64 protein-coding genes (1 of these 64 running past the window's edge) are annotated in these 56,160 nt (G+C 45.2%); 34 read left to right on the forward strand and 30 right to left on the reverse strand.

What is annotated here, in order from left to right; genetic code table 11:
* Nucleotides 1-635 precede the first annotated feature (635 nt).
* Complete coding sequence (locus QT990_RS06360) at nt 636-1,226, forward strand: YdcF family protein (RefSeq protein WP_333411455.1); 591 nt, start codon at nt 636-638, stop codon at nt 1,224-1,226.
* Between the two features lie 104 nt (nt 1,227-1,330).
* Nucleotides 1,331-1,948: a GAF domain-containing protein gene (locus QT990_RS06365; protein WP_333465045.1), complete on the forward strand. Its 618-nt coding sequence runs from the start codon at nt 1,331-1,333 to the stop codon at nt 1,946-1,948.
* Nucleotides 1,949-2,214: 266 nt separating this feature from the next.
* Here QT990_RS06365 and QT990_RS06370 read toward each other — a convergent pair whose 3' ends face one another.
* The 4 genes from QT990_RS06370 to QT990_RS06385 all read right to left on the reverse strand — a co-directional run bounded on the left by QT990_RS06370 (nt 2,215) and on the right by QT990_RS06385 (nt 5,450).
* Nucleotides 2,215-2,748 carry a hypothetical protein gene (locus tag QT990_RS06370; protein WP_333411458.1) on the reverse strand — a complete coding sequence of 178 codons (534 nt, stop codon included), beginning with the start codon at nt 2,746-2,748 and terminating at the stop codon, nt 2,215-2,217.
* Nucleotides 2,749-2,903: 155 nt separating this feature from the next.
* Nucleotides 2,904-3,542 (reverse strand): lysophospholipid acyltransferase family protein, encoded by a 639-nt coding sequence (locus QT990_RS06375; RefSeq protein ID WP_333245199.1) that lies wholly within the window; start codon nt 3,540-3,542, stop codon nt 2,904-2,906.
* A gap of 242 nt (nt 3,543-3,784) precedes the next feature.
* A complete protein-coding gene (locus QT990_RS06380; RefSeq protein ID WP_333465046.1) occupies nt 3,785-4,726 on the reverse strand; it encodes a phosphate ABC transporter substrate-binding protein in 942 nt (313 codons plus the stop codon).
* Between the two features lie 10 nt (nt 4,727-4,736).
* Nucleotides 4,737-5,450: a PspA/IM30 family protein gene (locus QT990_RS06385; RefSeq protein WP_333465047.1), complete on the reverse strand. Its 714-nt coding sequence runs from the start codon at nt 5,448-5,450 to the stop codon at nt 4,737-4,739.
* Nucleotides 5,451-5,765: 315 nt separating this feature from the next.
* Here QT990_RS06385 and QT990_RS06390 point away from each other — a divergent pair, with 315 nt between their 5' ends.
* The gene (locus QT990_RS06390) at nt 5,766-7,199 is read left to right on the forward strand and encodes a transposase (protein WP_333465048.1); all 1,434 of its coding nucleotides are present in this window, start codon (nt 5,766-5,768) and stop codon (nt 7,197-7,199) included.
* A gap of 13 nt (nt 7,200-7,212) precedes the next feature.
* Here the strand turns inward: QT990_RS06390 and fabD are convergent, their stop codons facing one another.
* The 3 genes from fabD to plsX form a co-directional block, all read right to left on the reverse strand.
* Entirely contained in the window at nt 7,213-8,094 is an 882-nt protein-coding gene (fabD, locus tag QT990_RS06395; RefSeq protein ID WP_333139258.1) for an ACP S-malonyltransferase, read from the reverse strand.
* Nucleotides 8,095-8,597: 503 nt separating this feature from the next.
* Nucleotides 8,598-9,599 carry a beta-ketoacyl-ACP synthase III gene (locus QT990_RS06400; protein WP_333139260.1) on the reverse strand — a complete coding sequence of 334 codons (1,002 nt, stop codon included), beginning with the start codon at nt 9,597-9,599 and terminating at the stop codon, nt 8,598-8,600.
* A gap of 163 nt (nt 9,600-9,762) precedes the next feature.
* The gene (gene plsX / locus QT990_RS06405) at nt 9,763-10,812 is read right to left on the reverse strand and encodes a phosphate acyltransferase PlsX (RefSeq protein ID WP_333139262.1); all 1,050 of its coding nucleotides are present in this window, start codon (nt 10,810-10,812) and stop codon (nt 9,763-9,765) included.
* Between the two features lie 356 nt (nt 10,813-11,168).
* Between plsX and QT990_RS06410 the strand changes: the two genes are divergently transcribed.
* The 7 genes from QT990_RS06410 to QT990_RS06440 all read left to right on the forward strand — a co-directional run bounded on the left by QT990_RS06410 (nt 11,169) and on the right by QT990_RS06440 (nt 16,947).
* Complete coding sequence (locus QT990_RS06410; RefSeq protein WP_333139264.1) at nt 11,169-12,503, forward strand: D-alanyl-D-alanine carboxypeptidase; 1,335 nt, start codon at nt 11,169-11,171, stop codon at nt 12,501-12,503.
* An 81-nt stretch (nt 12,504-12,584) separates the two neighbouring features.
* Nucleotides 12,585-12,869, forward strand: a complete 285-nt coding sequence (rpsP, locus tag QT990_RS06415; protein ID WP_333085027.1) for a 30S ribosomal protein S16 — start codon at nt 12,585-12,587, stop codon at nt 12,867-12,869.
* Nucleotides 12,841-13,329, forward strand: coding sequence for a KH domain-containing protein (locus tag QT990_RS06420; protein WP_333085049.1), 489 nt, complete (start codon nt 12,841-12,843; stop codon nt 13,327-13,329). Before rpsP ends, QT990_RS06420 begins: the two co-directional genes overlap by 29 nt.
* Nucleotides 13,330-13,871: 542 nt before the next feature.
* Complete coding sequence (locus QT990_RS06425; protein WP_333057402.1) at nt 13,872-14,825, forward strand: PhoH family protein; 954 nt, start codon at nt 13,872-13,874, stop codon at nt 14,823-14,825.
* A gap of 290 nt (nt 14,826-15,115) precedes the next feature.
* A complete protein-coding gene (locus QT990_RS06430) occupies nt 15,116-15,520 on the forward strand; it encodes a ChuX/HutX family heme-like substrate-binding protein (protein ID WP_333057403.1) in 405 nt (134 codons plus the stop codon).
* A 243-nt stretch (nt 15,521-15,763) separates the two neighbouring features.
* Nucleotides 15,764-16,540, forward strand: coding sequence for a DUF6816 family protein (locus tag QT990_RS06435; protein ID WP_333139267.1), 777 nt, complete (start codon nt 15,764-15,766; stop codon nt 16,538-16,540).
* Nucleotides 16,541-16,713: 173 nt separating this feature from the next.
* Nucleotides 16,714-16,947, forward strand: coding sequence for a hypothetical protein (locus QT990_RS06440; protein WP_333300402.1), 234 nt, complete (start codon nt 16,714-16,716; stop codon nt 16,945-16,947).
* A gap of 60 nt (nt 16,948-17,007) precedes the next feature.
* Here the strand turns inward: QT990_RS06440 and QT990_RS06445 are convergent, their stop codons facing one another.
* Nucleotides 17,008-18,405, reverse strand: coding sequence for an ATP-binding protein (locus QT990_RS06445; RefSeq protein ID WP_333139271.1), 1,398 nt, complete (start codon nt 18,403-18,405; stop codon nt 17,008-17,010).
* A gap of 238 nt (nt 18,406-18,643) precedes the next feature.
* Here QT990_RS06445 and QT990_RS06450 point away from each other — a divergent pair, with 238 nt between their 5' ends.
* Nucleotides 18,644-20,053 carry a hypothetical protein gene (locus QT990_RS06450; RefSeq protein WP_333139273.1) on the forward strand — a complete coding sequence of 470 codons (1,410 nt, stop codon included), beginning with the start codon at nt 18,644-18,646 and terminating at the stop codon, nt 20,051-20,053.
* 114 nt (nt 20,054-20,167) lie between these two features.
* Here QT990_RS06450 and QT990_RS06455 read toward each other — a convergent pair whose 3' ends face one another.
* The 12 genes from QT990_RS06455 to QT990_RS06510 form a co-directional block, all read right to left on the reverse strand.
* Nucleotides 20,168-21,151: a hypothetical protein gene (locus tag QT990_RS06455; protein ID WP_333139275.1), complete on the reverse strand. Its 984-nt coding sequence runs from the start codon at nt 21,149-21,151 to the stop codon at nt 20,168-20,170.
* A gap of 274 nt (nt 21,152-21,425) precedes the next feature.
* Entirely contained in the window at nt 21,426-21,644 is a 219-nt protein-coding gene (locus QT990_RS06460; protein ID WP_333139277.1) for a type II toxin-antitoxin system HicA family toxin, read from the reverse strand.
* Entirely contained in the window at nt 21,644-21,889 is a 246-nt protein-coding gene (locus tag QT990_RS06465) for a type II toxin-antitoxin system HicB family antitoxin (protein ID WP_333139279.1), read from the reverse strand. The genes QT990_RS06460 and QT990_RS06465 overlap by 1 nt, the downstream gene beginning before the upstream one ends.
* Before the next feature lie 84 nt (nt 21,890-21,973).
* Nucleotides 21,974-22,369 (reverse strand): ACP S-malonyltransferase, encoded by a 396-nt coding sequence (locus tag QT990_RS06470; RefSeq protein ID WP_333139281.1) that lies wholly within the window; start codon nt 22,367-22,369, stop codon nt 21,974-21,976.
* The gene (locus tag QT990_RS06475) at nt 22,366-22,740 is read right to left on the reverse strand and encodes a DUF433 domain-containing protein (protein ID WP_333139284.1); all 375 of its coding nucleotides are present in this window, start codon (nt 22,738-22,740) and stop codon (nt 22,366-22,368) included. Before QT990_RS06475 ends, QT990_RS06470 begins: the two co-directional genes overlap by 4 nt.
* A 132-nt stretch (nt 22,741-22,872) precedes the next feature.
* Complete coding sequence (locus QT990_RS06480; protein WP_333139286.1) at nt 22,873-23,478, reverse strand: Uma2 family endonuclease; 606 nt, start codon at nt 23,476-23,478, stop codon at nt 22,873-22,875.
* Between the two features lie 63 nt (nt 23,479-23,541).
* The gene (locus tag QT990_RS06485) at nt 23,542-24,150 is read right to left on the reverse strand and encodes a Uma2 family endonuclease (protein ID WP_333139287.1); all 609 of its coding nucleotides are present in this window, start codon (nt 24,148-24,150) and stop codon (nt 23,542-23,544) included.
* Between the two features lie 137 nt (nt 24,151-24,287).
* Complete coding sequence (locus tag QT990_RS06490; protein WP_333139289.1) at nt 24,288-24,548, reverse strand: hypothetical protein; 261 nt, start codon at nt 24,546-24,548, stop codon at nt 24,288-24,290.
* On the reverse strand, nt 24,532-24,627 hold the full coding sequence (locus QT990_RS06495; RefSeq protein ID WP_333139379.1) for a BrnT family toxin: 96 nt from the start codon (nt 24,625-24,627) through the stop codon (nt 24,532-24,534). Before QT990_RS06495 ends, QT990_RS06490 begins: the two co-directional genes overlap by 17 nt.
* A gap of 122 nt (nt 24,628-24,749) precedes the next feature.
* Nucleotides 24,750-24,941: a hypothetical protein gene (locus QT990_RS06500; RefSeq protein WP_333139291.1), complete on the reverse strand. Its 192-nt coding sequence runs from the start codon at nt 24,939-24,941 to the stop codon at nt 24,750-24,752.
* Between the two features lie 669 nt (nt 24,942-25,610).
* A complete protein-coding gene (locus tag QT990_RS06505) occupies nt 25,611-25,772 on the reverse strand; it encodes a hypothetical protein (RefSeq protein WP_333308155.1) in 162 nt (53 codons plus the stop codon).
* Nucleotides 25,773-25,919: 147 nt separating this feature from the next.
* Nucleotides 25,920-26,177, reverse strand: a complete 258-nt coding sequence (locus tag QT990_RS06510) for a ShlB/FhaC/HecB family hemolysin secretion/activation protein (RefSeq protein WP_333408920.1) — start codon at nt 26,175-26,177, stop codon at nt 25,920-25,922.
* Between the two features lie 55 nt (nt 26,178-26,232).
* On the opposite strand from QT990_RS06510, the gene QT990_RS06515 reads away from it, so the two are divergent.
* Nucleotides 26,233-26,592, forward strand: a complete 360-nt coding sequence (locus QT990_RS06515; RefSeq protein WP_333465049.1) for a hypothetical protein — start codon at nt 26,233-26,235, stop codon at nt 26,590-26,592.
* Nucleotides 26,593-27,457: 865 nt separating this feature from the next.
* Here the strand turns inward: QT990_RS06515 and QT990_RS06520 are convergent.
* Nucleotides 27,458-28,243: a PspA/IM30 family protein gene (locus tag QT990_RS06520; protein WP_006635936.1), complete on the reverse strand. Its 786-nt coding sequence runs from the start codon at nt 28,241-28,243 to the stop codon at nt 27,458-27,460.
* Nucleotides 28,244-28,313: 70 nt separating this feature from the next.
* Here QT990_RS06520 and QT990_RS06525 point away from each other — a divergent pair, with 70 nt between their 5' ends.
* Nucleotides 28,314-28,490: a hypothetical protein gene (locus tag QT990_RS06525; protein WP_333139302.1), complete on the forward strand. Its 177-nt coding sequence runs from the start codon at nt 28,314-28,316 to the stop codon at nt 28,488-28,490.
* Nucleotides 28,491-28,543: 53 nt separating this feature from the next.
* Here QT990_RS06525 and QT990_RS06530 read toward each other — a convergent pair whose 3' ends face one another.
* On the reverse strand, nt 28,544-29,248 hold the full coding sequence (locus QT990_RS06530; RefSeq protein WP_333139304.1) for a PspA/IM30 family protein: 705 nt from the start codon (nt 29,246-29,248) through the stop codon (nt 28,544-28,546).
* 268 nt (nt 29,249-29,516) lie between these two features.
* Nucleotides 29,517-30,773, reverse strand: a complete 1,257-nt coding sequence (locus QT990_RS06535; RefSeq protein ID WP_333139307.1) for a hypothetical protein — start codon at nt 30,771-30,773, stop codon at nt 29,517-29,519.
* A 498-nt stretch (nt 30,774-31,271) separates the two neighbouring features.
* Here QT990_RS06535 and QT990_RS06540 point away from each other — a divergent pair, with 498 nt between their 5' ends.
* Nucleotides 31,272-31,574, forward strand: coding sequence for a hypothetical protein (locus QT990_RS06540; RefSeq protein WP_333246404.1), 303 nt, complete (start codon nt 31,272-31,274; stop codon nt 31,572-31,574).
* Nucleotides 31,575-31,804: 230 nt separating this feature from the next.
* On the opposite strand, the gene menB is transcribed toward QT990_RS06540, so the two are convergent.
* Together menB and QT990_RS06550 are read right to left on the reverse strand one after the other, a co-directional pair.
* A complete protein-coding gene (gene menB / locus QT990_RS06545; protein ID WP_333139313.1) occupies nt 31,805-32,638 on the reverse strand; it encodes a 1,4-dihydroxy-2-naphthoyl-CoA synthase in 834 nt (277 codons plus the stop codon).
* A 309-nt stretch (nt 32,639-32,947) separates the two neighbouring features.
* On the reverse strand, nt 32,948-33,544 hold the full coding sequence (locus QT990_RS06550) for a TerB family tellurite resistance protein (protein WP_333139315.1): 597 nt from the start codon (nt 33,542-33,544) through the stop codon (nt 32,948-32,950).
* A 75-nt stretch (nt 33,545-33,619) separates the two neighbouring features.
* Here QT990_RS06550 and tadA point away from each other — a divergent pair, with 75 nt between their 5' ends.
* The 3 genes from tadA to QT990_RS06565 all read left to right on the forward strand — a co-directional run bounded on the left by tadA (nt 33,620) and on the right by QT990_RS06565 (nt 35,664).
* The gene (tadA, locus tag QT990_RS06555) at nt 33,620-34,120 is read left to right on the forward strand and encodes a tRNA adenosine(34) deaminase TadA (RefSeq protein ID WP_333139317.1); all 501 of its coding nucleotides are present in this window, start codon (nt 33,620-33,622) and stop codon (nt 34,118-34,120) included.
* 283 nt (nt 34,121-34,403) lie between these two features.
* Nucleotides 34,404-35,135 (forward strand): lysophospholipid acyltransferase family protein, encoded by a 732-nt coding sequence (locus QT990_RS06560; protein ID WP_333300399.1) that lies wholly within the window; start codon nt 34,404-34,406, stop codon nt 35,133-35,135.
* Between the two features lie 148 nt (nt 35,136-35,283).
* The gene (locus QT990_RS06565; RefSeq protein WP_333139321.1) at nt 35,284-35,664 is read left to right on the forward strand and encodes a hypothetical protein; all 381 of its coding nucleotides are present in this window, start codon (nt 35,284-35,286) and stop codon (nt 35,662-35,664) included.
* Between the two features lie 181 nt (nt 35,665-35,845).
* On the opposite strand, the gene QT990_RS06570 is transcribed toward QT990_RS06565, so the two are convergent.
* Together QT990_RS06570 and QT990_RS06575 are read right to left on the reverse strand one after the other, a co-directional pair.
* Nucleotides 35,846-36,610, reverse strand: coding sequence for an ABC transporter ATP-binding protein (locus QT990_RS06570; RefSeq protein WP_333139323.1), 765 nt, complete (start codon nt 36,608-36,610; stop codon nt 35,846-35,848).
* A gap of 36 nt (nt 36,611-36,646) precedes the next feature.
* Nucleotides 36,647-36,886, reverse strand: coding sequence for a hypothetical protein (locus QT990_RS06575; RefSeq protein WP_333315438.1), 240 nt, complete (start codon nt 36,884-36,886; stop codon nt 36,647-36,649).
* A gap of 655 nt (nt 36,887-37,541) precedes the next feature.
* Between QT990_RS06575 and QT990_RS06580 the strand changes: the two genes are divergently transcribed.
* The 11 genes from QT990_RS06580 (at nt 37,542) to QT990_RS06630 (ending at nt 48,666) form a co-directional block, all read left to right on the forward strand.
* Nucleotides 37,542-38,153, forward strand: a complete 612-nt coding sequence (locus QT990_RS06580) for a DUF4231 domain-containing protein (protein ID WP_333465050.1) — start codon at nt 37,542-37,544, stop codon at nt 38,151-38,153.
* Between the two features lie 401 nt (nt 38,154-38,554).
* On the forward strand, nt 38,555-39,898 hold the full coding sequence (gene gor, locus QT990_RS06585; protein WP_333139329.1) for a glutathione-disulfide reductase: 1,344 nt from the start codon (nt 38,555-38,557) through the stop codon (nt 39,896-39,898).
* A 160-nt stretch (nt 39,899-40,058) separates the two neighbouring features.
* Nucleotides 40,059-40,595, forward strand: coding sequence for an opioid growth factor receptor-related protein (locus tag QT990_RS06590; RefSeq protein WP_333139331.1), 537 nt, complete (start codon nt 40,059-40,061; stop codon nt 40,593-40,595).
* A gap of 55 nt (nt 40,596-40,650) precedes the next feature.
* On the forward strand, nt 40,651-41,613 hold the full coding sequence (locus QT990_RS06595; protein ID WP_333139333.1) for a MoxR family ATPase: 963 nt from the start codon (nt 40,651-40,653) through the stop codon (nt 41,611-41,613).
* A gap of 3 nt (nt 41,614-41,616) precedes the next feature.
* Nucleotides 41,617-42,969, forward strand: coding sequence for a DUF58 domain-containing protein (locus QT990_RS06600; RefSeq protein WP_333139334.1), 1,353 nt, complete (start codon nt 41,617-41,619; stop codon nt 42,967-42,969).
* 2 nt (nt 42,970-42,971) lie between these two features.
* On the forward strand, nt 42,972-45,017 hold the full coding sequence (locus QT990_RS06605) for a transglutaminase domain-containing protein (RefSeq protein WP_333300397.1): 2,046 nt from the start codon (nt 42,972-42,974) through the stop codon (nt 45,015-45,017).
* Nucleotides 45,018-45,401: 384 nt separating this feature from the next.
* Entirely contained in the window at nt 45,402-45,992 is a 591-nt protein-coding gene (locus QT990_RS06610) for a sigma-70 family RNA polymerase sigma factor (RefSeq protein WP_333139338.1), read from the forward strand.
* Nucleotides 45,989-46,435: a hypothetical protein gene (locus tag QT990_RS06615; RefSeq protein WP_333139340.1), complete on the forward strand. Its 447-nt coding sequence runs from the start codon at nt 45,989-45,991 to the stop codon at nt 46,433-46,435. The genes QT990_RS06610 and QT990_RS06615 overlap by 4 nt, the downstream gene beginning before the upstream one ends.
* A 19-nt stretch (nt 46,436-46,454) precedes the next feature.
* Nucleotides 46,455-46,940: a Spy/CpxP family protein refolding chaperone gene (locus QT990_RS06620; protein ID WP_333139342.1), complete on the forward strand. Its 486-nt coding sequence runs from the start codon at nt 46,455-46,457 to the stop codon at nt 46,938-46,940.
* A gap of 297 nt (nt 46,941-47,237) precedes the next feature.
* Complete coding sequence (locus tag QT990_RS06625) at nt 47,238-47,933, forward strand: YqiA/YcfP family alpha/beta fold hydrolase (protein ID WP_333139344.1); 696 nt, start codon at nt 47,238-47,240, stop codon at nt 47,931-47,933.
* 25 nt (nt 47,934-47,958) lie between these two features.
* Nucleotides 47,959-48,666 (forward strand): ROK family protein, encoded by a 708-nt coding sequence (locus QT990_RS06630; protein ID WP_333107905.1) that lies wholly within the window; start codon nt 47,959-47,961, stop codon nt 48,664-48,666.
* Nucleotides 48,667-48,823: 157 nt separating this feature from the next.
* Here QT990_RS06630 and QT990_RS06635 read toward each other — a convergent pair whose 3' ends face one another.
* Nucleotides 48,824-49,108, reverse strand: coding sequence for a WGxxGxxG family protein (locus QT990_RS06635; protein ID WP_333139346.1), 285 nt, complete (start codon nt 49,106-49,108; stop codon nt 48,824-48,826).
* Nucleotides 49,109-49,290: 182 nt separating this feature from the next.
* Here QT990_RS06635 and QT990_RS06640 point away from each other — a divergent pair, with 182 nt between their 5' ends.
* The 3 genes from QT990_RS06640 to QT990_RS06650 all read left to right on the forward strand — a co-directional run bounded on the left by QT990_RS06640 (nt 49,291) and on the right by QT990_RS06650 (nt 51,638).
* Entirely contained in the window at nt 49,291-50,478 is a 1,188-nt protein-coding gene (locus tag QT990_RS06640; protein ID WP_333139348.1) for a histidinol-phosphate transaminase, read from the forward strand.
* 53 nt (nt 50,479-50,531) lie between these two features.
* Nucleotides 50,532-50,927, forward strand: a complete 396-nt coding sequence (locus QT990_RS06645) for a VOC family protein (protein ID WP_333139350.1) — start codon at nt 50,532-50,534, stop codon at nt 50,925-50,927.
* Nucleotides 50,928-51,095: 168 nt separating this feature from the next.
* Nucleotides 51,096-51,638 (forward strand): REP-associated tyrosine transposase, encoded by a 543-nt coding sequence (locus tag QT990_RS06650; protein WP_333139352.1) that lies wholly within the window; start codon nt 51,096-51,098, stop codon nt 51,636-51,638.
* Between the two features lie 130 nt (nt 51,639-51,768).
* Here QT990_RS06650 and QT990_RS06655 read toward each other — a convergent pair whose 3' ends face one another.
* Nucleotides 51,769-52,341 carry a hypothetical protein gene (locus tag QT990_RS06655; RefSeq protein WP_333139354.1) on the reverse strand — a complete coding sequence of 191 codons (573 nt, stop codon included), beginning with the start codon at nt 52,339-52,341 and terminating at the stop codon, nt 51,769-51,771.
* A gap of 58 nt (nt 52,342-52,399) precedes the next feature.
* Between QT990_RS06655 and QT990_RS06660 the strand changes: the two genes are divergently transcribed.
* The 3 genes from QT990_RS06660 to QT990_RS06670 all read left to right on the forward strand — a co-directional run bounded on the left by QT990_RS06660 (nt 52,400) and on the right by QT990_RS06670 (nt 55,007).
* Entirely contained in the window at nt 52,400-52,825 is a 426-nt protein-coding gene (locus QT990_RS06660; RefSeq protein ID WP_333139382.1) for a DUF2358 domain-containing protein, read from the forward strand.
* Nucleotides 52,826-53,120: 295 nt separating this feature from the next.
* Nucleotides 53,121-54,392, forward strand: coding sequence for an RNA-guided endonuclease IscB (iscB, locus tag QT990_RS06665; protein WP_333139356.1), 1,272 nt, complete (start codon nt 53,121-53,123; stop codon nt 54,390-54,392).
* Between the two features lie 198 nt (nt 54,393-54,590).
* Nucleotides 54,591-55,007 (forward strand): fasciclin domain-containing protein, encoded by a 417-nt coding sequence (locus tag QT990_RS06670; protein WP_333139357.1) that lies wholly within the window; start codon nt 54,591-54,593, stop codon nt 55,005-55,007.
* A 341-nt stretch (nt 55,008-55,348) separates the two neighbouring features.
* Here the strand turns inward: QT990_RS06670 and QT990_RS06675 are convergent, their stop codons facing one another.
* Nucleotides 55,349-56,160, reverse strand: partial view of a glycoside hydrolase family 13 protein gene (locus QT990_RS06675; protein WP_333465051.1) — the 3' portion only. 655 nt of this gene lie beyond the right edge of the window; 812 of the gene's 1,467 nt are visible here — the last part of the coding sequence; its start codon lies beyond the right edge, outside the window; the stop codon is at nt 55,349-55,351.

Raw genomic sequence — 56,160 nt, forward strand, 5'->3', positions numbered from 1 at the left:
TGAAGAATCGGGCACCCTGCGAGGAAACTCTAGGAGTGAATGTGGTCAAATTTGGTGAAACCTAAAGAGTTCGTGGGTTCCTATGACTCTAAGGCAATACCAAGCCAAGCCTGAGTTCAGGGCGATTAAACAATCGCCTATATTGAAATCAGGAAGGTTTAGAGACTAGACGGTCACCACCTAAAAGCTGCAAGCATATGGTGAAGGTATAGTCCAGAGAGTGGGGAAACTCACACAAATCTGAAGCGCTAGGCCGCCGGTTCGAACCCGGCCAGTCCCGTTAAAAACCAAGAAAAATTAACAGCAGGAGGGGTAAGCCTAAGTTTTGCCCCTCTTTTTTGCATATCCGCTAACGAATTCGCCCACAGACGAATACTTGGTTGAACACGAGGACTTACGCAGAACCTCTATAGAATCCATCGGAAATCTAAAATCTGAAATCTCAAATCTAAAATCACCTGTTTCAGCCCACCACAAGCGTAGAGTCAATCTAAAATCTAAAATCTAAAATCTAAAATCTATGATCCCCCGACCCTTTTTTAATTTTTAATTTTTAATTCCTGTTAGTGGGCTATACGTGCGGTATTTTTTGCTATGGTTCCTTTGTGAGTTACATAAAATTTTTATAGGTTTAGATGTGGTTAAGAATCAATTCAAACACGCGGCGTTACCAGCCTTTGAATACTTCACGCAGTTTTTGGTTCCTAGTAGGGCTTTTGATGGCGTTTTGGTTTGGCTACCAGCAGCTTAAGAGCGAATTTCAGAGACCCCAAGCTGTGTTAGTTCTAGGTGGGGCTATTGAGCGAGAGGTGTTTGCCGCCAAATTTGCTCTGGATCACCCTGAATTGCCGATTTGGGTGTCGTCTGGCAGCAATCCTGAGTTCGCGGAATGGGTGTTTTCAGAAGCCGGAATTGAGTCCGATCGCGTGCACTTAGACTACAGAGCAGTGGATACGGTAACAAATTTTACTACGCTGGTAGATGAATTGAAAGCTAGAGGGATTGAGAGCGTGTATCTGATCACTTCAGACGATCATATGCGGCGAGCTCAGATTATCGGCGAAATCGTGCTCGGCAGTCGAGGCATTAGTTTTAAGCCTGTGGCAGTTCCGTCTGGGCGAACCCCCGAACCGGTGGAAAAAGCTGTTCGCGACGGCGCTAGGGCTATTCTTTGGCTGACAACCGGTTATACAGGTGCTAACTTCAGCCAAGCCAGAATGGAATAAACAAAGGAAAGCATTGAGCAAGTTTTAAATTTTTTCCCATTCCCTCTGCTTTTAAAACTTCTCTCCTCTAGCGATTTAACGAACCGCGAAGACGCTGATGACAAATGCGTAAAAGAAGAGAAGAGAAAAGAAGGAGTAGTTTAAAATTAGTAGATGAAATTCAAAAGCTAAAGTTAATGACCGACCAAATTCTGCCACAATTTATAGAGGAAATTTTGAGTGACAGCAAAACGCCGGATGCTGTTTTTTCGGCTTTGGTGCCGGCTTTAGGCGAGGTGTTAAATTGCGATCGGGTTTTTCTCTACCTCCGCAATCCTAAAACGCAAATGGGCAGAGTACCTTACTGCTGGCGTCGCAACTCCAACATTCCAGAGGTTTGGGACGCAGAATGGAAAAAAGAACCAGAATCTTTAGGGGAAGAAGACCCTTTGTTTGCAGCCGCTTTGCGAACTGAACCTTCGATTTTTGTTGAGGATGTTGAAACAGCAAATCCTGAAGTTGTTAACAAAGATTTTGAGGCAAAAGAGTTCGGACATCGAGCTTTGATTCACGCTCACCTTTGTGCTGACGGCTTATTGTGGGGGGTTTTGCAGCCTTGTATGTTCGATCGCCCCAGAGTTTGGACTGACTTCGATCGCCAAGTTATCGCAGCAGTTACAGAAAAAATTTCGCCTTTAGCTGTCGCTTATGTCACCGCCTCAGCATCAAAAGATGAGCGATAAAAATCAATAATTTACCTGTAGGGATCGCGTGGGCAATGAATGAATGTCAACTTAAGACTAAAACCCGGTCTCGATCGGGGTTTTAGCCGAATCTCAATGCCCTTCCAGGCAGACGAAAGACCGTTTCCGGTTCCCCCCTGTTTAAGTTAGGGGGGATCGATGCGCTAATTTTCACACAAAAGTCTGGTACTAAATTTGAGCTGATTGTTCTCACCAATGGTGAGGTGTGCATCGCCCTAGGGATAGACTTGGTGCACAATTCTTGTTTAAAAAACGCCCCAATTTTGAATGCCCCGACCACTGAAAATCCCTTGAGCCCGACTAATATCATCCTCAGCGCCATCTACTACCACCAAATAATCGCCGGCCCGCAGGCGATCCGTGTAAATTCTCGCTGTTTCTTCGGGAATTCCCAAGTCAGTCAAGGCTTTCACCACTCCACCGAAATTCGCAGCCGCGACGCCAGTGCTTGCTACGGTAGCCACCAGTGAGGCGCCGAAAGTCCCCGCTGCAATCATCGGCCCGATTCCGGGAATAGCTAAACTTCCGAGACCAACTAGGAAGCTGGCTAAAGCACTATTTGTCAGAGTTTCTCCAACCACTGCTGATCCTGTGTCTAGATTTTTCTCGCCCACCTGAGTGCTAGTTTGAGTATCGCCTACAGACTCACCTGCATCCCTAGCAACAACCGAAACTTTATCCATTGGAAACCCGGAAGATTTCAATTCTGCCAGAGCTTGCTCGGCATCTTCGCGGTTAGAAAACAATCCCAACGCGCGGGTTTGATTGCTTGTTACCATATCTTTCTTCTTATCCCCTGTCAAATTAAACTCAAATTCAAGCCTAATTATTGCGCTTGTTTTTCAATCACGTATATTGATATTTTTCGATGTTTATCTTCAGCATTCATCTATCTGTAGATATAACCTGAAAAACAGCAACAAAAGTTATAAAATCAGCGACCCAAATCGTGCATGGCATTAATCTCGATCGCACATCTTTGAGTCAGCGCTTGCAACTCCTCGCGATCCGAGGAACCGGGCGCTTCAATTAGCTTGCCAATTCGCACCGTCAGCGGCACCGGACGCGGCATTCCCGAACCTTTCGACGAAATCGCGTGAGTTCCCCACAAACTAACAGGCAACAGCGGCGCTTTTGCCTTAGCAGCTATCAGCGCAGCACCTAATTTAGGTTCAGTAATTCTGCCGTCTGGCGTGCGAGTTCCCTGCAAAAATACACCCGTCGCCCAGCCATTTTCCAAAGAGTTGATAGCCGATCGAATTGCACTGCGGTCGGCACTTTCGCGTTTCACAGGATAAGCACCGTAAAGCGTAATTGCCTGCTTCAAAATAGGAACTTTAAATAACTCTTCCTTTGCCATAAATGCGACGGGCCGCCTCATGCAATTCGACAAAATCGGCGGGTCAAAATCGCTGGCGTGATTGCTGACTACCACCAGTGGCCCTTCTGTCGGAACATTTTCTGCACCGTAGATGCGGCCCCGAAAGTACAGGTGCAGCATCGGGCTGACAATTGACCATTTGAATAAATAGTAGAGAAGTAAACTTTCGACTGGTTCGCGACTTTTGCTCACAGAAAAACCTTAAATTTTAAATTACATCGAATATTAGCCTATCAGATCGAGTCCGTTTGAGATTATTCGGCGGTTGAAACCGCTTCTTGTCAAACGAAGTCCGCCTGCGCGGACTGAAGAATATAGTCCGCGCAGGCGGACTTTGCTTGTGTAGCGCCAGAATTTATTCTGGCGGACTATTTGCTTGTGTAGCGCCAGAATTTATTCTGGTGAATTCCTGAATTTCAAAACTTTGCAAAGGCTCAATTTCCAGCCAGCATAGCTTTCTGTCCTTCCGAAGAAGTCGCGTAGCCCAAGAAATCCTTAACTGCTTGGCTAGGAGGATTTTTGTAGGCGTAGTACAACTGGCGTTTGTAAGGATAGTTACCCGCATCCGGCGTCGCACCGTTAACGGGAACAACGCGCACCGTTCTCTGATTGGCTACTTGAGCGAAAGTCGCATAGCCAATGCCGTTGTTGCCTAAAGCTTGCAGCAGGGGAGTTGTAGCATCTCGATCGAGCGTGGTAATATTTGCCGTCGTACCAAACTCGCCACCTCCGAGCACTTGTTCTTTAAACGTTTGGTGAGTGCCGCTAACTGCCGGTCGATTTATCACTTTAATCTGGCCTGCCGGGCCGCCGACTTTCGACCAGTCTTGAACATTTCCCTTGAAGATATCTTGAACTTGAGCGGAGGTTAAACCTGCTTTGAAGGGGTTGTTAATGCCGACTACAAGGGCGATCGTATCTAGGGCAACGGGCACAGCAGCCAAACCCTGACCTTGTTCTTGAGCCGTCAAAGGTCGCGATACCGCTGCAATATCGGCTGTTCCCGCCGCCAAATCCTGAATTCCTTTTTCAGAACCGTTCGCTTTGGTATCGACTCTCGTGCCCGAAAATTTGCCTTGAAAGCCGTTCTTGAGGTTCTGATTGATTGTCACCATGCTGGTGGAACCGTCAATTCTCACCGCCGTACCCGCAGGAACAGAAGCTGGAAGCGCAAAGGAACTAGCTGCAACAGGCGAAGCACCGCCCACTACTGGCGCGACGGGAAGTGGGACGCCATCGCCTGCGGGTGTGGGAGTGGGGGGATTGTTACTAACATCTTGCGACGCTGGTTTGTTGAGAAAAAAGAACCAGCCACCACCGGCTAGCAAGAGAAATAACAGGATAAAAACTATGGGGGGAGGCCCGCTCTTAGCCATAAAATTGTCCTTAGCTGGGAAGTTCTTTGTTGTTGGAGTCGTCTAACATTTGTAGCCTGCGATTAACTTCATCGTCTAAGGTCATATTGTCTAATTCTGCCTGAAGTCTTTCTTGGGGATTCTCAGAGAGTTCTGCTAAAGCTTGCTGTTTGAGGTGGCGGCCGTGGACGGCGTTTTTGGCTTGCTCAAACTGCGATCGAGCTGAATCTATACTGAGGTCGTTGTTGACTTTGGATATGGCTCCGAGGGCTTCGTTAATCTCGGCCATATCTTTCATATTTTGCATATCAGTTTTGTAAGCTTCCAGCTTCATCCGTTCTCGATTTAGCTTGTCTTTGGAAGCGTTGACGTATTGTTCGGCTTGTTTTACTTGGGATTCTAATTGCGGCAGAATTTGTTCTGTCTGAATTACCTTCGCCATTGCCAAGCGGGCTGCTTCTTCGTTGCCGTTGCGCTGGGCTGTGATGGCTTGGCGCTCTACGGTTTGCATTTCCCTAACTTTTTCTTCATATTTAGTTTTGGCGCGCTGGTAGGCTGCAACTTGGGTGGAGACTGCTACTGCTAGCTTTTGCACTGATTCTTGCATCGATCGCAGTGACTCTTCGGCTACCGCCACCGACACCTGGCCGCCGGATTCCACGGGCAGTCCCCACATCCAGTTCCACGCACCTACTATGGTTCTGCCTGCCTTGTCGCCCATCAACCAGTAAAGGACTTTTTTCATATAAACATCCAGATAAGCTTGGTTTTTACGCCTAGTCTACATCAGGATTTGGCGATCGCCCCGTCAGGTCGATCGATTTCTCGATTTTTGATTAACTAACAGCCGGGAAGTCCCTCGGTATATTTAGAGGGGACGCATCTGAGCGCTGCGCGAAGTACCCCGAATAAATTACGCCCGCGTGATGGAAAGAAGCGTCGGATGTCGCGGACGGAAGCCGACAACTAGATTTTGCGAAAACCTTAACTTTTAAAATACGTTCTAAATATTGTAGTAGGAAAATGGTATATTAAAGTAGGTCGAAAAAAGAAGTTTTTTATGCAACTCACATATAAGTACCGCCTCAAGCCAACCAAGCCCCAACTAGCAACAATTGCTACTCATCTAGAACTCTGTCGTAGGCAGTACAACTACCGTCTGGGCGAAAGATTTAGGTGGTGGGAGTCCACGAGAACACCTATCAACGCCTGTCCTTTAATTGTTTCTATAGTCCCGATTGAGGAAATTTATCAAGATATCCCCTTAACTAGGGTGCAAACTAGGGACGGCAGAAAAAAGGATGAGTCAGGCAATCCTTTGACCAGGAAAGGTGACGTTTTCTCGAACATTGAAGGCGGATATGTACAGTGGCAAACCATACAATTGGCTGACCTAAAAAACACAAAAAAGCTATTTCATGATTACAAACTGTTAGATTCTCAGGTTTTGCAAGATGTCGTCAACAGAGTGGAAACTTCTTTCTCAAACTTTACCACGCCCGACAAAAATGGCAATCGTAGAGGTAAGCCCAGATTCAAAGGGCTTCATTACTACAAATCTTTCACTTATCCTCAACTAGACAATCTTGATATTGTTAAGGACGAGCCAGATAGAATTTGTATTAGCCTCGCAAAAATAGGTCAAGTGCCTATGGTTTTCCATCGTCCAATACCAACAGGATTCAAGGTTAAGACGGGTACAGTTATCAGAGAAGCGGATGGGTGGTATATTTCCTTGACGCTAGAAGATAAAACAGTTCCCGTAACGGTTGCAGAAATTCAGCCGACGGTCGAAAATACTATTGGTATCGATCTGGGGATCACTAATTACGCTGATCTTTCTAATGGTGAAAGAGTTGAGAATCCTAGATTCTTGAGGAAGTCGACCCAGAAATTAGCAAGGCTTCAAGCGAAGTTAGCTAATAGAGTTAAAGGTTCCAAGCCTTGGAAAATCATCAAGGACAAGATTTCCCAACTCCATCAGTTCGTAGCTAGAGCTAGATTAGATTTTCAGTTTAAAACTGCACATGAGCTATTCGGTAAATGTGATGTTTTAGTTGTTGAAGATTTGAGTGTCAAAAATTTAACTAGACGTGCCCGGCCCAAGACTGATGTTGAAAATGGTAATTTGGTTTATTTGCCGAACGGTCAGTCAGCTAAAAGTGGCTTGAATAAATCCATGCTTGATGCGGCTCATGGGCAATTCGCCAGCGTCCTAAAATATGTCGCCTGGAAATTGGGTAAAAGCATTTTGTTTGTCGATCCAAGAGGAACTTCTCAACATTGCTGGAATTGCCTCAACAAAGTACCGAAAGAATTATCGGAGCGGTGGCATTCTTGTCAATGCGGAGAATTTTTGGATCGAGATAAAAACTCAGCTAAGCTTATAAAGAGAATTGGTCTAAGTTACGAAAGTGGCGGGGGAACTCCGTCACTCAAAAAAGCCTTTGAAAAAAAGGAAAAAGAAGCCTGCGGTCTAACGGTAATCCGTTGACCGTCAGGTTCGTTCACGCGGGCAAATCTGCAAAACTGCTAACATTTACCAGCGCTAAATCGGGACAAGTCCGTTTGATCAAACCTGTGAGAACTTTGCCGGGGCCAATTTCCACTACGCGATCGATTCCTTGTTGCGGCAATTGCAGGGAAATTTCTCGCCAACGCACGCCTTTGGTCATCTGCTGAGTCAACCGCTGCTTTAAAGTGGCTGCGCTGGTAGTGGCTGACGGTTCTGCGTTCGAGAGAACCAGCATTTTAGCATCGGAAAACCTTGCAGACTTTAAGGCTACTTGAAACTCTGCAGCCACTGATGCCATCAGCGGAGAGTGAAACGCACCGGAAACATTCAATTTAACAGCGCGTTTGACTTTGATTTTGGCAAGCAAATCTTCTACTGCAGCGGGCGTTCCAGAAATCACGACTTGTGCTTCGCTGTTGTCGTTAGCCAGCACCACGTCTCGGCTGTATTGAATTTGCAATTCTAGTTCCTGCCTGTCGAACCCGATCAAAGCCACCATTTGCCCGCCGGAGGCAGTGTCCATAAGTTCGGCGCGGCGTTTGACTAAGCGCAATCCGGTTTCAAAGTCAAAGACGCCTGCTGCGTAGAGGGCAACGTATTCTCCTAAACTGTGACCGGCAACTACCGCTGGTCGATCGCTTTTCTCTCGCACTAAGTCGGCCAAAATACTTTCTACTACGAACAAGCAAGGCTGAGTGTAGAGAGTCCGAGATAGTTTTGCTTCTTCTTTTTGGCAAACTTCCGGGACAGACCAGCCTAAAATTTCTTTAGCGAGCTCAAATTTGGCTTTGGCTGTTGGCAAGTTTAATAAGTCTGCACCCATCCCGATCGCCTGGGAACCTTGTCCGGGAAATACCCATGCTGTTTTAGTCATTTTTCCGGTAATCTGCTAATTGGTGGTTGCTAATTGGTGATTGCAAAAATTCTTTCTTTCCCGCTTCTAAGTTCGCTCGCTGGTATCCGCTATCTTTCGGTTAACGAACTATCTACTCGCGACTCATAATTATAACATCTAACTGCGATTTTTACCAGGTTTATTTTTTTTTGCTACTTTAATCTGATTAATAGGGGTAGCACAATTTTCAAGCTTCAAGCCGGGGAAAGTCGATCGAAGAATAGAGGATTTTCAATCTCAGGGCGGACTTGTCAAGAACTCCTGTCCCGAGGGAGTACGGCTGCGCCCCTTGCCCTATGTATGGCTTGTTAAAGGATTTGTATTATGCAGCGGTCGCACTCCCCACAATCATTAGCCAAAGTTTAAAGCCACAAAACATTATACCAGTTCCCAAAAATAATGAAACTGCTTTAGCAGCTCCAAACCCATAGTTCCTCAGTAATTCCCAATCGAAAATCGAAAATCGAAAATCGAAAATGGTATTACCTTCCCCATTGAAAAATCGCAGCCCCCCAAGTCAAACCAGCACCGAAACCAGCAGCAGCAATAGTATCGCCCGCTTTAACTTTACCCAGACGCACGGCTTCGTCTAAGGCAAGGGGAATTGAAGCCGCTGAGGTATTGCCGTAATTCGCCAAATTGCTGATTACTTTTTCGGGGGGAATCTTTAGCCTTTGGGCAACTGCATCGAGAATCCGCTGATTGGCTTGGTGCAACAACAGCCAGTCTATTTCAGCAGCGCTAATATTTGCCCGAAACATAGCTTTTTCTATGACTTCCGGCACTTTTCTCACGGCAAAGCGATAGATTTCTTGACCGTTCATTGTGATGGGATGAAATCCGCCAACTCCGACGCTGACGCCCTCAATTAATTCTTTTGACTCGGCTTTGTAAGCCAAATTGAGAGACGAATTTTGCGTGCCGTCGCTGCGAATTTCAAATCCCAAAAAGGAATCGACTTCTGAAGCTTGCAATACCACCGCACCTGCACCGTCTCCAAATAGAATGCAAGTACCCCGATCCGACCAATTCACCCAGCGAGACAAAATATCTGCTCCGATTAGCAAAACATTTTGATACACCCCTGTCCGAATGAACTGCGAGGCTGTCACTAAACCAAAAATAAAGCCCGAACAAGCTGCTGTCAAATCAAAAGCCACAGCTTTTGTTGCGCCCAACTGATATTGAATTTTACTGGCAGTGCCAAACAAATCGTCAGGACTTGAGGTCGCCAAAATAATTAAATCGATATCTGTCGGCGAAATTTCTGCCATTGCGATCGCCTGAAGCGATGCCTCGGACGCTAAATCGCACAAAGAAGTGCGGGCGTCCGCCAGCCTGCGGGAGCGAATACCCGTCCGCGCCCCAATCCACTCGTCAGAAGTTTCTACAATCTGACTCAAACCGTTATTATCCAGCGAAACCTGCGGTGTACAAGAACCGCTACCTGTGACGGCAATGCCGTACCCTGATTGCTGCAACATTCCTCTCCATTTATGAGCGATCGAGCGAGAAATTAAAAATTAAAAACTACCAATTAAAATTATTTTTTAAACTGCTGAAATTACTTTTTTTTAAGCAAAACAGTTGGTTTAAGCTGACATTTTTAATTTTACATTTTTAATTTTTAATTCCTACTTACTGCCTCTAATTCACAGCTTCTTGTTCCAGAGCGCTTTGGTTGTTGGACGATCGAATTCGCTCCAGCACTTGGTTGTCAATAGCCTCCTTCGCCAAACGAATGGCATTGAAAATCGAGCCAGCTTGAGACGAACCGTGGCTGATAATGCAAACTCCAGCAACGCCCAATAGCAAACCGCCGCCGTGTTCAACGTGGTCTACCCGCTGCTTAAATCCTTGCAAGCTTTTTTGCAGCATAGGGTCGTTAATTTGATGTTGGAGTCCTTTGACCAACTCTTCCTTAAGCACCTGGACTACGACTTCGCCCACTGCTTCCGCAAACTTCAACAACACGTTGCCGACAAACCCGTCGCAGACAATCACGTCGAATTTCCCCGACAGCACGTCGCGGCCTTCGGCATTGCCCACAAAAGGAATGTTCGGGTTGTCCACCAATAACTGGTGGGTTCGCACGGCTGCGTCGTTGCCTTTAGAAGGTTCTTCGCCAATGTTGAGCAGGCCGATTTTAGGTTCGGTGACGCCCAGCACGCACTGGCTGTAAATAGTTCCCATAAGAGCGAACTGCTCCAAAAATTTGGGGCGGCAGTCCACATTAGCGCCGACATCGAGAATGAGTACAGCGCTGCCCGGTATCATTGTCGGCAAAACCGCACCGATCGCAGGGCGATCGATTCCGGGGAGCCGGCCCAACCTGAGCAGGGCAGCAGCCATTGCCGCGCCGGAGTGACCGGCTGACACCACAGCATCAGCTTGCTGCTGCTTTACCAAGTTCATCGCTACGTTAATCGAAGCGTTGGGCTTGCGTTTGAGGGCACTCAAAGGTTCTTCGTGCATTTCGATCGCTCCTTCAGAAGGAACGATTTCTAGCTGACCTGTAGAGACGCGGCCGATCGCGTCTTGTTGCCGGAGCGAGTCTTCTATTTGCTGTGGGTCGCCCACAAGCAAAATCTCTACGCCTAATTCTTCTTGTGCCTTAAGCGCTCCAGCTACAACTTCGGCGGGGGCATGATCCCCACCCATAGCGTCTATTGCAATTCTTGCGCGTGTCGATCCCATTGACCAATGTTTGAGAAACACTAAAAATTCTACCAGGAAGTCAGGAGCGTGAATCCACAAGTCTGAATAAAGAATTACAATTGGCGATCGCCCGATCGGACAATTCTTATTTCCGGCTACTCTGATAGAACTTGTTTTGTCACTACTTTACTATTTTTGACGGCATATTGAAAAAATCAATGAAATAGTTTACATGGCCGCAAGCACTTTAGTCCGGGAACGCCGGATTCATCCGTGGAGCGAGAAAAAAGCTCCCCATCCTCATCACTTGCCCCTGGATTTATCAGTGGGAGCGCTTTCTTCAATCTGAAATCTAAAATCTAAAATCTAAAATCGATTGACTTTAGGAGTAAAAAATGCTGGATTTATTTAGCTCAGGGATGATGTCTCTGTGGCTGGACATGGCTGGGGTAGGCAGTGCCGCGCCTAATGCTGCGTCCGTGCTGGCTTGGCGGGGAGGGATACCTGGGTTAGTGGTGGCCCAAGATTTGGCTTTTGGGGGAATAAATGCGGCAAATCCAGACTTGCCCGCAGAAGCGACGGTACGGGAATATTTAAAAGAGTTGAAAGACAAAAACCTGATTGATGGAAATCAGGGAATTTGGGTGCAAGCGGGAATGGTGCCGCTGGTAAGTCAGCAGGGGAAGACGCTGATGCCTGGGGCTTCGCTGACTAAGATTGCGACTTCTCTGGCGTCGCTGGAGACTTGGGGCCCGGATTATCAATTTGAAACGCGGTTCCGAGCAACGGGGCCGATTAGCAATGGGGTATTGCAAGGAGATTTGGTGGTCAGCGGCGGGGGCGATCCGCTGTTTGTGTGGGAGGAGGCGATCGCCGTGGGCAATGCTCTCAATCAAATGGGTATCGAGCGCGTGGCGGGCAATTTGGTGGTGACAGGCAATTTCCGCATGAATTATCAGTCCGATCCTTTGGTGGCGGGGGAGATACTGCGGCAAGCTCTTGAGGGTAGCAATTGGCCTGCGGACGTGGTGGCAATGTATTCTAAGATGGCTCCAGGAACTAGAAAGCCGCAAGTAACGGTGGCCGGCAGCGTCATTGCTGAGAAATTTGTGACTTCGGGGCGTTTGCTGCTGAAGCGCCGATCGCTTCCTTTAGCCGAAATTCTCAAGCAGATGAACGTCCACAGCGATAATGAAATAGCTCAGATGCTGGCCGACGATTTGGGCGGGGCAAAAATAGTGCAGCAGCAAGCGACTTGGGCTGCGGGGGTGCCGGAGGAGGAACTTCAATTAGTTAACGGTTCGGGACTGGGAGTGGAAAATCAGATGTCTCCGAGGGCGGCTTGCGGGATGATGCAGGCGATCGGGCGCAACCTTCAGACGACTGGGCTGACAGTTGCTGACTTGTTTCCGGTGTCCGGGCGCGATAAAGGAACTTTGGAATACCGACACATTCCGCGATCGGCTGTGGTGAAAACTGGTACTTTGGACACGGTGATTGCTTTGGCTGGAGCTATACCCACGCGCGATCGGGGTTTAGTTTGGTTTGCAATTATTAATCGCGGCACCGATTGGGACTCTTTGAGAGCGCAGCAAGATATATTTTTGCAAAAATTGGTGCAGCAATGGGGAACTGCATCGATTTTACCAGTAGCAATTACACCGCACATTGACGGCGCCAGACCTGCCTTGGGGGCAGCAAATCGTAGCGATATTTTGGTCGGAGGTTAAGAAATAGGGGTTGAGTTGGGGTTCGAGGAAGGAGCACTGACAAAATAGCTTAGAATTGGAACAAGACTATTGTGCAAGAAGATGATCAAACTGCGATTGAAGAGATACGGGAAAAAACGCGAGACCAGCTACCGGATTGTAGCGATGAACAGTTCTACTCGCCGCGACGGCCGTCCCCTAGAAGAGCTCGGCTATTACAACCCCAGAAATAACGAAACCAGGCTGGATGTTCCAGCGATTGTCAAGCGCCTGCAAGACGGCGCTCAGCCAACTGACACCGTGCGTGACATCCTGAGAAAAGCCCATGTATTTGAACAAGTCGGAGCCGGAGCTAACGTTGAATCCAGCACAGCAACAGTCAGCTAGTCCCAACTATGCTGGACTGGTTAAGTTTTTAATTGGGCCTTTTTTAGAGACCCCCGGCTCTTTGCGGGTTGATTGCGAACTGCACCCGCGCCAATCGCGGGTCTGGGTTAGGCTTGCTTTTGAAGATCCGGACAAAGGCCGGGTTTACGGTAGGGGTGGACGCAATATTCAGGCAATTAGGACTACGCTCGAAGCGGTGGCGCAGACGGCGGGTCAGTCCCTCTACTTAGATATATACGATGGTGAAGCGGGCGATCGTGGATCTGGCCCGCCCAGGGGCGATCGCGATCGCCCGGATCGCGACCGCCCAGATCGTGGCTCGCGGGAGCCGCGAGGCGACTTCCGACCCCGGACGCCACCTCCGTCGCCGAGTCCCTTGGCTAGCAGAACTCCGAGAGAACAACCTCGCCGTACTAACACACCTACGTTTAGAACGAGCAGAAATACTCCCGGTTATTAACCAGGGCTGTTTCATTCTCGGTAGGGGCCGTGCCCCCGTGCCGGCCCTCTTGGTCTGATCTGCTGATCGAATCCTCTAGGTCGGGGGTAGGCACGGGGAGTAGGGGTAGCACTACAAGAGTCAAAATTCATGTTTTTGGTGAGAATGAAACAGCCCTGCGGTTATTAACTAACTGCAGAGCCAAGAAAGAATTTTAGATTTTAGATTGCCTGTTGTAGACTTTGTATTACAAGCTCCGTTTGGTTTGAAATTGCCGGTTTTGCGATCGGAAACAAATGTAAAATTTAAAATTTCAAATGTCAGCGGCATCAGGTTAATCTAAGATCTAAAATTTCAAATCTAAAATCTAAAATTGCCTGACTTAATAGAAGGGAGATTTGATTTGTGCCTCAAGCACCAAACTCATTTGGGAGCTAAATCTAAAAGACGCCTTAGATACTAGGTAAAACCTAGTAACGGGCGTCTTTTTGTTCGCAAATAGTGACGGGTTGAACGTTTAGTTGTTAACTTTTAATTGCTTATTTGGAGGAGATTATGTTGGCATGAATGAAAAACTAACAATAGAGTTACCGAGCACTCAAAGTGCAATGTCGCTGGCCGGTAATCAAGAAGAAAACCTGAAAATGATCTCTAAGCAAACCGGTGCTACCCTGGTAATGCGAGGGCAAGAACTGCTGATTTCTGGCACAAAAAGTCAAGTAGAATTGTGTCATAAATTAGTGCGATCGCTCTCCGACTATTGGAAATCCGGCAAAAATATTACCGGAGTTGAAATCCAGACGGCGCGCCAAGCTTTGGATAGCAACCGCCAAGGCGATTTACAAGACTTGCAGCGAGACGTTCTCGCCAGAACCCGTCGCGGCGAAGAAATTAGAGCCAAAACCTTCAAGCAGCGGCAATACGTCCAAGCAGTACGCACGCACGACCTGACATTTTGCATTGGCCCCGCTGGTACTGGCAAAACATTTCTAGCAGCTATTTTCGCCGTGCAAGCGCTGTTGAGCAAGCAGTACGAACGGCTAATTTTAACAAGGCCAGCCGTGGAAGCTGGCGAAAAATTAGGGTTTTTGCCGGGAGATTTGCAGCAAAAAGTCGATCCATATTTGCGCCCGCTTTACGACGCCCTGCAAGAAATGATCGACCCTGAAAAAATGGCCGATTTAATGGAAAGAGGCTTGATCGAAGTAGCTCCTTTAGCTTATATGCGGGGGCGCACTCTCAGCAATGCTTTCGTAATTTTGGACGAAGCTCAAAATACGACGCCGGCTCAGATGAAAATGGTGTTGACTCGTCTGGGCTTTCGATCGAGAATGGTAGTAACGGGGGATATCACTCAAACAGATTTGCCGCCAAACCAACAGTCGGGATTGTCAGTCGCCCAAAACATTCTACGCAACGTTGAGGGCATTGCTTTCTGCGAATTCTCTCAGGCGGATGTGGTGCGACATCCTCTAGTGCAGCGGATTGTCGCTGCTTATGAACTGCACGAAACATAGTCAGTAGTCATTAGTCATTAGTCAGTAGTCATTAGTCAGTAGTCATTAGTCAGTAGTCATTAGTCAGTAGTCATTAGTCATTAGTCATTAGTCATTAGTCATTAGTCATTAGTCATTAGTCAGTAGTCATTAGTCATTAGTCATTAGTTGTTGGTTGTTAGTTATTGTGGTTTTTAATTACCAATAATCAATGCCCAATGCCCCATGCCCAATGCCCCATGCCCAATGCCCCATGCCCCATGCCCCATGCCCAATTCCCCATGCCCAATACCCAATTCCCAAATTAAATTATGCCTAATCTGAAAGAATTCTTAGAAGCTTGCGAACAATTGGGCACCCTGCGTTTAATCGTGACTAGCAGCGCGGCTGTGCTGGAAGTGCGCGGTTCAATTCACAAGCTGTTTTATGCGGAGTTGCCGAAGGGTAAATATGCCAATATGCACGCCGAAATATTTGAGTTTCACCTAAATATGGACAAAATAAAACAGGTGAAGTTTGAAACGGGTGAGGCGAAAAGAGGCAATTTCACTACTTATGCAATCCGTTTTCTCGACGAACAAAATGAGGCTGCTTTGAGTGCGTTTTTGCAGTGGGGAAAGCCAGGGGAATACGAACCCGGACAGGTGGAAAATTGGCACGAATTGAAGGAGAAATACGGGGAAGTTTGGGAACCTGCACCTGTTGAGGCGCTTTAAAAAATCGGCTTTTCCATCTTTGAATTGCATATTGGGGGCGGGTAGGATGCCCAACCCCTAATCCCCACAAGCAGAACATTTATTTTTGTGGAACAGGCATCTTGCCTGTTTATGAAAATGGTATAAAATATGATGTTTAACTGATTTGTTGTCTAATTTTTGAATTAATGAACCGCAGAGGGCGCAGAGAACGCAGAGAAGAGAAAGAGAGACAGAAAATTAGTTGTTTGAATGTAATTGGGTATGAAGGTAATTTGGGCTTTTTGTCTGGTTTTGGCGGTACTTCTGTGGGGTGGGGCTGCGATAGCGGGGGTTTTGGGCGATCGCATATCAAGTTTTCCTAATTGGGAAAGCAAGCCTCCTATCGCTGTAGCTAAGGGAGATTTGGTATATCCCGACTGGATGGCCGGCAATTGGAATGTGGCGAGCACTTTGGTGGATTTAGCCGCTCCTTTAGCGCCAAATATTGTGACGCCTGGGTTTGAAAGCAACCGCCAGTATTTGCAGCATCCAGTATTATTTAAAGTGCGATTTCAACCTGAAAAAAATATTGGGTTAATTTCTAATTATACATTTAAAAATGCTCAAAAGATTGTAGCCGATCGCACTTTTAACGGTTTGAATATTGCCAAGGCTTATTTAGGCGATCGTGGCGTACTTTCGGTGAAAGTCGATCCGACCAATCCCAACCGCCAAATTACTGTTTTGAAAGGGGAACGCCAACTAATTTCGATTGTTACCAGTCGGGGAACTGAGACGCCGAATCCTCGCGAGTTTGTGTCTACAGAGATTTCTCAGCAGATTTTTCGGGGAGAGTCTGATATTTATTTAAACGAGGTGGAAACAACAACGGCTTATCGAGTTGTTGCAGGCGGGAAAAATGGCGATTCTGCGGGTAAAAGAATTGAGGCGGATCAGGTGACAGCGATTTATTTGTCGCCGCAAGACCCGGATTATTTTGCGGCTGGCGGGCATCCTGTGGCTTTGTACCGATATCGGTTGGAGTTGGTGCGGGCATAATTAAATTGTCATCTCGATCTACCTAGCGATCGACTTTGTTCGGCCCTGTCTCTGGTTTCATCAGCTTGGCTAATAACCCTCATCAGTTTAACTGTCGCTATGTTGGGAGTTGCTGGTGTCTTCGGTGGTTCTTTGTTCTCCGCCGTGCACGGTTCTTTGGTAACATCTTCCTTGTGACAGTGACGAGTGGTGGAATTGATACGCTGGAAATCTATCGTCGGGTTGGAGTGCAGGAGGTTTGGTTTTGGGAGGATGGTGTAATTTGGGTTTATTGCTTGCGTCCAACGGGATATGAGTTGGTGAGTAAGAGTGAACTGTTGGCCAAGTTGGATTTGCGATCGATCGAATTCTATTCGCGTATGGCCGACCAATATGATGCGGTGAATGCTTTTATGCGATCGTTGTAGAATAGAAAAGAGTAATTCTGTGGTTTAATTGCTTTGCGATCGGGTGAAATTACCCATAGCTTATATAAGATTTAACTTGCACTGAATGTATGCTTTGAATACGGGATTGAGGAAAAAGAGCGATCGCCCTCCTACTAACACTTTTTCCACTAAGCCGCGTCGCGCTAAAGATTGTATGGCTTGCCAAAATTCTGGTTGGGATAATTCACTCTCAGTAGCTTTTCGGGAAATATCTACACTTTCATTTTGAGTTGCTAACCAGTATAACGCCTTTTTTTCGGAGTCTGATAAACGCTCTAGGTGAGATTCTAAGATGGGTTCTAAGTCACCTAAAAATAAATCATTTACATCGGACAAAAACCGGGAAACGCTACCATCAAATAACTCCAAAATAGTGGCAGCAATTATATTTAGCCAGGAAGGATGACCTTGATAAAGGGCGAGCAAGTCTGACCATTTTTCCTCATCGACTAATCCTTTTTGTTGGAAAATTTCTGTGGCTTGTTGTCCTAACCCTTTGAGGTGTAAGCTTCGCGTGGAGAGGTTTTCGGCTTCTAAATTCGCGATTTCTTTGGGTTTTTCCCAACTGAGGAGGATTAAACAACTCTGATGGGAGGATGTGGCAATTTGTTTAAAAAATTTGCCATAGTCTTCATAGCCTGCTAAATATTGACCTGCTAATTGACTGCTACTAAAAATATTCTGTACGTCATCAAGAATGACTAGACAGCGAGAAGATCGGAAATAATCGATGATTGTGGGTAATGGGGGTTGTTGCGATCGCCCAAAAAACTGCTTGAGTTCGGTTTGGAGGGTTGAAAGTGTGGGAGTGTTGGTGAGGCTTAACCAAATAATATAATCAAATTCGGTTTGAATTTGTTCGATGAGTTTGAGGGCGATCGCACTTTTGCCAATTCCACTTAAGCCGTAGACGGTAATCAAGCGGGTGTGGGCTTGTAAAATCCATTGTTTGAGGGTGGAGAGTTCTGAGGTGCGATCGTAAAAGTAAGGGAGTTCGGGTGCGTCTGTTAAATCGATTATGGGCGATCGGGCTTGATTTTGGGGAGAATCTGGGGGTGAGGGCGATCGCTGCTTGGCCTCTTCTGCATCTTGCCTTTTTTCTCCACAGATATTGATATGAGTTCTATTAATTTTACTATTAACAATCTGTGAAGAGTTACCAAAATTGTAAATACTAGATACTGCTTTGCTTTCTAAAATAGAGCGAACATTAGATTGTTTAATATCGTCTCCCAATATGTCAGAAAGCATCTTCCATAATTTCCTAGAAACTTGTTTAATATGATCTTCACTACGATTGCACTTTTTAGCTATCTTATGATATTTCTCCCCCTCCCAAACTTCTTTTAAGATAGAGCTTTGTAATGAATCAATATGTTTTCCCGTCTTCACAAATACTTGCTCGTCAGTCCATTGTAAAACCTCTTGGATGTCCATACCTAAAAGGGGGTTGAGTTTTGGTCGTCACACTATATCACACTTTATCACACTTTATCACACCTGGAAAACTAAATAACACTTTTTCTTCTTAATAAATTTTTAAAAAAAAGGTAACTGTACACTAAATAACACTTTTATGAATAGCCAAAAATACATTTTCATATTAAATTACGATCAGGAGAGATATAAGGAATATAGTAGAAGTTTATAAGTTATCAAATGCTCTGGAGGAAATATGACACCGTTTAACTGGTTTGCCAAAGATGCCTCTCAAGGAGAGCAGAAACTCACTTCTGGGGATGTGCAGCGGATAGTTGGCGAATTTAATAAATGTTTGCCACGCATTCTGGGGACACCTGAAGTTTTAGAGGGGATAACCTTTGAGGAGGCTATCAGTTATTTCCAGAGCGATCGTCCAGGAACTCCTAATTTAAAAAAAGGAGCAATTATTCGCCAAGAGCATCCCGAAGGGCAAATTTTAGGACAGGTGTTTTTAGACGAAAAGAATAACCTTGTTTGTCATTCAAATGGAATACCTTATGGTCGTCAGTTGATTGCCAAAAAGCTAGATCAAAAATTAACTGATGTCTTGGGCGCTCAAGAATTAGTGACCATTGAGTTGAAGGCTAAAGAATCTGGTGAATCTCAGCTTACTGAAGAACCTACTCAAAAATCGCGGATTGTCAAAATTTCTAAGATAGTTAGTATCATTATTTGGTCGATTATAATTCTAATTGTATTCATCCCGTTACTGGGACGATTAGTTATGAGTCAGGCTTTGGCGGCAGAATTAACCTCTCCTCCCTCCCTAGAAGTTACTCAATCTCTAGTGGCCTTTGGTGGAAGAGAAGAAGCTTTCAAAAAAGCTGTGAACAGTGCCAATCAAAGTGCTAAACAATATGCTAACAATGAATTGAATCGGTGGGAAGCTGATTTAATAAATCGAATTGATACGGATTTTTTAAATTGGTATTTTAATTATTTTAATCAGAAACAGCAAGAATTTGGTGTTCTTTTTCAATATATAGGCGAGAATGTTATGAATGGGTTTAATCCGACTATAGTCAATGAAAAGATTGCCAAAAGCATAAATGACAATATTCAAAGAGAATTTTCGAGGAGAGTATTGCAAGCAAATTCAGCCGAGATGAAATTTCATACCATAGTAATCGATACGGCTAATTTTTATATTGAACAATTATCTAAGGAGTTTGATGATGTACCAAAAATGTATACAATTCCCCAATCCGACTGGGTTAAATATTTAGAAGGTATAAATTTTAGGCTACAAAATGAACGAGGAGATGAAGTATCTTTAGTAAGATTTGTAGGTGCTGCTGGAACTGCTAAAATTACGGCTACAATTGCTGCTAAAGCAGGTAGTAAAGCTGTAGCTGCTCTTTCTGCGAAACTAGGCAGTATGATTGAGCCTACCCTTGCCATAGGTTTAATCGCTTGGGATTATTGGGATTATACGCAAGGAGTTAAAGAAGACAAGCCCCGTTTGCGTGAAGATTTAGTCAACTCTTTACATGACATTAAAAAATCTATTTTGAGCGAACCCGAACATAGTGTAATGTGGGTGGTCAATGAATTAGAGGAACAAATTAAAAACAATGTTTGGCAGGCGAAATTTCCGGCTTAAAAGTTTAGAATTGATATGCTTTCTATTTACATAGCAGTTTTACGCTGCGTCAGGGAAAATAAATCTCCAATTGGAGAATAGGACTTGCCCTGACGCACTGTTATCCACCTTTAACTAGCGAGGCCCAGCTTCAATAGCAGAATTAGCTATTTGAACTAGCGTTTCCTCTCGCCCATTCTTCATCGTTACTCGATACAAAACGCCTTGATACTGCCATTCAACTAAGGCCGTGCAGTAAGCACCGCAGCCATTAGAAAAAACTCCTTGTGTTCTGCCGGCTAATTGAATGGTTTTGAATTCACTCCTGAATCCTCTAGGGGGTGGTTGGGCTGGTTCTCCACCTCTTTCTGCTGAGATACTCCCGATATAGCAAGGCGTACTGCTGCAATTAGGTATGTGGCCCATGTCAACACTATAGCCATTTGTTTCTACTCGGTTTTTTAAGTAAATTTTTTCTGAGAATGGAAGCTGACTGGGGAGAAAAATTGGTACTCTTGTCTTACCTTCAATCTGCGATAGAATTTCACGAACTGGAAAAGAAATACTCGATCGAGAATTACCTCCTTCAGAATTAGCAGACTGAGGGCGAAACCCTTGCACAAAATTCGTCCACCGCTGAATTTTATTACCAGTAATATCTAAAATTGGAATAGAACGAGTCCTCGATATTGGCCGCCCCGCCTCCCCCTGAGAATATTCGATCGCAGTACGCTCTGGTTTCCCTAAACCATAAGTATTAGCAATATCGCTAGCCAATTGACAGTTGATTCTGAATTGCCCCATGTCAATTTTACCATTTCCAGCGAAGTAATACCAAGTCCTACCGCCAGCGTTGGGTATCTCCTGACAGTCCGAATATGTCACCTCAAACATCTTGGCAATATGCACGTCATAGAGGCGCAACTGACCCCCATAAGCAGATTTTGTGGTATTGGTTTCTGACACCGTAAGGGTATAAGTTCCTTCCGCGTGTTGCAATCTCATGGGAACTTGTGTTTGAGCGATCGCCTCTGGTATCCTCTGAATGGGAGTTCCCAAAACCCAACTCAAAGTAATAATAGCAAAGCTGCTTAGGAATAGTTGTTTTACCCCTCTCATTTGTTCCTATAAAACTATTGGATAGTTGTATTATAGAGCCTTAGTTTAACCGAAGCAGGACTTACCTGCGTTGAGGCCAAGAAACCGGGTTTCTGCGATAATTTACGCATCGTCACCCAGATTTAGGAAGAAACCCGGTTTCTGACTACCCACGAGAAAACCCAAAATCCAAGAAACCGGGTTTTTGCGACAATCTCGGAATTCCCACGCCCGATTTTGCAAAAAAAACCGGTTTCTGACTCCACAAAATTATTTTTACATAGCAGTCAAAAAATTAGAGGTTTTCCCAATCACTAATATCAACTTTAGCCTGTCCCAAAATTTTAGCTAAAAAGTTGGCACTGATATCACCTTGATGAGGATTGGGGATGGTAATGCGAAGGTTATCTTTCAACATGAACTGATGCCTTTTTCCCGAATAGGGGCCGTCAAATCCCAGTTGTTTTAGGTAATAAATTAAGTCTCGACGTTTGATTGGTTTTAAAGGGGGCATCAGGCGACTTCTTTAGTAATTGTCAGGTCGATATTATCAAGAACTGGTAAAGGAAGTTTCAGGGTGAGACCAAGTAAAATCCAGTCTTCCAATACCTCTTGCAATTCTTCTCGACAAGCTTCGAGACTTACAGCATTTGCATAGACTCCCTCACAGATAGGAATTTCTCCGTAGAAAGTCCCATCATCAGGGAAAATTTCATACTTAGCTTGCTTCATCGCAGCTTGGATGTATTTAGTTAACATATTAAAGCAATCTCCTTTTGGGATTTTTAGCTGATGACGTTATGATAGAGTGCGATCGCACTTCTTCAACAATCTCGACCAACCTCATGGGATAAAAAGCCGACTTACACCCATATAAGTATTAAGATCAATCACAATTTCAACCAGACGAATTGCACAACGCTGCCGATATTCAGAGTCATTCAACAAGCGATCGGCATCGCCAATAGTAATCACGGGTAATGATTTAGAAGTAATTTCCTCGCGCATCACTTGTTCCAGAGAGTTATCGCCCTTCATACTCCGATTCGCTGTCAATAAAATCATCGGGTTTGATTGAGCCAACCGCCAAACTACCCGATCGTCACTATCGATCGGCAGGCTCATTTCATCAAAGGTGATAAATCGAATGAGAACCCAATCTAGCCAGCCACTACTCACAATGCTACCTGAGAGAAGTACGGCGTGTCCTCTCAAATTATGATCGACTAAAAAATTCATGGCTGAGACTTAAGTTTGGCTTTTGCTGCTTGAAGTTTGGCTCGAATAGCTTCTTCACCAGGTTTGGGTGGTTGGGCGGCAATTCGGGCAATGAGATCGCGATTTTTTTCTTCATAGTACAGCCGCAGTTCTTCAGCTTCTTTAAGAACCATTTGATACTCAGCTTCAACATCAGCTCGATTTGCCTCAATATAAGTTAAAGCCGCATTAATTTGTTCCTCTGTAAGGTCAAACAATCCCCTGATAAACTTAGGCGGATATTGAGCCGTCACATAGTCCATGATGTCGTAGATGGTGATGCGCGTACCTGCGATGGACAGTCCTCTTTCTGTACGGACGATCGCTGTTTGTTCGTTGGATATGTTTGTCATCGTTATAGCCTCCTAGAATTTAGTTTTATATTACTAGCTGATTACCCGCAATTTTCGGATTCGGTCTTACTAGCTGTCTAAGTTAAATTATCAATACTACTCGCCATTTTCCAGAGTCCGATCGCACTTTCATTAAAAAGCCAGTTTTTGAAATAACTCGGCAATCGCAAGAGTAAAGCCGGGGACGATTTCTTCCCCATCGAGGGAGTTAACGGACTTAAGCAGGCGATCGGGTTCTTGGGACGATCGATAAACTAACACATACTGTTCTTGAGGATGAATCACCCAGACTAAACGCGCCCCATTCTCGAAATATTCTACGAGTTTGTCGTGAATTTCTGCCACTGTATTGCCAGGAGAAAGGATTTCTACGGCAAGATCCGGCGCACCTTCTAGAAAGCCATCGGGGAGATCATCTAGCCCTTGCAGGCGTTCTTTTGCCATGAAGGAAACATCGGGCGATCGCTTGTTTCCTGATTTCATTTTAAAAGCAGTGCTAGAGTCGAACATCGCGCCTAGCTTTTGAATGTGGACATAACCACCTAGCAAAATCATCAATATACTGCAAACATAACCGTGTTTTGCACCCGAATTTCCCATGTCAATTAGTTCTCCATTTACAATCTCATACCGGTGTCCGTCTCGGTTGAGTGCCATGAATTCGGCATCAGTCCAGATTTTTTTATCCGCTGGTGTTTCAAGTTGGTTTTCTGTAGCGTTTTGAATTAGAGTAGCCATAGCTTTTCCTAAACTTATATTTCTAGTTAAACACAATCCCTTTCAAACTCGAAAAAATACCCCTTAAAAACTAATGCGGCGATAGACTTCCGACATCGGAAGTTCTATATTTAAACTGTGCAGGACGATCGCCCGATCGAGCCGATCGCAAACTTGCCATTGCCAACGATCACTACTTTGGCGATCGCCATTATAATATTGCTCAATATATGGTTCAGCTTGACTCACCAGCAAATATTCACAAAAACTAGCAAGAGAGCGATATTTTCGGAACTTTTCACCTCGATCGTAAGCTTCCGTAGATGGCGAAAGAACTTCCACAATCAGTAAAGGATTGAGAATTTCATCCGTGCGATCGCCATTGAATTCCGGTTCACCATTGACGACCATAACATCGGGATAAGTTCCATGATTGAAGCTAGGAATCCAAATGCGTAGATCGCCGTTATAGATTTGAAAATTTGTGTCTCGCACAGCCACGTTAAGAAAAGTCGTAATGTCTACGGTAATACGGCTGTGAGGGGGGGAACCTCCTGGCATAGCGATAATCTCTCCGTTACAGTATTCGTGACGTTCTTCAGCAGTTTCCTCGATCGCCCGGTATTCATCTGGAGTAAAGCGAGTCTTTGTCGCATCGGGAAGATTTGGCGGGTTGGTTTGAGTTATAACCACGATCGCACCTCCTAAATAATTAGACCTTAAATAATTATGGCTGACAGCTAGATAATTGTCTCAACCCAGAGGCGATCGCTTTTTGGGCAAATAAATAAATAATATGGGCGATCGCACAATCTCCTGACATCGCCTTCTCAAAGTTGAGATCCTTCGTGGCTGCGCTGCACCGCAGGATTTGACTGTTGGCGCTGTGCAATTTTGATTAACATCCTCAATGCGTCATTCACTGCTGCATCATTAGGAAAAGCTTGGGCAATATCGGGGTCTAAAAGCACCAAGTTTGTCCCTGCACGATATTGCTCAACATACTTGCCTTTAACACCTCCTTTCATCTGAGCAAAGTCATACTCAGCAAGTAATTCGTCTTCCATTTCGTTCTCAATATCCTTCTTCATAAAACCTCTGCTCCTGGCGGGTAGCTTTTCTGGCACTGATGATTCTTACTTTTTCTCCTCGATCGGTGTATGCAACAATTAAAAGTTGTCCCTACCTGGATATACCAATAATAACGTACCGGCTTTCTCCGATGGAATGCTGAGGATCGGGAAAAGTTACAGATAGCGGGTCAATCGATTTTAGATTTTAGATTTTAGATTTTAGAGGCGACCCCACGGATAAATGCGGCGGGCTTGAGGATTTTCGATTTGGGATTGATTCCACGGATAAATCACGTGGCGGGTACCATCAAGAAATTCCTGGTCATTAAATATGGTTGTGGCTTCTTGAAAGGAAACACCATGCTTCTCAACATTTAGTGTCGCTTTGTCTGGATTCCATTCAAATTCCATAAAAAACTATCCATGCCTTTTTCCGCTTCTGCTTCACAACCGCTAAATTCTCGCTTTCCTTTTATTTTTAACACTCAATTGCTTAGTAAGCGATGTATAATAATGCAAAGCAAAAAGCAGATTAATTCCAAAAAACACCAAAGTTAAAACAAATGTAAAAAAAGACGTAAACGACAGCCTGGAAGTCATCGTAAACATCGCCAAAATGATTGAGCAAAGCCCAAAACCGGAAGCAAAAGAACTTAAAAGCAACAACCGCACCTTAGACATAGTTTAATTTAAAGATTATCAGTAAAATACACTCTTGGCATCTACAGATGAGTGCCAAATGATACTTATTACTATATAGCGGAATTGCTCAGTTCCGCCAAGGGCAAAACGACTCTTTTCCTAAAAATGTTTGAATTATACAGAAAAATACAGCGCGCGCTCTTGTAAACTCCTGTTATACCAATTTAATGTGAAGTTGCACATATCTCGCTCCCCCTAAATCCCCCTGGTTGTTGGGGAGTAGGGGTTGACTTTGAGAAGAATCTTGTCCCCCCCTCCGGCGGGGGGTTAGGGGGGATCAGATTCTACGGGGCCTCATAAAAAATTGGTATTACTCGACTTAATATCAATCACAGGAATTCCCCAGCCTTCGCGATTATTCCACCTCTCGCCGTACAGTCACCGCAAGCCCAATCCCGCTGACAGCAAAGTATTCGCTTCCAAAACCGCGCTTTCCCTGGGATTCCAAACATTGCCAAAATCCACAAACGCCGTCACCTGCAAAACTCCTTGGTTGTCGCGGGTGCGCTTGCATCGGATACCGCAACTCGGCTGAATCACAAATCCCGCTATCGGCCAGCAAAGCCTCCTGACCAGGAATTTCAAAGGTGGTACCCGCCACGTGATTTATCCGTGGAATCAATCCAAAATCGAAAATCTAAAATCAGAAGAGCCCCCGCATTTATCTCGCGCAAGTCAATCTAAAATCTAAAATCTAAAATCTAAAATCGATTGACGGTAGCCCCGCAATGTGTCTGAGCCCCCTATACCCAATGGTTCGATCGACAAAAGCTCTGCCCCAGCCAATTCCACATCCGATCGCACCCGCAGCAGCCTCTCAGGAACCAACAACCGCACGTACTGCAATTGACCCCGCCAAATCAAAAATCGACTGTCAGGGCTGCTGCTGCTCACCGTAGCGCCAAATGCTGCCACTCCCTGACAAAACTGCGATCGCGCCGCCAAGACATCTCTCTCCCCTCTGAGTAAAATCCTGAAACAGCCTCAGCACCGCAACCGGATGTCTACCCCGATTATCTGCTTCCGGCGACAGCGGAAAATCCTTTCCCAGCAAAGATGTATCGCTTTCTCGCCTGCTGGTACCAATACCGATGGCAATTTCTCTTCTCGGATTTTGCACGATCGGCTCGCGGTAAGTCAACTGCCAACTACTTCAAATCGAGCGACTTTTATCGTACCCGCAATCTTAGCAATTCTGCAGGCTGTGCCGGCGCGGGAACAGCAGGCGGCAAAAGCTGTTCGGCTGAAAGCAAGGGCGCTGGCGGCGCGGGTTACGGGAGGGGAGCCGGATTTGGCAGCCGCGGGTTGGGAATCGGAAATTCGTGTCTGTTTTCTCCTCGGTTCGGCAATGGAGGGATAGTTTCTGGGGCCTCACTTTGGGTTGATTGATCGAACTCCGGGATGCTATTTTCTTGCTCTGTAGTGTCTCTATCTAATTCTGAACCCGAGTATAAATCACGAAGCCGATCGCGATCGTCTGCTGTTTCTTGATCTAGTTTGAATTGAGACGGTAAATTCTCATGCAAAATTGGCGCTTGCACCCCTGAGTCGGTAGCAACCATCGACTCGCCAAGACTTAGAGCTGATAGCAGTGCGGGGCAAATAGCTGCCATTGAAAAACCAAGCGCTAATGCCTTGAAAAACTTGATTTTACAAAAGCCTCTAGAAGATTGCACGGGCATGACAGATTAGCCATATTTGATAGTTATTTACACTTACGAGCGGGCGAGACCGACGCAATTGCAAGGAATAAAACCACTCTATCACTTTTTAAACAATTAATTCCTTAACTCAATATGAAGATAGTTGACAGCAACTCTAGTTTGTGTACTTAACAATTACTGAAAAAAACTCCGACCGAAAGCATCCAGGATACCCGCCACGTGATTCATCTGTCCAGAAATAAAAAACCTGTATCCGATGAAACTTGCCCCCGGAATTTATCCGTGGGGCCAATGCTTCAATTCTTTAATCTAAAATCTCAAATCTAAAATCTCAAATCGATTGACCTCCCAAGCTAGCCATCTTGCAAGGAATAAAATTACTCTATCACTTTTTAAACACTTAATTCCTTAAATCAATATAAATATAGTTGACATAATTCCTACTTTGTGCATAGAAGAATTAGTCAAAAAAACTCCGACCTCCCAAGCTAGTCCTGTAGGTCGGCGGAGAATTTTATCAAACCTGCGATCTCAGAAATAGGTAAATTTTGATACAGATTACTACATTTTATTGAGCTGCGATCGCAATTCTTCCAACTCAGCATCAATCACCGGGCTCGACTCCGAGCTACTAGCTGCTGCCGTTTTACCCGCTGCAGGCAATTGACCTTGAGACACAGAACCCCCGGTCAGTTGAGCTTTCATCTGAGCCAACTCGTCGTCAACATCACCGCCGCTTTCGAGCAAGCGGAACTGTTCCTCTAAATTGCTGCCGCCGGCGGCCAATTCTGCCGAAGCCCCCGCGCGAGCTTCAATCTGCAAAACTTTTTCTTCCATGCGATCGAAAGCCGCCATTGAACTGCCAGTATTCAAGGTGCCAATGGTATTGTTGAGCTGTTCCTGAGCCTTAGCAGCGGATATCCTTGCTTTGAGCATATCCTTCTTAGTCTTAGCTTCGGAAATTTTGCTCTCCAAACCGATCAAGTTGCGCTTGAGACTTTCCACCTGAGCCGATTGCTGATCCAGACTGGCTTTCAGGGTAGCCGCCGTTTCAGCGTGAGACTTTTTGCGAACCAGCGCTTCCCTGGCCAAAGTCTCGTCTCCTTTTTGCAGGGCTAGCTGAGCGCGCTGCTGCCACTGGTTAGACTGAGATTCAGCTTGATTGTACTGAGTCTGGGTGCGCTTTTGAGTGGCGATCGCGCTGGCAACGGCCTGACGCAACTGCACCAAGTCTTCCTGCATATCCGTAACGGACTGTTCTAAAATCTTTTCCGGGTCTTCAGCTTTATTGACCAGATCGTTAAGATTGGCTTTGACGACTCGGCTAATGCGGTCAAATAATCCCATAATGCTATTTTTCCTGAATGAGGTGTACGAAGTAGGCGGCAAGCAGGCTTGATAGCCCTAGCCCGCAGTTGTGAAATTCACTCTGGTCAGATTTTTAGTGCGATTTAGTTTTTGGCAATTTTTGCAGACAGATAAATCCAGTTTAAAGCGATCGAGTAATGTGATGCAGGCAAGCTTATTCATGCACCTACCTATTGAGTTTAACTTCGATCCGGGAATTCCCCAACAGGCTTCGAGCCATCTCTAGCTAGGCTGTTGAGAAGTTTTTGCTCGTCCCGACTCTTGTTCTGTTGCCGGGGTTCAGGATGCGGGCGGCTCGCTCGACGGCAATTTGGGTGTATTGTTGCCCGGAAGCATTTGTGCTTTCATCGCCGCCAACTCGGTATCCACATCGTCGGCACCTTCGAGAGAGAGAAACTTCTTTTCTAAATCATTAGTTCCGAGTTCTGCGATTGCTTCGGAGCGAGCTTCTAGCTGCATGACTTTCTCTTCCATCCGTTCAAACGCGCTCAAAGCGCTGCCGGTACTGAGATTGCCCATCATTTCTTGCAGCCTTTCCGACGATGCAGCCGATCGAGCTCGGGCAATGTACATATCTTTTTTAGATTTTGCCTCGGAAATTTTACTTTCGAGCGCCCGCATATTTTCTTTAAGTTTACTCACAACAGCCGATTGCTGATCCAGACTGGCTTTCATCGCCGTTGCCGTTTCTTGATAAGATTTCTTGCGCGTCAGAGCTTCCCGCGCCAAATTTTCCTCGCCTTTTTGCAAAGCTAGCTGCGCCCGCTGATGCCATTCTGCTGCTGTAGACTCAGCTTGGGAGCACTGGCGTTCAGTGCGTTTTTGAGCTGCAATCGCTCCTGCCACAGCTTGTCTGAGCTGCACTAAATCTTCCTGCATATCCATTACAGCCTGTTCCAGAATTTTTTCTGGGTCTTCTGCTGCGCCGACCAAACTGTTAATATTGGCTCGAATCACTCGCCATAGGCGATCGAATAATCCCATTTTGCCAGTCTCCCAATTTTAAACTTTAGAATTAAGACAGAGAAATCACCATTAAAAATTAAAAATGAATACTTATCAATCGTCTTTTTAATTTTTAATTGTGAAATTTTAATTCCCTCTAAGTTAGGTCGTCATGATTATTTTTAGGATGGGTAGGGCGCGAGCATTACCCATCAAAACTGAGCAAATGTTGGGTGAAGCGAAACCGAGGGTTCGTGCCTGGGCCCAACCTACTCCCCGATCATTAGTTTAATTGTCTTTGCCTAATTTATGGTTGATAGTATTGTGGCTTCACCCCTTTTTCTTGGAGTTCTTTCACCAAACGTTCTGCTGAGGCAGCATCGTTCAAAGCCCCCATTTGGATCTTGACACCCTTTGAGAAGTTCCGCACGTAGGCATCGGGAACTGCGGTTCTGGCTTGCTGCAGCGATTTTTCGTCTGTGTAATCGGTGACAACGTAATAGAAACCGTCGGCAGCCCGTGCAGGCCTTCCCAGCGGGGGTGTGGCGGCTGGGGATGCTGTCGCCGGGGATGCGGCGGCTGGGGAGGTGGCGGCTGGGGATGCTGTCGCCGGGGATGTGGCTGCAGGCTGGGCTGGGGAGGGTGTTGGAGGCAGTGTCGGCAGTGTCGGCACAGGCTGGGCGGCGCTGGGGCTGGGAGTGGGAAGCAAAGCCGTGCTCAGATTGTTGAGTCCTTGTTCCCTGCCTCTGGCCGGGTTGCCGTCTTCTGTAGGAATCGGCACAGCCCCGCTGGGGCCCGGAGGCGCTGGCGGAGTTGGGGGGATTGATGCTTTGGGTGACGGGGAAGGAATCGGGCTGACTGTCGGCTTGACATTGCTGAGAGTGCTCAAATCTAGCTCGACAAATTCCTTGGATACCAGATTTGGTGCTTTCGGTAGTTCTTTGGTGCTGCTATCTGAGATGGCAGTAGAGGCGGGACTGTCGCTGGGAGAGGGTGAGGTGCGATCGAGCAAACGGTTCAGGCCGGCCATCTTAACTAGATTTGACGGGTACATGACTGCGTAGCCCAAAGCTGTGCATGACAGCAAAAACAGCAGCATCGAACTCAGTCCCAAGGGAGTTAACAAACTGGCGGCTAAACTGCGTTCTACTGTAGGCTCAGCTTTTGACTCGTCCAAACTTTCGATCAGTTTTTCGCTTGATTCGAGATACTTGTTGGGTGCGAAGGCACTGCTAGATAATTTTGTGCCACCCCTGGTAGTTGCTAGCGGGGCATCGCCCTGAGTGCCGGCAAGGGATAGCGGCAGCGATAGGGGCTGCTGGGTTTCCTCCGCAGTCTCTGGCGGCAAATTTTGGGCTAGCTGTTGCTCGGTTGTGGCTGTTTGCTTGCCGGTACGAACTGAGGGCGACACCCACTGTTCGGCGCGCCTCCTGTGCCTTCTGTATGTTGTCAGTTCTGCTTCTAGGTTTACATCTAGACTCCCCAGGACTGCTTGCAAAGCAGGGTTGATTGGGGTTGAAGAGGATTGATGATTTGGGGATTCAACCGAAGAACGCTTACTCATTAGCAAAACTCCTACCGCCTCTGAATTAATTTTAATATGTTGATTGTAGAGATAAACATGAAGGTTGAAAACTTGCCTATTTTATGATTAGCTACTTTTGGCGTCAATGCAACAGGGGCTCGCGCGTCGGCAGCTATTTTTCATTTTCAGTGGAAAACTCAATTGTTGCTGTTTCCCGGAGGCTGCTTACCGACACTCTCAGCCAATTTTTGTATTCTCTGCTACCGCTTATTTGTAACCTCTCATACTGGTTGGGCATTTGTACTTTTTCTTGATCCCTAACGGCTTTATAAACTTTTAACCTGGGTTTTTACCTATACAATGAGCAACGACCGAGCTAATTGTTTCTATATATAACGAGATTATAAATAAATTATAAAATTTAATTATGCTCCGGGGATCGCTACAACCCAGACAGCATAAAGGTTGGGAGGCTCTAAGGCAGACTAGCTCTGCAAGGGAGAATTAGAGATGAAAATGATTTCCCTAAGAACTTTTATGCAAACCTCCTTAACTTCACCTTTAACTTCAGCTTGTGGTCACTGCCGTCACTATACCCCTGAAGGCAGACGCGGGGGTGTTTGCGCTTTACTAGGCGGCCCGGTTCAAAGTCAGTGGAAAGCTTGTGCTTTAGCGGTTTCGCCTTTTAGGTCATCTTGGGAAAACATAGAAGAAATTGGACTGTGGCAAGAATCGACTCTGACGCTGCAGGATGCCACCGTCACTCTTTCCGATCGCCATGCCGGCCAGCTTACAGGCACAACCTTAACCGAAAAATCCGCTGCAGCATTCTCGGTCTAGTTAGTCTGCAGCAGGACAGCTCATACCATTTTCGATTGTCAATTTTCGATTGGGGAATCACTGATGACTATCATGGTTTGGATCTGGCAAAGCAGTTTCATTCTTTTTGGGAACTGGTATCCATACTGACACTTTTGGACGAGCGCGTGCATTTGGCTTTACTAACTCATAAAACTCAGCAGCATCTACTTTAATATGAGCGCATAAAAAAAACTGATTTCTCCATCCAGCTATGGCAGCCAAGGATATTGACTAAAATCAGGTTGCCGTTTTTCTAAAAAGGCTTGTTTGCCTTCGGCGCCTTCCTGCGTCATATAGTACAGCAAAGTGGCATTTCCCGCCAGTTCTTGCAAACCGGCTTGACCGTCGCAGTCGGCATTAAAAGCGGATTTCAAGCAGCGAATCGCGATCGGACTTTTTTCGAGGATTTCCGCAGCCCACTGAATCCCTTCTATTTCTAGTTGTTCGACGGGCACGACGCAGTTGACTAAACCCATTTCTAGGGCTTGCTGCGCGCTGTACTGGCGACACAAAAACCAAATTTCTCTGGCTTTCTTCTGGCCGACTACTCTGGCGAGATAGCTAGCTCCGAAACCACCGTCGAAACTGCCGACTTTGGGGCCGGTCTGTCCGAAAATAGCATTGTCAGCAGCGATCGTCAAATCGCAAATTAAGTGCAGAACGTGACCCCCTCCAATTGCGTAGCCTGCAACTAAAGCAATTACAACTTTGGGCATAGATCGAATCAACTTCTGCAAGTCGAGCACGTTCAAGCGGGGTATGCCACCTTCGTCTACATATCCCGCCGAACCCCGCACGCTTTGGTCGCCGCCGGCGCAAAAGGCGTATTTGCCGTCTGTATGAGGCCCGGCACCGGTGAAAAGGACAACGCCGATTTTTGTGTCTTCACGGGCATCAGTAAAGGCATCGCACAGTTCCTGCACGGTTTTGGGACGGAAAGCGTTCCGTTTGTGAGGTCGATTGATGGTAATTTTGGCGGTGCCACCACTTTTGTGATACAGAATGTCTTCGTAGGTTTTGGCGGTTTGCCATTCAATTTGCATAATCAATCAATTTGAGATTGGAGATTGAGCTGAGTCAATCAAGGCAGCGACAAGTCGCTTTTAGATTTTAGAGGGATTCGGTTCAATGGGATACAAGGGTCGATCGACTCTTGCCAAAAAAATAAAGCGGGACTTAGGCAGAAACCAGGTTTTTCACCAACATACGCCGTGCAGCGCTCTTGGTAGGGGTTAACCAACCCGGTTTTTGAGGGTAAGAGCGCCCAATTCCCATCTCAATTGGAAACAGCGTCAAATCCTCGAAATCCTCTCTCACTACTTTGTACTGCCCAAAAAATTATAGGGGCTGGATTATTGGCGGAGTAAAATACTCAGCAAGTGCTTTGCTGCTTTGCCAAATACCGGATCGCGGGACTCGAATTCGCTGGGATCGAGTAAAGCTTTAACTTCGGCAAAAGCTTCTGAGTCGAGGGTTCCTTCTTTAGTAAATAAAGTGTCTATGACTGCAATGTGTCTGGAGTCGAGGCCGAGCCGATTTGCGATCGACTGTAAGTACATTTGCTCCCGCATATCGATGTGTCCGTCGGCCGCTGACATTTCGTAGCCGGAACCGATGAGCAACAGTTTTTCAGATTCTGAGAACAAAGCTGTCAGGGTTAGCAATTCCGTGGGGTTGAAGTAAACCTGCTGTTTCGATACTCCTTTGACAAGGCGCTGAATTAGTTCGATCCGATCGCGGTCGCCGCTGGCAAAGGCTTTGAGAGTCTTTTGCAGCCGTTCTTCTTCTTCAACTGCGATCGTCCTGTCAATAATCATCACTCCGCGCAGGATGGAAATCAGAGCAGTCAGAAACACTACCAAAGGAGTGATATCTTGTTCGCGCAGCTTTTGCCGACTAATGCGGCACAACAGCTCAACAATTTCAGTGGTAATCGTAGTGGTGTCCATAATTAAAGACTCTCGATTAAGCTGTAATGTAACTTTCTATATCGATCTTAAGTTTTTCTGTAACTTAGGTATGACGTGAATTATAAAGCTGAGCCGTTGGCTATTAGTGAGACTACTTATTTTATTCACAAACGCTGGATGACTAGGGCTGTGGAACTGGCGCAAGCAGCCGGTGATGCTGGTGAAGTACCCGTGGGTGCTGCAATTGTTGACGGTACTGGCAAATTGATTGCCGAAGCGCAAAATCGGCGAGAGCGAGATTGCGATCCGACTGCTCACGCTGAAATCTTGGCTTTGCGGGCGGCCGGCAAAGTTTTGCAAGACTGGCATCTTAACCAATGCACACTCTACGTAACGCTGGAACCTTGCCCGATGTGCGCGGGTGCGATCGTCCAAGCTCGGATTGGTCTGCTGGTATACGGAGCAGATGATCCGAAAACTGGCACGATTCGGACTGCGGCTAATATTCCAGATAGCGCGCATTCGTGTCACCGATTAGAGGTGCTCGGCGGTATTATGGAGTCTGTTTGCCGCGAGCAGTTGCTTTCTTGGTTTGAAGCACGCCGGAAAAATTAACCGGTAAAATTTTTTACTCTCTTCGGGGCGATGTTTAATTGAAATTGATCCTTTAACTGAAATAATAGATCCGTAATTGCCCGATCAAGCTTTCCAGGCGGCCGACTGCTCTGCATTAGTGCTGTCCGGTTGGCTGAGGTTTTACCTGTGACAGATTATCTCTTGCGGGCGCGATCGCTCGATCTGCACAAGGCCAATAGCAAAACTGTCCTGAGCCAAAAACTAAAGATTTGTCCAACAACTTACTTTAGACTTTATATTTCGATAAGGCAGCTTAATTGCTATGCGCCACACCGCCACGATCGCCGTTGAGTCCAGTAAATCATCTCTAGTGAAGCCCATGCCTGCCAAGGTAGCATCTAATACCTCTCGCGTTTCTCCTTGGTTAACCTCCTTGCTCTATCCGCTAGGTCACTATGTTGTCCTACCGTTTCATTTTGGCAAGATTGAGATAACCGGACAGGAGCACTTGCCGAAAGACGGGCCTGTCATCTTAGCCCCTACGCACCGCTCCCGGTGGGATGCCCTGATGATGCCTTATTCAACGGGACAGATGGTGACTGGACGCGATTTGCGGTTTATGGTAACTGCTGATGAAGTGAAAGGACTGCAAGGTTGGTTCATCAGAAATTTGGGGGGGTTTGCTGTGGATCTCAAGCATCCGGCAATTGGCAGTCTCCGTTACGGCGTGGAACTACTCCTCGACAAAGAAATGTTGGTGATTTTTCCCGAAGGCGGTATTTTTCAGGATGGCGAAGTTCACCCGATTAAGCCTGGATTGGCGCGTTTGGCAATGCAAGCAGAGTTGAGCAAACCGGGTTTGGGGGTGAAAATTGTACCGATGAGTATCCGCTATCGCCCGCGCATTCCTCAATGGGGTTGTCAGGTAAAAATTGCGATCGGTGCTCCGATTTGCGTGGCGGATTATGCCAATGGTGGCGGTGGTAAAAAAGAAGCACGATTGTTGAGTGCCCAGCTCGAAATGGATCTTAAAAAGCTTGATGAAAGTTGTTAGTTGTCAGTTGTCAGTTGTCAGTTGTTCTCAAGTAAGTGAGGTAAGTCAGCTAGTAATCACCAATGACCAATCACGCATCTCATATTACTAAAAAGTGCTATAATATTTGTTACGACTGTTGAATACAGTGGTAATTTTTTGCTATGCAATGTCAGAATCTATGGGTTTTGCTTTGAACTTTAAGCCCGGTCAAATTGTCAGTTTAGAATGTGGAGATGCGTGCCTCCATTCCGAGGTGATCCAAGTGGTTGAGGCACGTCAAGTTTGTTGGGTGCGCCCTTTGATGTTAGTTGTATCGGCGTGGGGGAAAGATTTATCGGCAGAATACACTTTATCGGATTTGCGGGATGGTGCTGATTTGCTTTGGCCGCTGAGCTTGTTTCGGGAGGCTTTTGATACTGAGGTAATTTCACTGTTGACTGAGTTGCACTCTCTGGATGCTGAAAAAAAGGATGGTGCGATCGCATCTCGGCAACTTAGAGATTTTGTCGATCGAGTTTGGGAAGCTTTTCCCAGTGCTTTTCATTAAGCAGATATCTGGCGTTTTGTGTATTAGTCCGCCAGGGGTTGAAAACCCCTGTCTAATAGCTAAAGCCCTCTTGGATAGAAATAATACTTTCTTGATTCTTCAGTCCGCGTAGGCGGACTTTGTTTGTCTAGAAGCGATTTCAATCGCCGAATTTTCTGTTCGCTTTTGGCGGACTTTTATACTAAAATACCGCGTGTGAAAGCTCTTCCGGGTTGAGATTATTGTGAATAACTTGACCGTCCCGGAACCAGACAACGCGGCGAGTTTGGCGCGCTACTTCCGGTTCGTGCGTTACCATAACAACAGTCATGCCGCTTTCGTTGAATTCTGTAAAAATATCCATTACTTCTTGAGTAGTTTTTGTATCCAATGCACCTGTAGGTTCATCAGCCAGCAACAACACGGGACGGTTGACAATAGCCCTGGCGATGGCTACGCGCTGCTGCTGTCCTCCTGATAGTTGATTCGGTCTGTTTTGCAGGCGACTTTCCAGGCCTACTTTCGTTAAAGCATCTACTCCGCGTTCGCGTCTTTCTGCTGCGGGAATGCCGGCATATACCATCGGTAACATGACATTTTCTAAGGCTGTCAATTGAGGCAACAGGTGAAATTGTTGGAAGACAAAACCTAATTTTAAATTGCGAATTCCGGCTAATTCTGATTCGGGCATTTGGGCGACATCTACGCCGTCTAAGTAGTAACTGCCGCTCGTAGGTCGATCGAGACAGCCGATAATATTCATAGCTGTAGATTTGCCGGAACCCGATGCGCCCATAATCGAGCAATATTCTCCTTGTCTTACGGTCAAGCTGACGCCGTTTAAGGCGCGAACTTCCAGGTCGCCAATCCCGTAAACTTTTGTTACCTCTTCCAGACCGACAACAACGGGCTTTGAGAGGACTTGCGGGTCGAGGTCTTGGTATGTATCGGTTTGTAGTTCAGGCATTTTTTTTCTGTGCGATCGACACAACTAACTACTAAGCTAACACTTCCCATCGGTTTTGGCGATCGGGGTGACGGCTGTTTCGATGCTAATGAACAGAAAATCTATATTCAAATCAAAGTGAATACTTTGACACCAACTGGGAGGTAAAGTCGGAGTGGAAACAAAAATCGGCGTTGCTGAATGGGGTATAAAATTTGTAGGGGAAATCCCCCCGTGATTGCCCCACCGCTGACGGTGTAAGGACTTAGAATTATCCCTACAGGCAAAATCATACATAAATTCAGCAGAGCCAAAAAATCTATACTATTTATGCAGTGACCGAAAGCATCCAGGATACAAGTCCCCGGATTCATGCGTCCAGAAATAAAAAACCTGTATCCGATAAAGGAACCCCCGAATTTATCCGTGGGGTCAATGCTAAAATCTAAAATCTAAAATCTAAAATCTAAAATCGATTGACTCTCTCTGTAGGGTGCTTATGGCAACTACTGTCAAAATACGCTCGCCCTGCTTTACCTCATCCTACCCGTTGGCGATGACCAATAAACCCAGTTTATTGGTCATCTACTGTTATACAAGGAATATTTAAAGATCGCCATCAACAACTTTTCAAGGGTTTCAGGGCCTTCTTCACCAAGTTGACAGGGCTTGGGTGAAATAGACACCCAAATAGGCTAAACTTGTGTCCGATCGCCAAACAGAGTACAAACCAATGACTACTTCTGCGGATACAAACCAGACCGAGATTTCCAATACAGTCTCATCGAGTCCACAAATGTTATCTTTCCTGAAAATTGTTGAGTATTTATCCATAGCCGCTTTTGTGGGTGCGTGCCTCCTTACCAGAGTTTTTCCAGACAATCAACTTATCGTTATTTTGGGATCGGTTTTTCTCTCTAGTTTTATTTTTCTCTTCCTGACCAATAGGCAATTGGCTCACAACTCTAGGAATAATGCTAATCAGTTAGAAATCCGAAGAAAAGCGGAACTATATAATTACCTCTTAAATCCGAATAATGTTTCGGATAACAATTCGATTACCCCGGTGAGAGAAAAGGCTTTACGATATTGCCAGGAGTTGATTGACGACTATAAAAACACCAGAGAGACTTCGAGAAATATTTACTATACTTTCCAGTTGGCAACCGTGATTTTCTCGGGAGTCACACCAATTTTAGTATTGGTAGACAAATTGGAACCAGGTCAATCTTTGCTCAAATGGCTGCCCGTAATTTGTCCCGCTGTCGCCTCGATAGTCGCCAGTATAGTTACCTCCTTTCCTTTTCAGGAGAATTGGATTTCTGCTAACACGGCTGTGGAATTGTTAGAAGCGGAACAGGAGAAATTTGTATTAGGAGTGACTCCAGCTTATCGTTGCTATGATGTAGCCGACGCAGCCCAACATCAACAAATGACAAAAATGGCAATAGAAAACTTTATCAATCAGGTGAATGAGATTCATCTCAAGCAAATCCAAAAACCAGATGATACAGCGTCAAAGGATCAGAATACAGAGCCAGCTCAATCTACCGAGTCAAAGTAGGGGCAGAGTTAACGAATCTGACAATACCAGTAAGCAGGTAGGGTTGAGTGAGGGGGAGCATCTCACTTTTTCAGCCAAGCTAGAAATTGGAGTTTTGAGGCAGGAGGCAGGAGGCAGAAGGCAGTAGGAAAGAGGAAGAAGGAGGGAGCTAGAAGAAGTTTTTTTACAAATATGAGATGCTCCCGAGTGAGGCCACCTGCTCTTATACGGCTAAACTTTTCATCACAGATGGCATTTTGGGGCTATCCTATAACCAAATATCGGCTAGTCCCCCGTTTTTTTACCCCTCAATTAGCTATGTATGTAGCGATCAGAAGTTCTTAAAGGCAAAATTTTTGAGCTATCATTAAGAAAATTTAAGCGTAAACTTGGTAAGTTGGAGATTTTAGGTAAATACAATTATGACATACGATTACGATTTGTTTGTGATAGGTGCGGGTTCCGGCGGATTGGCGAGTTCCAAGCGAGCAGCATCCTACGGCGCAAAAGTGGCGATCGCCGAAAATGACTTAGTAGGCGGAACCTGCGTAATTCGCGGCTGTGTCCCCAAAAAACTCATGGTGTACGCCTCAACATTTTCGCACCTTTACGAAGATGCGGTGGGCTACGGTTGGAGTCCAGTTGAAAGCAGCTTTGATTGGGAAAAACTCGTCACCACGGTAGACACAGAAGTGCGGCGGCTGAGCAAACTGCACATCAGCTTTCTTGAAAAAGCCGGAGTCGAATTAATCTCAGGATACGCCAAATTTATTGACCCCCATACCGTCGAAGTTGGTGACAAAAAATTTACCGCAGCTAAAATCTTAATTGCAGTGGGCGGAGAAGCGCAAAGAGTCCCAATTGTCGGCATCGAACACGCGATTACGTCTCGCGAAATCTTCCTACTAAAAGAGCAGCCAAAACGGTTGGCAATTTGGGGTGGCGGCTACATCGGTGTCGAATTTGCTTGCATTATGAACGGGTTGGGAAGCCAAGTAACTCAAATCATCCGGCGCGATCAAATACTGCACTACTTCGACGAAGAAATTCGCGCTAACGTGCAAGAAGGAATGAGTAAGCACGGAATAAACATTTTGACAGAAAGCTCGATCAACCACATTGAGAAAACCCCAGAAGGTTTAAAATTAACTCTGTCGGGAAAATCCGAAGGAACGCTAATAGTAGACGCGCTTTTGTCCGCTACCGGGCGCTTACCAAATTTAGAAAAATTGGGTTTAGAAAATGCGGGGGTAGAAACCGATAAAGGTGCGATCGCCGTTACCAAAGACAGCCGCACCAGTCAGCAGCACATTTTTGCAGTCGGAGATTGCACCAACCGCATCAATTTAACGCCAATTGCGATCGCCGAAGGACGCGCTTTTGCAGATACTGAATTTGGCAACAATCCGAGAGCAATCACTCACGAAAATGTCCCGTCAGCGGTATTTTCCCAGCCGGAAGCAGCTACAGTTGGCTTAACAGAAGAGGAGGCTAAAGCCAAGTTTCCCGAATCAATTAAGTGCTATACAGCCAAGTTTAGACCGATGTTTCATTCTTTGACAGGTGCAGATGAGAAGACTTTTGTCAAGTTAGTTGTTGAGACTAATACGGACAGAGTTTTGGGCGTGCACATGGTTGGGAAAGACGCGGGGGAGATTATTCAAGGAATGGCGATCGCTGTTAATATGGGAGCTACGAAGAAAGACTTCGACGCGACTATTGGCATTCACCCATCGACTGGTGAAGAGTTTGTGACTCTGCGGTAAAGCGGGCGAAGCAGCCAGGGGTTTAAACCCCTGCCTAACAGCCTAAAGTCAGTTAAAATTCAGATATTGCACCATTTTCCAGAACAGGCAGGATGCCTGTTCCACAGAAAAATTAAATTTTATTGTGGGGTGGGCATCCTGCCCGCCCGTAAAGGGATTAATGAGTAATTCAACCAAACAAAACAAAATTTTAGCATTCTATCTCGGCCAGCAGCCTGATTCACAAGGTCGGGCGATCGAGGATATTTGGTCGTGGGATTACCAGAAGCTGGAATCCGTGCACAATTACATTCAATGGCTGTTTCCGCTGAGAGAAAAGAGCCGCTTTAATTCCAGTGCTCCTACTTTAAATGATGAGGTTATTCAAGCTTTTAGAACAAGTGAAGAGTTAAGAAGTCGCTTAGTCAAATCTCTAAAAGTCATGCTGGGGTTTTACGGGTTGGAATGCCGCGAAGGGGAAAACGCAGAAATTGTAATTGCCAAGTCCCCAGAATATTTGTCAAGGAAAAGAGAGTGGATTGAACAATTTAATCACAACTACCTGCGGCTGACTAGGATTCTCACAAGTTTGACAGAGTTGGGATTGAAAAATTACGCTTTAGCTCTTTTCAGGTGTTTGGATGAGATATATAATGAAAATCAAAAAAGTATTGGTTTAAAAACTTATACATATTGGAAAAATGCTGTAAATAGTTAAATCTAGCGAAGCCAATCAGCGGGACAGTAACCGGACGCTACGAACACAATAAATAATGGATAAAGCAATTACAGAAAATCACGCTCAGTCGGGCAGAGAAATTTATCAAAGGATTTCCAACAACATTCAAAAAGTGGTGAAAGGGCAATCAGCAGCAATCAGGAAATTGCTGTCAGCCTTTGTGAGTGGCGGGCACGTCCTCCTAGAAGATTATCCCGGTACAGGTAAAACTACCCTAGCTAAAGCCCTAGCCTTATCTGTCGATGTCAGCTTTAAACGCATTCAATTTACACCTGACCTTTTGCCATCCGATATCTTGGGCATATCCATGCTCGACCCCAATCAACGCACGTTTCATTTCCACGAAGGGCCTATTTTTGCTAATATTGTCTTGGCTGACGAAATCAATCGGTCATCACCGCGAACCCAATCCGCCCTCCTAGAAGCAATGGCCGAATTTCAAGTCAGCATTGACGGAAATTTACACAAACTTAAAGACCCATTTTTTGTCATTGCTACTCAAAATCCAGTAGAATCTCGTGGCACTTATCCACTTCCTGAAGCCCAAATGGATCGCTTTGCCGTTCAATTTAGTCTAGGCTACATCTCGCCAGAAGACGAAGTTAACCTGCTCGGAGACCAAATCCATCAACATCCTATTGATACACTTCAAACCTGCGTTAATTTAGAGGATTTAATTAGCTTAAAACAGCAGGTAAAGCAAGTTAGGATTAGTGAAGAATTGAAACGTTACCTCGTAGATATCGTGAATGCAACTCGCTCAGCCGAAGGCGTACAACTAGGGGCGAGTCCCAGAGCTTCCATAGCTTTAATGAAAGTTGCTCAAGCATTAGCTTTGTTCGATGGCTATGAGTTTGTTACGCCAGAACATATTCAAGAACAGGCGGTATCAGTCATCGCTCATCGCCTAGTAATGGAACCTCAAGCGCGTTTTTCTGGTAGAATGGCCCCAGGTGTAGTTGAAGAAATTATCAAATCTATTCCTGTACCCGCCTAAAAAATGAAACGTTTTTTCTACGCTATTTTTCGCTTCTGTGCGCGTGTAAATCGCTCGCGAAAGAAGCGATTGACCAACAATGGGTTAGCAGTGCTTAGCTGCACGCTTTTAGCGGGAATTTTAGGATTAGATACTAATCAGACTGTGACTTATCAAATCTTTACTTTCCTGTTGTCAATTATAGGAATAGCCATAATTTTTAGTAAATTTTTTCGCTTCCGCTTCAATGCAGTACGGTTTTTGCCAAAGTTTGCAACTGTTGGAGTCACTTTAAAATACCGTATACTCATTCATAACAAAACTAGCCACAGTCAAAATAACCTGAAATTGTGGGAAAATTTTGCCGACACCTTCCCAAGTTTTCAAGAATTTATAGAAACACCTGAACCGGGTGAAGAACAGCGCACTTCATTGGATAAATACTTCGGCTATTATCGTTGGCTGTGGCTGATTTATAGAAAACAATGCGCCACAGCTAAAGTCATAGAATTGCCTCCTCTTCCACCCAATAGCAAAACAGAAGTGGTAGGTGAAATCACGCCGTCCTGCAGAGGTGTTATCCGCCTCAGTGGTCTAACAGTTACTAGGTCAGATCCTTTTGGGATTTGGAATGCTTGTAAAACAAATTCCTTGCCCCAATCTATGTTAATTTTACCCAAACTATATCATTTACCACCAATTCAGCTTCCTGGCTCAAGAAGATATCAATCAGGTGGCGTAACATTAGCTTCATCCGTAGGAGATTCCGAGGAATTTAGGTCTCTGCGGGATTATCGACCGGGAGATCCGCTACGAAAAATTCACTGGAAAAGTTGGGCAAAAGCAGGTAAGCCAATGGTTAAAGAAGAACAGGATGAATTTTTTGTGAGGCACGCCCTAATTTTGGATACATTTCAAAGTGTAAAGTACAGTGAAATTTTAGAAGAGGCAATTTCAATCGCTGCTTCATTATCCTATGAAGTTCAGACTCAAGAATCCTTATTGGATTTGATGTTTGTAGTTCAAGAAGCTTATTGTTTTACCTTTGGTAGAGGGCTAAACTCTACTGATAAAATGCTAGAAATTCTCGCCTCCGTCGGTGCCTGTCAGGATAAAGTTTTTGACTCCCTCACCTCAGTTTTAATGAAGAAAATCTCTCTGCTAAGCGGTTGTATTTGTATATTTTTGTGTTGGGACGAACCTAGAAAAAGATTAATAAATTATTTAAGAAGTCGCGGTATCCATACCTTAGTTTTAATTTTAACAGAGCGAGACGCTAAATTAGATAGCTTAAATTTAGAGTTGATTAAAGATGACTTAACAAGCTGCCATATTTTAAAGCTAGGTCAAATACAAGAGGAGTTAATGAAATTATGAAAATGCCAGTGTTTCTTTTGGGTGTTAGTGTAATTTTTTGGGGCTGGCAGACGGGACTATGGTTTTTTGCTTTGCCAATTGCTCTGATTTTAGAGGCAGCTAGCTGGTTGCCTTATCGGTGGGATTTTTCAGCTAGTGATTTTAGGCGCATTGCTAATTTCTGCCTGATTTTTTTGTGCTGTTTGCTGGTTTATCTCCTGGTCGCCAACCGCTCTATTTACTTGATATATAATTTGTTGCAGTGGCTTCCTGGTGTATTGTTTCCACTGGTAGCTGCTCAGGTATATTCTCTCAAGGAAAGTCTGGATATACGCCTAATGTTTTTGTGGCTAAACAAAGCCACAAAAAAAGCACCACTTAACCCCTTGATGGTGAATCTAAATTATCCATATTTTATCTGTTGTCTGCTATCCGCTAGTGCGACGAATAGTAGAGAGATATCTTTTTATGCTGGGATATTTGCATTAACAGCTATTGCTTTGTGGTCGGTGAGAACGAAAAGATTTTCATCTATTCTCTGGCTTGGTCTGATGTTAATTGCTGGCAGTATAGGATTTATAGGACAGATGGGTCTGCACCAACTTCACCTAGCAGTAGAACAGCAAGCAATCTCATGGCTTAGTAATGGGAATTCTCAAGAAACAGATTTTTTGAAAAAACAAACGAACATCGGATCAGTGGGATTATTAAAACAGTCAAATGAAATTATTTTTAGAGTTGCTCCTGAAGCTAAACAGACTCCTCCCCGACTGCTAAGAGAAGCCACTTATAATCGCTACAACTCTTCACTGTGGCTCGCCTTAAATCCTAACTTTGTTCCCGTACAACCAAAGACTAATGGCACAACTTGGGATTTAGGCGACCAACTACCGAATCCATCAACGATTACTATTTCGGCTACACTCCAAGGCAACCAAGGTTTATTAAAGCTGCCAGATGGAACTTTTAAAATTGACGCCTTGCCTGTCAGTCAGATGGAAAAGAATAAATATGGCACAATTAAAGTGGTAGGAAAAGTTGATAGGCTGGCTTATCGAAGCTACTTTAATAATAATTTTTCTGTAGATAGCCCGCCTACAGCAGACGACCTGCAAATACCAAAATCAGAAATGGCTGCACTGAATAAAGTCCTCAGCCAAATGGATATTCAAGGCCAGTCTCCACCACAAATTTTAGATAAAATAGAGTGGTTTTTCCTAAAAAATTTCGTTTATTCACTGAAGCTTAGGGGCCAAGATAATGATGCTACGCCTCTATCAACATTTTTACTGAACACTCGCTCTGGACATTGTGAATATTTTGCTACTGCTGCGACACTTCTCCTGAGAAAACTCGGTATTCCAGCCCGTTATGCTGTTGGATATTCTGTTCACGAATTTAGTTCTTTGGAGAACCAGTATATTGTAAGAAGTCGCCATGCTCATGCTTGGACTTTGGCTTATATCGCGGGAAAATGGCAAGCTTTTGATGCTACGCCTTCTGATTGGCAAAGCATGGAGGATGCTGCTGCTCCCCCAGGGGCATTTATCTCTGATTTATGGTCGCTATTGAGTTACGAAATTTTGCTGGGGTTGCGATATTTATCAGGTAGCAATGGATTGAAGTATGGGGGAGTCATCCTGCTGATCTTAATATTTTTCTGGAGGTGTAATCCTAATTTTAAGAAAAATGTACGCCTTTTATCTAAGAAACAAAGCTGGCTAAAAGCTATTTATAACAAAGATTCGTTGAGTCCGAAATCGGAATTTTATTTAATCGAACAGGCTTTAAATGAGTCTGGATTGATTCGCCATCCTTCCGAGTCTTTTAAAAATTGGATCGAGAGGTTAAAAAAAGAAAAACCGGAGTTATATTGTCTCGAAGAGTTAGCATTGTTGATTGAGATTCATTATTGCGATCGCTTCGATCCAAAAGGAATTCAAGACGCACAAAAAGCTGAATTTAAATTGGCAATTCAATCCTGGATAGAGCAATATCACCGGCAGGCGATCGCCTCAAACTCTCAGGTCAATAAAAGCGCTAAGCCTACTATAGCTTTTCTCAGGTAGATAATGTACAGATTTAGATTTTAAATTGGGGTATTGAGGACTTTTTAATTGATTCGTAAATTCCCCAACTATTCAGTTATTCAATCTAAACTTGTACCTCCCTTAATTGATAACCGCTATACATAGCTTTTCTAAATCACTTGTAAAAGTAACGCTTCTGGGGCGAGTCAGAGCGTCCATTTTCTCAACCAAGGCTGGGACTCTGGATCTGGGTTCCCAGGTTTACACCTCGGAACCCGTTAATTACAGGAAAAATCAGGACACGGCAGTGCCGTTTCCCTACCTGCCGCCTCGTCGAAAAAAAATTTTAAATCCTTTGAACCTTTTTTGCGATCGCCCTGTCTAAACACTTCAGATAACGAACTGGTGGGGGAGACTTCACAGGTGTTAGCTGTGTCAGCCAATGTTTTAACCGATGACTGTTCCGACTCGGACTTAGTTGCTCAATGTTTAAAGGGCGATCGCACTTGCTTTCGCTACCTTTACCAACGGTACCAACACAAAGTCAGGTCAACCCTTTACCAACTCTGCGGCCCCTCACTTCTTGACGATTTAGCACAAGAAGTATTCCTGCGAGTCTGGAAAGGATTGCCCAAACTCAAGCACCAGGAAAACTTTTCTACTTGGCTTTATCGAATCACGTGGAATGTGGCTTCCGACCAAAGACAAGCATTTGCTAAACAGCATTCTTTTGACTCCCAACTCAAAAATCAAGAAACAATGGATCGGGTTATTTTCAAAGATAACACATCGGACTTGATGCAGTTGCACTATCAAGATTTAGTGCAACGGGGACTGGAGCAATTGAGCTTTGAACACCGCAGCGTTTTGGTGCTGCACGACTTAGAAGACATCCCGCAAAAAGAAGTAGCCCAAATTTTGGGACTGCCTGCGGGAACCGTCAAATCTCGCGTGTTTTATGCCCGAAATTCTCTGCGGCAATTTTTGCAAAAAGAAGGTGTCAGCGAGCTATGAATAACCCAAGCAGCGACCAAGAGTTAGTTAATTTCTTGAAGCAACATCGCCCAAATATTCCTGAATCTGCACCAGATTTAGAGCTAAAAATTTTAGCAGCAATAGAAAGTAATCAGGCGAGTGTTTTCCATGAAACCCACCGCAAAAAAACGCGAGTAACTACGTCACCTAAGTCTAATGACAGGTTAAAAGTATCATCTGTTTCTAAGTGGGCTGTGTCGTCTGCGATTGCTGCTGGTTTGCTAGTTCTTTGGTCTGGCTACCGTCCGTTTGAGACTGCACAATTGCCAGATGAGGAAACAGCTAAGTTAGAAGCATTTTTAGTCACTAACTGGGAGGGTGTCCTCCATGATTCTCCCCAAGAAAATATGACCGATCGCTCACAAACAGACTGGTTGACTTTCAGCCCTGGTGCTGACAGTGAACCGCCCACAAATAAGTAATATCAAAGAGGTAATTTTCATGTCAATTCGTCGTATTTCTGCCCTAGCCGTTTTAATGCTGACTCTCGGCAGCACAGCCGCAGCAATAGCAGTTCCCAATCCCCTAGAACCAGAAACAATTGCACAAAACCAGCGTCCCAATCGACCCGCTGGCAGGGAAGGTGGGATGTTCGAGAAACTTAATTTAAGCGCAGACCAAAAGCAGCAAATGCAGGCAGTGCGCGATCGCTACAAAGACCAAGTTTCCCAGCGAATGCAAGCAGTCCGCCAAGCCAGACAAGAATTGGAAACGATGATGTCCGGCAAGGAAAATGCCAGCCAAATACGCGACAAACACCGTCAAATAATGGGATTGAGGCAGCAGTTGGAAGAGGTGCAATTTGAAATTACACTCGCAATGCGAGAAGTGCTCACTGCCGAACAACGTAGCCAATTAGCTCAACTGATGCAGCAGCGCCGACAAAATGCTAAAAACCGGATGCAAAACGGTCAAAAACCGCAGTAATTGACGAGTAGTTTAGAGTGAATTGCAGGGTGCGTAATTCGCACTCTGCGATTCATTGTAAGCAGGTATAAATCAATAAATACAGGCATCGATAAACGCTGGTTTTCTGTAATCTACGCGATGGCTTTCTCTCTTCGGATAATTTGTCTAAAAAGTAAGCGATTTCAAGTCTATGCGATGGATTTCTCTCTTGGGATAATCAGTAAATATGTTCATCTACTTAGGGTCTTATTTTTTTATTTAATAACTCATTTTAAGTTAAAATAATTAGTTAAGAAGTCTCATAAAAATTTCTGGATGAATCTACAGAACGATTCGAGTTACATTTATTTACACGGATTTGCTTCAAGTCCCGATTCCCTTAAGGCAAAATATTTCCGAGAGCGCTTTTCTTCCGTAGGAATTGACCTAAAAACTCCAGATCTCAATCAAAACGATTTTTCCGGCCTCACCCTCACCCGTCAGTTGCAGCAAATAGAAACAGACTTTCTGCAAACCCAATCCTCGCAATCGGCAGAAAAGGTAAAAGAATTAGGCGGAGTTACAATAATAGGGTCTAGTTTTGGGGGGCTGACAGCGGCTTGGTTGGCCGATCGACAATTGTCCGTAAAACAAATAGTTTTGTTAGCACCGGCTTTTGACTTTATCTCCCACTGGCTGCCGCTGTTGGGACAGCAACAGTTAGAAAAATGGCAGTCTGAGAAATATTTGCCCGTTTACCACTACGGCGAACAAGGTTATCTGCCGCTGAATTATCAGTTTGTGGCAGATATGGCTCAATACCCTGAAGAAAAATTAATGCGATCCGTGCCTACGTTAATTCTCCACGGGAAGCATGATACAATAATACCGGTTCACGCTAGCAGAGATTTTGCCGCTAACCGTCCCTGGGTGCAATTAATTGAATTAGAAGACGATCATTCTTTGGGAAATGTCCTAGCGGAAATGTGGGAAGCGATCAAAAGTTTTGCCAATTCAAAAATTAAAATTTGACCAACTTGCAAGTCTTAACACTCAAATGACTGAACAAGATCGATCGACTCGCACCCTAGCCGTTGACATTGGCGGAAGTGGCATCAAAGTTATGGTTTTGGACAATGAAGGCGAGCCCCAAACGGAACGCAGCCGTTTAGAAACGCCTCAACCACCGAAACCGGAACCCGTACTAGAGGCGATCGCCTCTTTAGCAAGCGGACAAGGGGAATTTGACCGAGTATCCGTCGGTTTTCCCGGTGTCGTGCGTCTAGGCGTCATCAAAACCGCAGTGAATTTAGATCCGTCTTGGATAGATTTTGACCTAGAAACTACCCTCAAAGATCGCTTGGGAAAACCTGTGCGAGTGGCTAACGATGCCGATATTCAAGGATTGGGAGCAATTGCTGGGACGGGGGTAGAATTAGTAATTACCCTTGGCACCGGTTTCGGTTCTGCCTTATTTGTCGATGGTATCTTGGTGCCAAATCTAGAATTAGGACATCACCCGTTTCGCAAAGGGGAAACTTACGAACAGCAATTAGGGCGATCGGCATTAGATACAGTGGGCTCCAAAAGATGGAATCGCCGTCTGGAAAAAGCGCTCACCTATCTGCAAAATCTCTTTAATTGCGATCGCATTTACATCGGCGGCGGCAATACTAAAAAGATTGCTGTTGAGTTACCGCCACAGGTTAAAATAGTACCCAATGTGAGCGGTTTATTGGGCGGGATTGCTTTGTGGCGCGATTGAATAAACTTTGTGGCTAAAATGGCCATCAATAATATCAAAGAAACCGGATTTTTTGGTTGGATTAAAGGCAATAATCCAGTCTTTAGGTAAAAAACCCGGTTTCTGAATCCACGACGGTTGATTGGGTTTTTGGCTGGTGCGATGGCAGTTTAAAAAATTATTCGCCCATCGGATCGCGGTAGCGTTTGGGTTCATCCTTGCGAAAGAGATTCGCCAAACCGAGGATGCCCAACAAACCCAAAGCACCCCAATGATTGTTGTCTTCCTTGCTTTCTTGAAGGGGAGTGGTGTCTAGAACAACTCCATTAGACTCAGTATTGTTCTGTGCCGGAGCTGACTCGGTTTGAGCTGAGGCAGGCATAGCTGAAGGGAGAACAGCCAAACTCAAAGCTATGAGGGTAGCGGCGGCATTTTTAGATAAATCGGAAGGCTTAACTTTCATACTCGGTCTCCAAATATCAGCAGTTACTTTATCAAAATAATCAATTTGTTACAGCCGACGCATCAATCGATCGACAGAAACTAAATCCCCCTCTCCTCTTGCTTTCGAGATAGAACAAGCTCTATGCTAAGTTCAGATGCTTCTAAGCAGATAATCTAAAATAAAAAGTCGTAAATTATACCATGCTTCCCTTTATCCGAAAAGATTTAGCCGAACTTACCGCATACACTCCCCATCCGGGCGGCACATCAGGAGAATCAGCGCACTCGGAAAGTGCGATCGATCGCCTCGATACCAATGAATGCCCCTACGACTTGCCAGAAGAATTAAAAAAAAAGCTAGCTTGGACTTACCAGCAGTTAATTGAGACAAATCGCTATCCCGACGGAGGCCACGCAGCGCTCAAAGAGGCGATCGCCCAATACGTCAATGAATCCCTAAATGTCCCCCCCCTTAACAAGGGGGGGCTAGGGGGGGTTACACTGCCCAAAACCGCCATTACAGCCGACAATATTTCTGTGGGCAACGGTTCCGACGAACTAATTAGATCCATCTTAATAGCTACTTGCTTGGGCGGCGCAGGCTCTATTTTCGTTGCGAATCCCACCTTTTCGATGTATGGAATAATCGCCCAAACCCTCGGAATTCCCGTTGTGAGTGCTCCGCGGAAAGAGGAGAATTTTGAAATCGATATCGAGGCGGCTAAAAGGGCGATAGCCCAAAATCAAAATCCCCCCGTGCGCGCCGTCTTTGTCGTTCACCCCAATTCGCCCACAGCCAATGCTTTGACACCAGATGAAATAGAATGGTTGTCAACTTTACCCGAAGAGATATTAGTAGTAATTGACGAAGCCTATTTTGAATTCAGCCAAAATACTTTAGCAGACCAATTGCACCATCACCGGAATTGGATAATTTTACGTACATTTTCCAAAGCATTCCGGCTAGCATCAATGAGAGTCGGATATGCGATCGCCCATCCCGAACTCACAGCCACCTTAGAAAAAATTCGCCTCCCCTACAACCTTCCCAGTTTCTCGCAAACCGCAGCCGAGTTAGCTCTAGCGCAGCGGCAGTTATTGCTAGCAACTATTCCAGAAACTCTATCAGAAAGAGCCAAATTAATTGCAGCGCTAACTCAGCATCAAAAATTGCAAGTTTGGCCGAGTGCGGCTAACTTCGTTTACCTGCGGGTAAAAGCTCGTGAGGGCGAATCTGCCGAACAGGAACACAAACAAATCATGCAGCAGCTAAAAGAGCGAGGTACTTTAATTAGGCATACTGGGGGAGGTTTGCGAATTACGGTGGGTAGCCCGGAGGAAAATCAGCGGACAGTCGATCGCATAGGAGAACTTTTTGACAACTCATAATATTCGGTATCCAGTTTCTGCTTAACACAAAAATAACTTTGGAGAAGATATATATGCTTCAAGGAAAGGTTTTACGGGTTGCTCGTCCAACGGATTGCCTCGATCGAGTTGTTCATTTCTACACAGAGGGTTTAGGGCTGCAAATCCTCGATCGTTTTGAAAACCATGAAGGTTTTGACGGAGTAATGGTTGGGATGCCAGGAGAAAGCCACCACTTTGAATTCATCCATCAACGGGGACATATTGTAGGTGGCGCTCCAACTCAAGACAATCTTATCGTCTTTTACCTTCCTAACCAACAAGAATGGCAGCAGGCTGTTGAGCGAATGAAAGCAATGGGATTTGAGCCTGTAAACTCCTACAATCCCTACTGGGACAAAGATGGAGTGACCTTTGAAGACCCAGATGGCTATCGAGTCGTTTTGCAGAATGCCGAGTGGATCTTGTAGCTGGTATTCTGTAGGTTGGGTTAAGCGATAGCGAACCCTACGCTTCGCTCTGCCAAACACCCAATTGATTAATAATGTTGGGTTTCGTTTCTCAACTCCACGGCTTATACAGAATGTTGGGTTTCGTGCCTCAACCCAACCTACACTATAAAAATCAGTGCTTAGCACATGCAGTATCGTCGTCTAAAAACTCCCGGAGCTACCTATTTTTTTACTATTGTTACGTATCAGCGCCAACGCTTATTTTCTGACCCCGAAATGGTAGAGCTGCTTCGCGCTGCATTCCGCAATGTTATAGGTGGATTTCCCTTTACAATTGATGCTATTGTTGTTTTACCAGATCATCTCCATTGTATTTGGACGCTGCCAGATCAAGATGCTAATTTTTCAACTCGCTGGCGATTGATCAAGAATTATTTCAGTCGTAATTGTCCTGAGCAATATAAACAAACTCGTTCAGTATCTCGTTTGAAAAAAGGTGAGCAAGCTATCTGGCAGAGGCGGTTTTGGGAGCATCAAATTAGAGATGAAGTGGATTTTGCAAATCATGTGGATTACATTCCTTATAATCCGGTCAAGCATGGATTAGTTGCCGCACCACGGGATTGGGAATATTCCAGTTTTCATCGCTATGTGCAGGATGGTTCTTATTCAAGGGATTGGGGCGCGAATGTTCTGATTGAATGGGACAATGAAGTTGGTCAGGAATGATGAATATTAATTTTGCAACAAATCTTGCGTAGGTTGGGTTGGAACGATAGTGGAAACCCAACATCAACATCGGTTGCGTTGGGTTTCGTTCCTCAACCCAACCTACGGCTAAAATGATGCAATAACATTTTTAATTATCAATCTGCCGTGCCGCCCGAATGGTTTGAGGAAATACGCCTACTAAAAGTGCCAAAGCTTCATCGGGAATTTGTGCCACCGTTTCCCAATCCAAATATTGTTCAAACTGAGTTAAAACCATTTGTGCGCGTTCCAAAGCTGCTGGCTTTGCCGTTAACTGTTCCATTAACCGCACCCACTGCCGCCGAATTCCAAAAGCTTTCTGTATTTCTTCGGGAGATTGAGGGCAAACCAAACAAAAATCGCCCACGGGAATCGCCTGCTGAGAGTCAACATCAAAAGCGCCCCCAACGGCAGCCCCAGGCCCGGCAAACTCCGCGTGGAAACGTTTAATCAAAATTAGGCCGTTCCGGCGACGGCTATCTACCATCAACAGCTTGCCGCTGTTGATTTCTGCGAGAATGTCAGAGGAGTGGGGGTGTTCTGTCAAATCTGTGCCAAGGTTTCGAGTTCGCAAGTCCGGGTCAGCAGAAAGGCCGAGGGGGACAATATAATTAGAGGTAAGATTAGAGCTGGTTGAAGTATCAATTTTTTTCTCCTCCCGCTGCCGATCGAGATTATTCATTTAAAGTCATAAATTAATACTGTCACAAGGTGGTAGTTTGAGCGCGATCGAATATCAAATGCAGGTAGAACAAGCAGTAGACACCCTGAAAGCGGATCTCCCGACGCTTTTTGAAAAAGACATCTCCTACGACATCTACACAAAAGATGTTTATTTTCAAGACCCTGTTAACAAATTTAAAGGAAAAATCAACTATCGCATTATCTTTTGGACTCTGCGATTTCACGGGCAGCTATTCTTTAACGAGATTTACTTCGACCTCCACGACGTAGGTCAGACAGCCCCTGATACTATTGTGGCAAATTGGACTGTTCGCGGGACACTGCGGGTTCCCTGGAAAGCTCGGATTTTTTTTAACGGCTACTCTACTTATAAACTGGATAAAGACGGCTTAATTTACGAACATATCGACACCTGGGACAGAGAACCCGGAGAGATTTTAAAGCAGTTTTTCCGCAAGGGGGAGGAGGCGAGCCAAGTATAAGCCAAAAAGGTCGATCGGGCCGAGCCATCAGGGTCGGCAACCGAATTAACTTATAGTCAGTAACTCAGCTCTAAAGAGACTGAGCTTGTAAGAAATTGCAAGCTATGCTGACCAGCCTAAGATTCTTGAAATCTACGTTATTTTAGTCACGACACCAGGCGAATGCGAAGCTAGTTCCCTGCTCTGTCATCTGCAACTAAACAGTCTTAAAGTCACGCTCGGCAGTGTTGCAGGTTTAAAAAGCTCTTATAACCTTGGCGAAGCTAACATTACACGCAAGTGGAGGGACGAAACAATGTCCAATTTTATTTTCGTACTTGATACAAACAAAAGACCGCTAACACCTTGCAAGCCTTCAATGGCTCATAAGTTGTTAACTGCCGGCAAAGCGGCTGTTTTTAGACGGTTCCCATTCACAATTATTCTCAAAAAGGTGATAACAGCAACTATTGAATCAATTAGTCTCAAGTTAGATCCAGGTTCTAAAACTACTGGCATCGCTTTACTAGAAGGTGAGAAAGTAATTTTTGGCGCTGAACTAACTCATCGAGGTCAAGCCATCAAAGCAAGTCTTGATTCCCGTCGCGCACTGCGTCGAGGAAGACGAAACCGTCATACTCGCTACCGCCAAGCAAGGTTTTTAAACCGTACCCGCCAAAAAGGTTGGTTAGCACCATCTTTGCAGCACCGGGTAGAAACCACCCTAACTTGGGTCAACAAATTACGCAGACTTGCACCAATCAGTCTAATCGTTCAAGAGCTTGTCAGATTCGATCTACAACAACTAGAAAACCCAGAAATTAGTGAACTGGAGTACCAGCAAGGCATTTTATGTGGGTACGAAATCCGCGAGTATTTATTGAATAAATGGAACAGGAAATGTGCTTATTGCAACCTTGAAAACGTACCTTTGCAAGTTGAACACGTTCATCCAAAAGCCAAGGGTGGAAGCAATCGAATTTCTAATCTCTGCCTTGCTTGCGAGAAGTGCAACCAGAAGAAAGGTACTCAAGATGTTCAGCAATTCTTAGCCAAAAAACCTGACATTTTGAAGCACATTCTTGCACAAGCAAAACGTCCGCTCAAGGATGCTGCTGCCGTGAATTCGACTCGATGGGCGCTGTTCTCTCGACTGAAAGAAACGGGGTTGCCCGTCTTAACTGGTTCAGGTGGACTGACCAAGTTTAATCGTACTCGACTGCAACTACCTAAAACTCATTGGCTTGATGCTGCTTGTGTCGGTCAACTTGAATCATTGTCTGTAGTAACGAGTAAACCATTGCTAATCAAGGCGACTGGACACGGAACTCGTCAAATGTGCCGCACAGACAAATTTGGCTTTCCATCTCGGTACGTTCCGAGAAACAAGTTTGTCAAAGGTTTTCAAACGGGCGACATTGTAAAAGCAGTCGTTACCAGTGGCAAGAAAATTGGTGAATATGTTGGTCGAGTTGCGGTTAGAACGACGGGTTCGTTTAATATCTCGGCATCAGAATTGATGCAAGGGATTAGCCATAAATACTGCAAAATTGTTCATCACAAAGATGGCTACAATTACTCATTTTGAACTTGAAGATTCACGGCGCTTGAAATCGCCGGGTCGTTTTCCTCTCAGGACTGAAGTCACTGAGTTTCCCACTTGCCGAGTGTTTTTTATGACTAAAATAATCATCATCCCTCCGATTCATTTTCTGCTATTTGTAAATTGCTAAAATGATTGTCGCCTCTGATTCATTTTCTGCTATTTGCACTCCTGAAAAACATCATGGCTGATATTGTCGAGACTGCCACCAATGCCGGCTCTTTCAAAACCCTCGTGACTGTTATTGAAGCGGCTGGTTTGTTAGATTTATTGCAAAGTCCGGGCCCCTACACCGTCTTAGCACCCACTGATGAGGCATTTGCCAAAATTCCTACGAATACTATTACGTCTTGGCTGGAAGACATACCCAAGCTCAAGAAAATTCTGACCTATCACATTCTGTTTGGCGAGGTACTAACTGAGAATTTGCTTGAGTTAAGTTCTGCTGAAACAGTTGAAGGTTCTGTGGTGGGAATTGATACTTCTGACGGCATTAAAGTGAATGATGCTAAAGTTCTCACTTCCAATATTCTTGCTGACAATGGCGTCATCCATATTATTGATGCGGTGCTAATACCCGCATTAGTTTCAGCAGAATAAAACTTGCGGCATCTCTAAATTTAGTAGGGTGCTTATGCAGGGCTGTTTCATTCTCTTGTAGGGGCAATCCCCCCGTGGTTGCCCCGATATCTGAAACCCCTACCCGCTCGTCTATCGGCTGGGCGGGCACGGGGGCACCGCCCCTACAAAACCCTGGTTTTTCTGAGAATGAAACAGCCCTGGGTGCTTATGGGCGCACCTTACATTTTAAACTAGAGAACTTACGCAAGTGTCACAATTAGTAAGGTGCGTCAGAGCCAAAACCCTGGATCATCCGTCCATCAATCGGTCTGACGCACCCTACAAGTCAATTGGATCGTGACACTTGCGTAATTGCTGAACTAATTATCCGAACCTAAAATCAATCCCGATCGCGCCGGCAGCATCAATTCTAAATGCCGAGTTTCCCCGTCACCTTTCCAAACAAACTCGCCTTTCCCAAACAGCAATTTATCGTGAGGAGATTTCAGATTAGCTGGCTCAAAGCTAATATTAGCTTCTTCTGTCGCGACATTGACAGCAACAACTATTTCCTCATCCCCCAAAATTCGGGCAAAAACGTAAACCGTTCCCTCAGCAAACAGAACTTGGTACGAACCAGTGCGGAGGGCAGCGTATTTGTGCCGCAAACCTATCAACTGCTTGTGATAATCTAAAACATCAAGTTCCCAGTGACCTTGTAAGGGAAAACTGCGGCGAGAATCGGGATCGAGAGCACCGGGCAAACCAACTTCATCGCCGTAGTAAATGCTAGGAGCTCCGGGAAAAGTTAACAGCAGCAAAGTTGCGAGTTCGACACTAGCTTTATCGCCTCCTGCAATTGTTAACAACCTCGCAGTATCGTGACTGGCCAACAAATTAAGTTGAGTTAGCTGTATTGGCCACGGGTACAGTTCCAACACCTGCTGAATTTTGTCGCCGTACTCTTTAGCAAAAAGCGGCGGATAGGGATGGTAAGCACGACCTTCAATTTGAGTTAAATCTACCCTGTCCCCCGCTGCAAAAGCAATAGTCGGTGCAGCAAAAAGATAATTCATTACCCCGTCAAATTGAGTGCCGTCGAGCCATTCTCTCGCATCTTCCCAAACTTCGCCCACAATGTAAGCTTCGGGATTAACTGCTTTAACTCGATCGCGAAATTCCTGCCAAAATC

It is taken from the genome of Microcoleus sp. T3_B1 (assembly GCF_036700445.1).
In the GTDB taxonomy this organism is placed as follows: domain Bacteria; phylum Cyanobacteriota; class Cyanobacteriia; order Cyanobacteriales; family Microcoleaceae; genus Microcoleus.

Coding starts and splice junctions, on each gene's coding strand:
- QT990_RS06360 (WP_333411455.1), top strand. CDS start 636: ATGTGGTTAAGAATCAATTCAAACACGCGGCGTTACCAGCCTTTGAAT.
- QT990_RS06365 (WP_333465045.1), top strand. CDS start 1,331: ATGCGTAAAAGAAGAGAAGAGAAAAGAAGGAGTAGTTTAAAATTAGTA.
- QT990_RS06370 (WP_333411458.1), bottom strand. CDS start 2,748: ATGGTAACAAGCAATCAAACCCGCGCGTTGGGATTGTTTTCTAACCGC.
- QT990_RS06380 (WP_333465046.1), bottom strand. CDS start 4,726: ATGGCTAAGAGCGGGCCTCCCCCCATAGTTTTTATCCTGTTATTTCTC.
- QT990_RS06385 (WP_333465047.1), bottom strand. CDS start 5,450: ATGAAAAAAGTCCTTTACTGGTTGATGGGCGACAAGGCAGGCAGAACC.
- QT990_RS06390 (WP_333465048.1), top strand. CDS start 5,766: ATGCAACTCACATATAAGTACCGCCTCAAGCCAACCAAGCCCCAACTA.
- fabD (WP_333139258.1), bottom strand. CDS start 8,094: ATGACTAAAACAGCATGGGTATTTCCCGGACAAGGTTCCCAGGCGATC.
- QT990_RS06400 (WP_333139260.1), bottom strand. CDS start 9,599: ATGTTGCAGCAATCAGGGTACGGCATTGCCGTCACAGGTAGCGGTTCT.
- plsX (WP_333139262.1), bottom strand. CDS start 10,812: ATGGGATCGACACGCGCAAGAATTGCAATAGACGCTATGGGTGGGGAT.
- QT990_RS06410 (WP_333139264.1), top strand. CDS start 11,169: ATGCTGGATTTATTTAGCTCAGGGATGATGTCTCTGTGGCTGGACATG.
- rpsP (WP_333085027.1), top strand. CDS start 12,585: ATGATCAAACTGCGATTGAAGAGATACGGGAAAAAACGCGAGACCAGC.
- QT990_RS06425 (WP_333057402.1), top strand. CDS start 13,872: ATGAATGAAAAACTAACAATAGAGTTACCGAGCACTCAAAGTGCAATG.
- QT990_RS06430 (WP_333057403.1), top strand. CDS start 15,116: ATGCCTAATCTGAAAGAATTCTTAGAAGCTTGCGAACAATTGGGCACC.
- QT990_RS06435 (WP_333139267.1), top strand. CDS start 15,764: ATGAAGGTAATTTGGGCTTTTTGTCTGGTTTTGGCGGTACTTCTGTGG.
- QT990_RS06445 (WP_333139271.1), bottom strand. CDS start 18,405: ATGGACATCCAAGAGGTTTTACAATGGACTGACGAGCAAGTATTTGTG.
- QT990_RS06450 (WP_333139273.1), top strand. CDS start 18,644: ATGACACCGTTTAACTGGTTTGCCAAAGATGCCTCTCAAGGAGAGCAG.
- QT990_RS06455 (WP_333139275.1), bottom strand. CDS start 21,151: ATGAGAGGGGTAAAACAACTATTCCTAAGCAGCTTTGCTATTATTACT.
- QT990_RS06460 (WP_333139277.1), bottom strand. CDS start 21,644: ATGCCCCCTTTAAAACCAATCAAACGTCGAGACTTAATTTATTACCTA.
- QT990_RS06465 (WP_333139279.1), bottom strand. CDS start 21,889: ATGTTAACTAAATACATCCAAGCTGCGATGAAGCAAGCTAAGTATGAA.
- QT990_RS06470 (WP_333139281.1), bottom strand. CDS start 22,369: ATGAATTTTTTAGTCGATCATAATTTGAGAGGACACGCCGTACTTCTC.
- QT990_RS06475 (WP_333139284.1), bottom strand. CDS start 22,740: ATGACAAACATATCCAACGAACAAACAGCGATCGTCCGTACAGAAAGA.
- QT990_RS06480 (WP_333139286.1), bottom strand. CDS start 23,478: ATGGCTACTCTAATTCAAAACGCTACAGAAAACCAACTTGAAACACCA.
- QT990_RS06490 (WP_333139289.1), bottom strand. CDS start 24,548: ATGAAGAAGGATATTGAGAACGAAATGGAAGACGAATTACTTGCTGAG.
- QT990_RS06500 (WP_333139291.1), bottom strand. CDS start 24,941: ATGGAATTTGAATGGAATCCAGACAAAGCGACACTAAATGTTGAGAAG.
- QT990_RS06515 (WP_333465049.1), top strand. CDS start 26,233: ATGTCTACCCCGATTATCTGCTTCCGGCGACAGCGGAAAATCCTTTCC.
- QT990_RS06520 (WP_006635936.1), bottom strand. CDS start 28,243: ATGGGATTATTTGACCGCATTAGCCGAGTCGTCAAAGCCAATCTTAAC.
- QT990_RS06530 (WP_333139304.1), bottom strand. CDS start 29,248: ATGGGATTATTCGATCGCCTATGGCGAGTGATTCGAGCCAATATTAAC.
- QT990_RS06535 (WP_333139307.1), bottom strand. CDS start 30,773: ATGAGTAAGCGTTCTTCGGTTGAATCCCCAAATCATCAATCCTCTTCA.
- QT990_RS06540 (WP_333246404.1), top strand. CDS start 31,272: ATGCAAACCTCCTTAACTTCACCTTTAACTTCAGCTTGTGGTCACTGC.
- menB (WP_333139313.1), bottom strand. CDS start 32,638: ATGCAAATTGAATGGCAAACCGCCAAAACCTACGAAGACATTCTGTAT.
- QT990_RS06550 (WP_333139315.1), bottom strand. CDS start 33,544: ATGGACACCACTACGATTACCACTGAAATTGTTGAGCTGTTGTGCCGC.
- QT990_RS06560 (WP_333300399.1), top strand. CDS start 34,404: ATGCGCCACACCGCCACGATCGCCGTTGAGTCCAGTAAATCATCTCTA.
- QT990_RS06565 (WP_333139321.1), top strand. CDS start 35,284: ATGTCAGAATCTATGGGTTTTGCTTTGAACTTTAAGCCCGGTCAAATT.
- QT990_RS06570 (WP_333139323.1), bottom strand. CDS start 36,610: ATGCCTGAACTACAAACCGATACATACCAAGACCTCGACCCGCAAGTC.
- QT990_RS06575 (WP_333315438.1), bottom strand. CDS start 36,886: ATGTATGATTTTGCCTGTAGGGATAATTCTAAGTCCTTACACCGTCAG.
- gor (WP_333139329.1), top strand. CDS start 38,555: ATGACATACGATTACGATTTGTTTGTGATAGGTGCGGGTTCCGGCGGA.
- QT990_RS06590 (WP_333139331.1), top strand. CDS start 40,059: ATGAGTAATTCAACCAAACAAAACAAAATTTTAGCATTCTATCTCGGC.
- QT990_RS06595 (WP_333139333.1), top strand. CDS start 40,651: ATGGATAAAGCAATTACAGAAAATCACGCTCAGTCGGGCAGAGAAATT.
- QT990_RS06600 (WP_333139334.1), top strand. CDS start 41,617: ATGAAACGTTTTTTCTACGCTATTTTTCGCTTCTGTGCGCGTGTAAAT.
- QT990_RS06605 (WP_333300397.1), top strand. CDS start 42,972: ATGCCAGTGTTTCTTTTGGGTGTTAGTGTAATTTTTTGGGGCTGGCAG.
- QT990_RS06615 (WP_333139340.1), top strand. CDS start 45,989: ATGAATAACCCAAGCAGCGACCAAGAGTTAGTTAATTTCTTGAAGCAA.
- QT990_RS06620 (WP_333139342.1), top strand. CDS start 46,455: ATGTCAATTCGTCGTATTTCTGCCCTAGCCGTTTTAATGCTGACTCTC.
- QT990_RS06625 (WP_333139344.1), top strand. CDS start 47,238: ATGAATCTACAGAACGATTCGAGTTACATTTATTTACACGGATTTGCT.
- QT990_RS06630 (WP_333107905.1), top strand. CDS start 47,959: ATGACTGAACAAGATCGATCGACTCGCACCCTAGCCGTTGACATTGGC.
- QT990_RS06635 (WP_333139346.1), bottom strand. CDS start 49,108: ATGAAAGTTAAGCCTTCCGATTTATCTAAAAATGCCGCCGCTACCCTC.
- QT990_RS06640 (WP_333139348.1), top strand. CDS start 49,291: ATGCTTCCCTTTATCCGAAAAGATTTAGCCGAACTTACCGCATACACT.
- QT990_RS06645 (WP_333139350.1), top strand. CDS start 50,532: ATGCTTCAAGGAAAGGTTTTACGGGTTGCTCGTCCAACGGATTGCCTC.
- QT990_RS06650 (WP_333139352.1), top strand. CDS start 51,096: ATGCAGTATCGTCGTCTAAAAACTCCCGGAGCTACCTATTTTTTTACT.
- QT990_RS06655 (WP_333139354.1), bottom strand. CDS start 52,341: ATGAATAATCTCGATCGGCAGCGGGAGGAGAAAAAAATTGATACTTCA.
- QT990_RS06660 (WP_333139382.1), top strand. CDS start 52,400: ATGCAGGTAGAACAAGCAGTAGACACCCTGAAAGCGGATCTCCCGACG.
- iscB (WP_333139356.1), top strand. CDS start 53,121: ATGTCCAATTTTATTTTCGTACTTGATACAAACAAAAGACCGCTAACA.
- QT990_RS06670 (WP_333139357.1), top strand. CDS start 54,591: ATGGCTGATATTGTCGAGACTGCCACCAATGCCGGCTCTTTCAAAACC.